The organism is Microbacterium sp. 70-16, from assembly GCF_001898315.1.
Classification (GTDB): Bacteria; Actinomycetota; Actinomycetes; order Actinomycetales; family Microbacteriaceae; genus Microbacterium.
Map to the genome: position 1 here is coordinate 56,987 of NZ_MKTQ01000011.1, position 57,044 is coordinate 114,030.

Genomic DNA, 57,044 nt, shown 5'->3' on the forward strand with positions numbered 1-57,044 from the left:
GACCCGAGCGAGAGCCAGATCAGCCTCGGCTTCCCGACGCACTGACGCCTGGGCGGGGCGTTGCGCTCGCTCAACGGCCGGGGCGGGAGGCCGCCAACCGGTCGTTGAGCGAGCGGCGGAGCCGCGAGACGAAACGTCGCAACCGGCGCGGGGCTAGGCTGAAGGCATCCATCACAGGAGGTTCGACATGGCGATCGCACGACTTCACGGTGGCCCGCTCGACGGGCAGGTTCTTCCGCTCGACGACGAGGCACAGAGCACGCTGATCCTGCCGTACAGCGAGACGCAGGTCGTCTACGAACGCGCGGGCGCGCTGCAGAACACGGGCGAGGCCGACGGACCGACGTCGAGCGACTTCCACTACGTCGAATCCGAAGACGACATCGATCCCGACCCCGACGGCCGCGACGAGTGATCGGCGCGTGAACGCCGAACCGACCCGCTCGCTCGAGATCGAGCAGAAGTACGACGTCGACGCCGACACGCCGCTGCCCGACTGGAGCGCACTTCCCGGCGTCGCGCAGATCGGAACCCCCGAGCCGCGCGAGCTCGACGCCCGCTACCTCGACACCGCCGACGCCCGCCTCGCCGCCGCCCGCGCCGCGCTGCGCCGGCGCACGGGCGGTCCCGACGAGGGATGGCATCTCAAGCAGGTGACGCCCGCGGGCAAGCTCGAGACGCACTGGCCGCTCGAAGCGGCGGATGCCCCGGTGGCCTCCGCTGAGCCGATTGTCCCGGATGCCATCGTCGCCGCCATCGCGTCGCTGGCGCAGCCCCCGTTCGGCGTCGTCGCACGCATCCGCAACGCCCGCACGGCGTACGCACTGCGCGACGCCGCCGGGGGACTGGTCGCCGAGTTCGTCGACGACCGCGTGGTCGCCACCGACGTGCGCCGCGGCGTCGACACGTCCTGGCGTGAGTGGGAGCTTGAGCTCGGCCCCGCCGCCCCCGCCGACGCGGACGAGATCGCGGCGTTCTTCGCCGCCGCCGATGCGCTGGTCACCGCCGCCGGCGGACGCCCGGCGGCATCCGACTCGAAGCTCGCCCGCGCGCTCGGCGCCTGAGCACGCGCGGCCGGGCGGGCGGATGCCGGGCATCCTGCGTTCGTCCGTCCCGCGTTGTCGCGTACGCGCCCGCGATGCCGCACTTCGGGACGGATGAAGGCGGGCGGATGCCGGGCATCCCGCGTTCGTCCGTCCCGTGTTGTCGCTTGCGCGCCCGCGATGCCGCACTTCGGGACGGATGAGCCCCGCAACGACGCCCCACCCCACAAACACTGACGCCGCCCCCGGCTTCGTGTAGGGGCGGCGTCAGCAGGGCTCCCAGAGTACTCCGGGAACCTATGCAATCAAATGGGATTGAGCAGCAGAGCGACGGAGCGTCAAAGGTTGATCATGTGGCCGGCGAGACCGTGGAAGGCCTCCTGCAGCGCCTCCGACAGCGTCGGGTGCGTGTGCACGTTGCGGGCCAGCTCGAGGGCCGTGAGGTCCCACTTCTGCGCGAGGGTGAGCTCGGGCAGCAGCTCCGAGACGTCGGGGCCGATCATGTGGCCGCCGACGAGCTCGAGGTGCTCGGCGTCGGCGATGAGCTTGACGAAGCCGACCGGCTCGCCCAGGCCGTGCGCCTTGCCGTTGGCCATGAACGGGAACGTCGCGACCTTGTACTCGCGGCCGGTCTCCTTGTACTGCGCCTCGGTGTATCCGAACGATGCCACCTGCGGCGAGCAGAACGTCGCGCGCGGCATGAAGCGGTAGTCGCCCAGCGTCTGGGTCTCGGCTCCGCCGATCGTCTCGGCGGCGACGACGGCCTGCGCCTCGGCGACGTGCGCGAGCTGCAGCTTCGCGGTGACGTCACCGATCGCGTAGATGCCCTCGACGTTCGTGCGCATGTAGTCGTCGATGTCGATCGCACCGCGCTCGGTGAGCTTCACGCCCGTGTTCTCGAGCCCGAAGCCCGTGACGTTCGGCGCGAAGCCGATCGACATGAGCACCTTGTCGGCCTCGATCGAGCCCTGCGCGCCCGACTTGTTGTCGGTGTAGGTCACCGTGACCGACGAGCCCGAGTCGACGACCGACTCGACCTTCGTGGACACGAGGATATCGACGCCGAGGTTCTTGTACTGCTTGGCGATCTCCTTCGAGACATCCGCGTCTTCGTTGGGCAGCGCGCGGTCGAGGAACTCGATGATCGTGACCTTCACGCCGTAGTTCGTGAGGACGTACGCGAACTCCATGCCGATCGCGCCCGCGCCGACGATGACGATCGAGCCGGGCAGGTCGCGCGTGAGGATCTGCTCTTCGTACGTGACGACGTTCTGGCTCAGCGTGACGCCGGGCAGCAGACGCACGGTCGAGCCGGTCGCGATGATGACGTTGTCGAACGTGACCTCTTCGGTGGTGCCGTCAGTCTTGGCCACCGTGATCGACTTCGGGCCGGTGAAAGAGCCGCGACCCTCGTACTCGGTGACCTTGTTCTTCTTCATCAGATAGTGGATGCCCTTGACGCGCCCGTCGGCGACGACGCGCGAGCGGTCCCAGGCGGCACCGAAGTCGATCGTGAACTCGCCGGTGATGCCGAAGAAGTCGGCCTTGTGCTTGAGGGTGTGCGCGATCTCTGCGTTCTTCAGCAGCGCCTTGCTGGGGATGCAGCCGACGTTGAGGCAGACACCGCCCCAGTACTTCTCTTCGATGATGGCGACGGACTGGCCGAGCTGGGCGGCGCGGACCGCCGCGACATACCCACCGGGGCCGGCACCGAGGACGACGACGTTGTAATGAGGCATGTCTCCAGCCTAGTCCTCGCGCGGGCCGCGAGCCCGCGCGACCAGCACCGCGACGAGGGCTCCGCCGAGGCCCACGACGACGACGCCGATCACGATCCAGAGCCACGTGAAATCGACCGTCTGCATCGGGGCGCCGGGCAGCGGTGTGGCGGTCTCGACGGGTGCGACGGCCGATCCGACCGTGAAGGTGAACTCGTCCGAGATCGGATGCCCGTCGCTCGAGACGACGCGCCAGATGACGGTCACCTCGCCCGACGCCGTGCCGGTCAGCGGCTGTGTCAGATGCGTGCCGTCGAGCACGGGATCGCCGCCGGTGAGGTCGGTGCCGGAGGCATCCGTCACTTCGACAACCGTCGCGCCGGGCTCGTCGAGCAGTACCCCGCTGAAGGTCAGCGTCACCTCGGCGGGCAGCGCGTCGACGGCACTGCCGGCGGCGGGGGTCGAGCCGATGAGCTCATCGTGCGCGAAGGCCGGCGCGGCGACGGCCGACAGCAGCACGCCGATGAGAAGTCCGGCGGCGGCGATCAGGCGGGTGCGCCGGCTGCGGGCGCGGCGGGTGTGAATTGCATATGACGACACCCTCACGAGCCTAACTGCGCCTGTTGTCGGGCGGGCCGCGGGCCTAGCATGGCGACAGGCGGGCACCCTGCCCGACCTCGAACAGGGAGCGGGTGGTCTGAGTGGACGCGATGATGATGGGCGCGATGTCGAAGGACATGATGTCGATGGAGGGCATGGCCGACATGGACATGTCCGTGATGCAGGCGTGTATGGACGCGTGCGCGGCTTGCGAGCAGGCCTGCACGGTGTGCTCGACGCAGATGATGGACTGCGCGCCGTCGTGCATGAACTGCGCCGACATGTGCAACACGATGATGCGCTCGATGATGCGCATGCAGGGCATGACCCCGGCATCCATGATGGCGATGCTCGACGCCTGCATCGCGATGTGTCAGACGTGCATGGACATGTGCATGATGCACGCCGACGAGAGCCCGGTCTGCAAGATGTGCGCCGAATCGTGCAAGGCGTGCATGGATGCCTGCATGGCCATGAAGGACATGATGATGGCGGCCGCCTGATCGGGCGCCACGACGCGACGCGGCGCGCTTACAGCGCGAGCGAGTTGAACAGCTGCCCGCCGATGCTCAGCACGTGATAGCGCGGGTGGTAGGCCACCGGCGTGCCCGGCACGACCTCGGCCGCGGCGCCCGCGCCGTTCCACAGGGCGATCGCGTCACCGTCGAGCGTGTGCACGAGGATGCCACCGTCAGCGGCATCCGTCGTCGTCACGATCGCATCGACCCACTCGCTCGGCGTCGCCGACACGAGACGCGCCTGAATGAGGTGCACGGCGTGGCCGGGGGCGAAGGACGAGCAGGCGTGTCCGGTCGCGCACATGCAGATCGCGTCCTGACGCACCGGGGCGGGCGTGAGGCGGTTCTGCGGCGTGGACACGAGGGTTCTCCTTCTGGATCGGTGCGTCCAGGCTAGGCAAGCTCGCGCGCCGGCGCCCGTCGGGCGACACACGCCGCAACATTTCCTCGCGAGCTCACGGGTGCGCGGGGGTTTCGTGACGGGGGCGATCCGTTAGGGTGATGGGGGAGGAGGACACAGTGAACAACGACCACGACGCAGCCGCAGGCGCCGGTGGCATCCATCGTGATGCTGACGACGGGCGTGCGGTGGATTCGACGCAGACGTTCGGTCACGATTCGGATCTGTCCTTCATCCCGTTCGGCAGAGACCTCACCGAGGCCGAGCTCGAGGCGATCGGTGCGCTTCCGTCGCGTGCGGCGCTGCTGCTCGTGCGCTCCGGCCCCACCGCCGGCGCCCGCTACCTGCTCGACACCGACGTGGCGACCATCGGACGCCACCCCGAGGCCGACATCTTCTTCGACGACGTGACTGTCTCGCGTCGGCACGCCGAGATCACCCGCACGGGCGGGTTCTTCGAGCTGATCGACCAGCGGTCGCTCAACGGCACGTACGTCAACGGCGAGCGGGTCGACCGCGCCGTGCTCGACGACGGTGCAGAGGTGCGCATCGGGAAGTTCCGGCTGAACTTCTTCGTCTCGCCGCTGGACCGCGCGGCGGTGTCGGAAGGGTGACGCCCGCTTCAGCTCCCCGAGGTCGCAGCGCGTCCGCGGGTTACCTCAGCATCGGTCAGGTCCTTGCGCGCCTGACCCCCGAGTTCCCCGATCTCAGCGCGAGCAAGCTGCGCTACTTCGAAGAGCAGGGGCTCGTGACGCCGCTGCGCACCGAAGCCGGCTACCGCAAGTTCTCGCCCGCTGACGTCGCCCGCGTGCGCACGGCGCTGACGCTGCAGCGCGACCACGACTTCAAGCTCGCGCGCATCCGCGAGTACCTCGACGCGCAGGCGAGCGGTGTCGAGGTGGCCCTGCCGCCGTCGATCCTCGAGGCGCGCCGGCGCTACCGCCGCGACGAACTGCTGGCCACCGCCGGCGCCCCCGCAGCACTGCTCGACGACGCCGTCAGCGCGGGCCTCGTGGCCGCGGGCGAGACCTATGACGAGCGCGCGCTCGCTCTGCTGCGGGCGCTCGTGGCGCTTGACTCACATGGCATCCAGCCCCGGCACGTCCGCGGAATGCGACAGGCCGCCGAGCGTGAAGTCGCGCTCGTCGGCAGCGCGCTGGCGCCGTTGCTGCGACGCACGGATGCCGCGTCGCGTGCCCGCGCGCACGAGCTCGCCCCCGAGCTGCTGCGCCGGCTGGATGAAGTGCGGGCCGCCTTCCTGACGACGGCGCTGGATCGACTGGCGCCGTGAGCGCCGTGCGACACGCCGAGGCGCACAACGCGGATGTCGTTGCCGGTGGGGGTCTGCTCCTCTACCGTGGAAGGACACCGGCTGGAGGCGAAGATGACCGCGCATGACCTTCCAGGTGGACCGCAGTTCGCCACCGAACTGCTGTTCACCGACGGGCTGCCGCAGATGGACGACGAGGTCGGCTATCGCGGAGCTGTCGCGGCCCGTGCCGCCGGCATCACGTACCGCCAGCTGGACTACTGGGCCCGCACCGAGCTCGTCGAGCCGACCGTGCGCAGCGCGACCGGCTCGGGCTCGCAGCGGCTCTACGGCTTCCGCGACATCCTGGTGCTCAAGCTCGTCAAGCGCCTGCTCGACACCGGCATCTCGCTGCAGCAGATCCGCACGGCGGTCGAGCAGCTGCGCGCTGCGGGCATCCGCGACCTCGCCGGCACGACCCTCATGAGCGATGGCGCCTCGGTGTACCTGTGCACCTCGAACGACGAGGTGATCGACCTCGTCAGCCGCGGTCAGGGTGTGTTCGGCATCGCCGTCGGCAAGGTGCTGCACGAGGTCGAGTCGACGCTGCTCGACTTCGACCCGCAGGCGCCCGACCCGGTCGACGAACTCGCCGCGCGCCGCAAGCGCACGGCCTGAGCCTCCGGCGCGCTTCGCGGCCCCTCGACAGGCTCGGGGGCCAGTGCCTGCAGCCGCGCGGCCAGGCGGGGTCAGGCGCGCTGTTCGCCGGCGGTGATGCGGCCGGTACGCATGACGCGGTCCAGCAGCGCATCGAAATCGCTCGCGAGCTCTTGAGCCGAGTCGCCGGGCCAGATGTGCAGGGGCTTCGCGGCGCCCTGCGCCTGCTGCAGCGACGTGCGCTCGGGCAGCTGCGGCGAGAGCACGAGCGGGCCGAACATGTCGCGCAGCTCCTTGATGCGGAACTGGTGCTCGATCGACTGCGGGCGCACGCGGTTGACGACGATTCCCAAGGGCTGCAGACGCGGCGACAGACCGCGGCGGATCTCCTCGATCGCCCGCAGGGCGCGGTCGGCAGCGGCGACCGAGAACAGGCCGGGCTCGGTGACCACGATGACGCGATCGGATGCCGCCCAGGCTGTGCGCGTGAGGGCGTTCAGCGACGGGGCGCAGTCGATCAGCACGAGGTCATAGTCAGCCTCGATCGTGGCGAGGGCCTCTTCGAGCTTCCACACGTCACGCACCGACGGGTGCGGTCCGTCGAAGTTGATGGCCGAGGGGCTGCCGATCATGACGTCGATCGTGCCTGCGTGCACCTTCGACCAGCCACTCGAGGTGATCGCCTGACGGACGACCTTCTCTTTGGGATTGGCCAGGACGTCTGCGACATTCAGGCGACCAGCGACCTGAATGTCCATCCCCGTCGACACGTCGGATTGGGGGTCGAGGTCGACGACGAGGGTCCGCACGCCACGAGCGAACGCCGCAGAGGCGAGGCCCAGCGTCACGGTCGTCTTGCCGACACCCCCTTTGAGTGAGGAGACGGAGAGTACGTGCACGAGGCTCTACGTTACCGTCCCCTAGGCTGTGAGCACACTCAGGCACTCCGGCGCGCACAGTCGGGCCCCGGCAACTCCCCAAGAGGTGAGCATGTTCCGCAAGATCCTGGTCGCAAACCGCGGCGAAATCGCGATCCGCGCCTTCCGCGCGGCCTTCGAGCTCGGCGCCCGTACTGTCGCCGTCTTCCCTTGGGAGGATCGCGGGTCGCTGCACCGGCAGAAAGCCGACGAATCGTACGAGATCGGCGAGGCCGGGCATCCGGTGCGCGCCTACCTCGACGTCGATGAGATCATCCGCGTCGCCCTCGCATCGGGCGCCGACGCGATCTACCCGGGGTACGGGTTCCTCTCCGAGAATCCCGAGCTCGCGGCCCGGGCCGCCGAGAACGGCATCACCTTCATCGGACCGCCCGCCCGCGCTCTCGAGATGGCAGGCAACAAGGTCACGGCGAAAGAGCACGCGATCGCCGCGGGCGTGCCGGTGCTCGCGTCGACCGAGGCATCCGATGACGTCGATGCACTCCTCGCGCAGGCCGACGAAATCGGGTTCCCCATCTTCGTCAAGGCCGTCGCGGGCGGCGGCGGGCGCGGCATGCGACGTGTCGAGACGCACGATGCGCTGCCCCCGGCGATCGCCGAGGCCTCGCGTGAGGCGGAAGCGGCGTTCGGCGACGGGCGGGTGTTCCTCGAGCAGGCGGTGATCCGGCCGCGCCACATCGAGGTGCAGATTCTGGCGGACGCCGCGGGCGAGACCGTGCACCTGTTCGAGCGCGACTGCTCGGTGCAGCGCCGCCACCAGAAGGTGATCGAGATCGCGCCCGCGCCGAACCTCGACCCCGCGATCCGCGACGCACTGCATGCGTACGCCGTCGCTTTCGCCCGCTCGATCGGGTACGTCAACGCGGGCACGGTCGAGTTCCTGCTCGAGACCGCAGGCCCGCGCACGGGCCAGGTCGTGTTCATCGAGATGAACCCGCGAATCCAGGTCGAACACACCGTGACCGAGGAGGTCACCGACGTCGACCTCGTGCAGTCGCAGATGCGCATCGCGGCGGGAGAGACCCTCGCCGACCTCGGCCTGCACCAGGAGTCCATCCAGCTGCGCGGCTTCGCGCTGCAGTCGCGCATCACGACGGAGGACCCGTCGCACGGCTTCCGGCCCGACACGGGCCGCATCACGACCTATCGGTCGCCGGGTGGGGCCGGCGTCCGCCTCGACGGCGGCACGACGGCGGCGGGCTCGCAGATCAGTCCGCACTTCGACTCGATGCTCGCCAAGCTCACGTGTCGCGGGCGCGACTTCCCGGCTGCCGTGGCTCGTGCCCGGCGCGCGCTCGCGGAGTTCCGCATCCGCGGCGTCTCGACCAACATCCCGTTCCTGCGCGCCGTGCTCGACGACCCCGCCTTCGTCGCGGGCGACGTGTCGACCTCGTTCATCGACGAGCGGCCCGAACTGCTGACCCGCAACCCGTCGCGCGACCGCGCCACGAAGCTGCTGAACTGGCTCGCCGACGTCACTGTCAACCGGCCCTACGGCGAGAAGCCGCTGTCGGTGTCGCCGGGCAGCAAGCTGCCCCCGATCGACCTCACCGCCGCACCCCCGAAGGGCAACCGCGACCTGCTGCGTGAACTCGGCCCCGCCGGTTTCGCCCAGCACCTGCGCGCGCAGACGGCCCTCGCCGTCACCGAGACGACGTACCGCGACGCGCACCAGTCGCTGCTCGCGACGCGCGTGCGCACGCGCGACCTCGTCCGCGTGGGGCCGCACGTCGCGCGCATGACGCCGCAGCTGCTCTCGGTCGAGGCGTGGGGAGGGGCGACCTACGACGTCGCGCTGCGGTTCCTCGCGGAAGACCCGTGGGAGCGCCTCGAGGCGCTGCGCGACGCGATGCCGAACATTCCCATCCAGATGCTGCTGCGCGGCCGCAACACGGTCGGCTACACGCCGCGCCCGACGGCCGTCACCGACGCGTTCGTGAAGGAAGCCGCCGCGACCGGCGTCGACATCTTCCGCATCTTCGACGCGCTCAACGACGTCGACCAGATGGTGCCCGCGATCACGGCCGTGCTCGAAACCGGCACGGCCGTCGCCGAGGTCGCGCTCTGCTACACCGCCGACCTCCTCGACCCGGCCGAGCAGCTGTACACGCTCGACTACTACCTGGGCCTCGCCGATCAAGCCGTCGCCGCCGGCGCCCACGTGCTCGCGATCAAGGACATGGCGGGCCTGCTACGCCCCGCCGCCGCCGCGAAGCTCGTGACGGCCCTGCGCGAGCGGTTCGACGTGCCCGTGCACGTGCACACGCACGACACGGCCGGTGGGCAGCTCGCGACGCTGCTCGCCGCGAGTGCCGCCGGCGCCGATGCGGTGGATGCCGCGGCGGCGCCCCTCGCCGGAACGACGAGCCAGCCCTCGCTGTCGGCCCTCGTCGCCGCGCTCGCGCACACCGACCGCGACACGGGCCTCGACCTCGCTGCGGCCAGCGCGCTCGAGCCCTACTGGGAGGGCGTGCGACACCTGTACCGTCCGTTCGAGTCGGGTCTTCCGGGCCCCACCGGACGCGTGTACCACCACGAGATCCCCGGCGGACAGCTCTCCAACCTGCGCCAGCAGGCGATCGCGCTGGGCCTCGCGGACGACTTCGAGCGCATCGAGGACATGTACGCCGCGGCCGACCGCATCCTCGGCCGCATCCCCAAGGTGACGCCCTCGTCGAAGGTCGTCGGCGACCTCGCGCTCGCGCTCGTCGCGGCGAACGCCGACCCGGCCGACTTCGAAGAGAACCCCCACGCGTACGACATCCCCGACTCGGTCGTGGGCTTCATGGCGGGGGAGCTCGGCGACCTGCCGGGCGGCTGGCCCGAGCCGTTCCGCACGAAGGTGCTCGCGGGACGCGAGGTCAAGGTGTCGATCCCGCCGCTCACCGCGGAAGAGGAAGAGGGGCTCGCGGGCGACGCCGAGACGCGCCGCCGCACGCTCAACCGCCTGCTGTTCCCCGGGCCGGCGAAGGAGTTCGAGGCCACGCGCGCCGCCTACGGCGACCTGTCGACCCTCGGAACCCCGGACTACTTCTACGGCCTCAAGCCCGGCGAAGAGCACGTCGCCGAGATCGACCCCGGTGTGCAGCTGTACGTCGGTCTCGAGGCGATCGGCGAGCCGGATGCCAAGGGCATGCGCACTGTCATGACGACGCTCAACGGGCAGCTGCGCCCCGTCTGGGTGCGCGACCGCTCGATCGCCGTCGAGAAGGTCGCCGCCGAGAAGGCCGACACGAGCAAGGCCGGTCAGGTCGCCGCGCCGTTCGCGGGTGTCGTGACGGTCAAGGCGACCGTCGGCGCACACGTCACAGCCGGGCAGCCGGTGGCATCCATCGAAGCGATGAAGATGGAGGCGGCCATCACGGCGCCCGTCGAAGGCGTCGTCGAGCGCATCGTGATCAGCAGCAGCTCTCCGGTCGAGGCGGGCGATCTTTTGCTCGTCATCCGGCCCGCCGACTAGCCTGAGTCGGGGCGCAGTGCGCCCGCAAGCGACATTGGGAGTGAACAGAAGTGGCGTCAGAGCGTAACGACAGCGAGCCTGACGAGGTCGACAACGGCGTGCTGGCCGCGCCGAGCGGCCTTGAGACAACGGGCATCGGCATCGTCGAGGGCGCGACGGCGCAGGTCGACGTGAGCCTGCCGACGCCGGTGGACGATGACGACGACCTGCTCGACGACGAGGTCGCGCCGGCGGCCGTGGCGCCGGCGGCGCCCGAGCGCGGTGTGACGGCCGTGTCGGGTGGCTCTGGAGCAGCTGGTGGGTCTGCCGCCGCTGCTGCTGGCGCCGGGCGCGCCGCCGCGACGGCGAAGGGGGCATCCGGGGCATCCGCTTCGGCTGCGAAGCCCGGCAGCACGGTCGCCGCACGCTCGGCGGCCGAGGTCGAGACCGCGGAGCGGCTGCGTCCGCGCACGACCGAGATCACGCTGCAGTCGCGCAGGCTCGGTGACTTCGAGGCCGACCGCGAGAGCCCCGACCTGCTCACCCCCGACCGTCTGCTCGACCCCGCGCACGTCGTGCGTCCCGAGCCCGAGGGCGCGTGGCGTCACCTCGTGTACACACTGTCGGGTCGGCGCATCAACCTCGGCGACAGCAAGCGCGCGGTTGCCCGCAAGGCGCTCGACCGCCGCATCGCGGCGCCGCTGGCCGGTGGCGCGAAGTTCGTGCCGGTGCTCTCGCGCAAGGGCGGCGTCGGCAAGACGACCGTCACGACGCTGCTGGGAATGGCACTCGCGGATGCCCGCGAGGACCGCATCATCGCCGTCGACGCGAACCCCGACCGTGGCACCCTCGCCGAACGTGTCGGCCGTCCGAGCGGCAAGACCGTGCGCGACCTCGTGCGCACGAGCGGTGACGTGCACGGGTTCAATGACATCTCGCAGATCGTCGCCCGCGACCACACGCGGCTCGACGTGCTCGCTTCGGACGCCGACCCGCACGTGTCGGAGGCCTTCAGCGACACCGACTACCAGGACGTCGCCGACATCGCCGCGCACTTCTACTCGGTCGTGCTGACCGACACCGGCACGGGCATCGTCCACTCCGTCATGCAGGCGACGCTCGACCGCGCCGACGAGATCGTGATCGTCGCGGGACTCAGCGTGGATGAGGCCCGCTTGGCATCCGAGACCCTGACGTGGCTCGAGTCGAACGGCTATGCCGAGCGCGTGCGGAACGCCGTCGTCGTGCTGAACACGGCGCGTCCAGGAGCGGCGCTCGTGCGCGCCGATGAGCTCGACGCGCACTTCCGCAGCCGCGTGCGCGCGGTCGTGCGGGTGCCGTACGACCCGCACATCGCGTCGGGGAGCGCCATCTCGTTCCGCGATCTGCAGCCCGAGACCCGCGAAGCGGCGCGCCAGTTGGCGGCGATCGTCGTCGAGGGCCTGCGCCTGCCGGCCGCCGTCTGATGGCCGTCCGCACGATCCGCCTCTTCGGCGACCCTGTGCTGCGCGCCGTGTGCGCGCCGATCGACGAGATCGACGACGGCGTGCGCTCACTCGTGCAAGACCTCGTCGACACGGTCGAGCTGCCCGGGCGGGCCGGCGTCGCGGCGCCGCAGATCGGCTTCGCGCTGCGCGCGTTCAGCTACAACATCGACGGCGACATCGGCTACATCCTCAACCCCGTGCTGGCGGAAGTGCGCGGCGAGCCCGTGCCCGTCGGCGAGGGATGCCTCTCGGTGCCAGGCCTGTGGCACGACGCCCTGCGGCATCCGTGGGCGCGTGTCACCGGCATCGACCTGAACGGTGACGAGGTCGTCTTGGAGGGCGATGGCCTGCTCGCCCAAGCCCTGCAGCACGAGACCGACCACCTCGACGGGATGCTCTACCTCTCCCGCCTGAGCCCCGACGACCGCCGCGTGGCGATGCGCGAGGTCCGCGAGTCCAGCTGGTTCTGAGTCGAGTCGGGTCACGGCCGCGTAGCGGACTTGACGCGACTGCGACTCAGGTTGATTGCCGACGCGAAGCGTCGGTGTATCGAAACCTTTGGCCGGCCGCGCAGCCGCTGCGGCCTCGCGCGCGTGCTGAAGTCCTGCTGTGTGTGACGCGTGAGCGCTTCCAGCCCCGTGTGAGTGCACTCCTGCACCACTGAGCAGTATTTCAGCACACCCGGCGCGCGCCGAGGCCGGCGTCGGCGCCGAAGCAGGCGGCCCGGAGTCCGCGCGCGGGCGGGGCGTTCATCCGTCTGGTTGTGTGGCTGCGGGGCATCCGACACCGCAGTTTGGGACGGATGAAGGCGGGCCCCGCCCGCCACACGCCCGGGCGTCAGCCCAGCGGGACGTTCGTCGTCGTGACGGGCACCGTGTAGAGGTCCTCGATCGCGCCGGCGAAATCCTTCAGGATCACGTTGCGCTTGATGCTCATCTTGGGGGTGAGGTGTCCGCTGGCCTCGGTCCACTCGGTGTCGAGGATCGTGAACTTGCGGATCGATTCCGCACGCGAGACACCCTTGTTGGCAATATCGATCGCCCGCTGCACCTCCGCGCGCACCTTGGGGTTGTTCGCGGCCTCCGTCAGCGACATCTCAGCAGGCAGATCGTTGTTCGCGAGCCAGGTCGGCAGCATCTCGGGGTCGAGCGTCACGAGCGCCGCGATGAACGGCTTCTGGTCGCCGACGACGACGACCTGGCCGACGATCGGGTTGGCGCGGATCGGGTCCTCGAGGGCGGCAGGAGCGACGTTCTTGCCACCGGCCGTGACGATGATCTCCTTCTTGCGGCCCGTGATCGTGAGGAAGCCCTCCGAATCGAACGACCCGATGTCACCCGTCCGGAACCAGCCGTCGTGGAATGCGTCGGCGGTCGCCTCGGGGTTCTGCCAGTACTCCTTGAAGACGTTGATGCCGCGCACCTCGACCTCGCCGTCATCGGCCAGGCGCACGCCGATACCGGGCAGCACAGGGCCGACGGTGCCGATCTTCGACTTCTTCGCCAGGTTCACGGTCGCGGGCGCTGTCGTCTCGGTCAGGCCGTAGCCCTCGAGGATCGTGACGCCGAGACTGTGGAAGAAGTGGCCCAGCCGCGGCCCGAGCGGCGCGGAGCCCGACACGGCGTACTGCACGCGGCCGCCCATCGCCTCGCGCAGCTTGCTGTAGACGAGGCGGTCGAACAGCGCGAACTTGATCTTGGTGCCCAGCGGCACCTTCTTTCCCTCCTGCTGCAGCCGCGAGTGCTCGATCGCGGTGTGCGCGGCGGCGCGGAAGATCTTGCCCTTGCCGCCGGCTTCAGCCTTCTGCTCGGCGGAGTTGTACACCTTCTCGAACACGCGCGGCACGGCCAGCAGGAACGTCGGCTGGAACGAGCCGAGCGCGGGCAGCAGGTGCTTCGTGTCGGGCTGGTGCCCCGTCTTCACACCGGCGTGGATGTCGAGGATCGAGATGAACCGGGCGAACACGTGCGCCGTGGTGATGAACAGCAGAGTGGATGCCCCGGGCACCTGCACGACCTCTTCGAGGGCCTTGGCAGAGTTGCGCGAGAGCTCGACGAAGTTGCTGTGCGTCAGCACGCAGCCTTTGGGTCGTCCCGTCGAGCCGGACGTGTAGATGAGGGTCGCGATGTCGGAGCCGACCGCGATGTTGCGGCGCCGTTCGATCTCTGCGTCGGTGACCTCGGTGCCGCCGGCGCGCAGGGTCTCGAGAGCGCCGTCGGCCATTGTCCAGGCTTCGCGGATGAGCGGCACCTCGCCGCGGATCTCGGCGACGCGCGCGGCGTGCTCGGCCGACTCCGAGAGGACCGCGATGGCGCCGGAGTCGGAGAGGATCCAGCTGATCTGGGCGGCCGAGCTCGTCTCGTATACGGGCACCATGACGGCGCCGGCGAAGAACAGGGCGAAGTCGACGAGGCTCCACTCGTAGGTCGTACGGGCGATGAAGGCGACCTTCTCACCGGGCTGGATGCCTGCCGCCACGAACCCCTTGGCGAGGGCGGTGACCTGGCGCTGGAACTCCGCCGCCGTGATGTCGCGCCAGCCGTCGCCGTCGGGGACGGCGAACAGCGCGAGGGAGGGGGTGGCCTTGACCCGCTCGACGAGCAGATCGGCGACGTTCGCGTTCGGGTCGGCGGGAACGATCGCGGGGACTTCGAATTGGACGGACGCGCTCATGGTGCGGCAACTCCTTCGGTACCGGGTGACGTCGGCTGCGACGTGAGATCGAGTCTAACTGTAACTGACACTGAGTCCCGCGTTGCCCGATCGCCCACGTCATGCACGGCTCCCGCGCCCCGTAGGACTGTGCTGTCCACACTAGACTCTCGGGTGCCGTTCCGCCCTGAACCAGGGACAATCGGGCGGAAGGGAGAGGAACGCCGTGCTCAACGTCGGGATCGACATCGGGGGGACCAAGATCGCGGGGGGAGTGGTCGACGAAGACGGCCGCATCCTGGATCGACGCCGCATGGCCACCCCGACCGACACGGGAGCGCTCGCGCAGGCGGTCGCCGACATGGTCACCGATCTCGGGTCGCGTCACGACGTGCACGCCGTCGGCGTCGCGGCCGCCGGCTTCATCGACCGCACGCGGTCGGTGATGCTGCACGCTCCTAACATCGACTGGCAGAACGCACCGCTGCGCGCCGAGTTCGAGTCGCGCATCGGTCGTCCGGTGACCCTCGAGAACGACGCCAACGCGGCAGGCTGGGGCGAATACCGCTTCGGCGCCGGCCGCGGCTCGACCGACATGGTCATGGTGACCCTCGGCACGGGTGTCGGCGGTGCCGTCATCAACGACGGTCGCCTGCTGATCGGCGCGAACGGCAGCGCCGCCGAACTCGGACACCTGCGCTTCGTGCGCGGCGGCCGTCCCTGCGGCTGCGGACAGACCGGATGCCTCGAGCAGTACGCCTCGGGTCGTGCCCTGCAGCGCGAGCTCGCCGACATCGCTGCGACGGACGGCATCGGCGCGCGCGTCGCCGCACACCGCGGCGAGGACGGCATCGTCCACGCGGGTGACCTCGAGGCGCTGCTCGACGCGGAGGATGCCGGGGCGCTCGAAGCGGTGCGCCGCGTCGCGACCGCGCTCGGCGAGGCCTGCGGCGCGTTCCAGGCCGTCCTCGACCCTGAGCTGTACGTCATCGGCGGCGGTGTCGCAGAGCTCGGCGAGCGACTGCTCGAGCCCACCCGCATCGCCTACGAGACCTCGCTTCCCGGCTTCGGCGACCGGCCCACCGCGCGGTTCGTCGGCGCGACGCTCGGCAACGATGCGGGTCTGGTCGGCGTCGCCGATCTGGCAGGCATCCGGAGCGTCTGAGACACCGTTGAGGCACCGCTGAGAAACGGGAGCGCGTGATGTTCTACTGGTTCATGAAGTACATCGTGATCGGTCCGATCGTCAAGGCGATCTTCCGGCCGTGGATCGTCGGCCGCAGCAACGTCCCGGCATCCGGCGCCGCGATCCTCGCGAGCAACCACCTCTCGGTGAGCGACTCGATCTTCCTGCCGCTGATGATCGACCGGCCGATGAGCTTCCTCGCCAAGAGCGACTACTTCACCGGCAAGGGTCTCAAGGGCTGGGCGACCCGCGTGTTCATGAAGGCGACCGGCCAGATCCCGATCGACCGCACGGGCGGCAAGGCGTCGGAGGACTCCCTCAACACGGGACTGCAGGTGCTCGGGCGCGGCGACCTGCTCGGCATCTACCCCGAGGGCACGCGCAGCCCCGACGGCAAGCTGTACCGCGGCCGCACGGGTCTTGCGCGCATGGCGCTCGAAGCGCGCGTGCCGGTCATCCCCGTCGTCATGGTCGACACGGGCGAGATCATGCCGATCGGTCGCTCGATCCCGCGGATCGGTCGCGTGGGAATGGTGATCGGCGAGCCGCTGGACTTCTCGCGGTTCCAGGGGATGGAGTCCGATCGCTACGTGCTGCGGTCGGTGACCGACGAGATCATGGTCGCGCTGCAGCGGCTCGGTGAGCAGCAGTACGACGACGTGTACGCGTCGACCGTGAAAGAGCGCGCGAAGGCCTGACACGCGTCGCCGCCGCGTCTGTTCCCGACACTAGACTTGGCGGATGCCTTCCCTGCACGCCGACCTCGATACCTGGCGCTCGCTCCCGATCAAGCAGCAGCCGAGCTGGACCGACCTCGACGCTGTCGCCGCCGTCTCTGACGAACTCGCGACGCTGCCGCCGCTCGTCTTCGCCGGCGAAGTAGACAACCTGCGTGACCGACTTGCGCACGCTGCCGCCGGCAAGGCGTTCCTGCTGCAGGGCGGCGACTGCGCCGAGACGTTCGCCGGTGCGACCGCTGAACAGATCCGCAACCGCATCAAGACGGTGCTGCAGATGGCGGTCGTGCTCACGTACGGGGCATCCATGCCCGTCGTGAAGATGGGGCGCATGGCGGGGCAGTTCGCAAAGCCGCGCTCGAGCGACACCGAGACGCGTGGCGATGTGACGCTGCCGGCGTACCGCGGCGACATCGTCAACGGCTACGACTTCACCGAGGCGTCACGCACGGCCGACCCGAAGCGACTGCTGAAGGGGTACCACACCGCGGCATCCACCATCAATCTGATCCGCGCGTTCACGCAGGGTGGCTTCGCGGATCTGCGCGAGGTGCACAGCTGGAACAAGGGCTTCGCGCAGAACCCCGCCAATCAGCAGTACGAGCGCCTGGCGATCGAGATCGACCGCGCCATCAAGTTCATGGAGGCCGCCGGCGCCGACTTCGACGAGCTCAAGCGCGTCGAGTTCTACACGGGCCACGAGGGTCTGCTGATGGACTACGAGCGCCCCATGACGCGCATCGACTCGCGCACGCTCACGCCGTACAACACGTCGGCGCATTTCCTGTGGATCGGTGAGCGCACGCGCGAGCTGGATGGCGCACACGTCGACTACTTCTCGAAGATCCGCAACCCCATCGGGGTCAAGCTCGGGCCTTCCACCTCGCCCGAGACGGCGCTCGAGCTCATCGATAAGCTCGACCCCGAGCGCGAGCCGGGCCGGCTGACGTTCATCACGCGCATGGGCGCGGGCAAGATCCGCGACGCGCTTCCGCCACTGCTCGAGGCCGTCAAGGACTCCGGCGCGACGCCGCTGTGGGTCACCGACCCCATGCACGGCAACGGCATCACGACGCCGACGGGCTACAAGACGCGTCGGTTCGACGACGTCGTGGACGAGGTGCGCGGGTTCTTCGAGGCGCACCGCGCCGTCGGGACGTTCCCCGGTGGCATCCACGTCGAGCTCACCGGTGACGACGTCACGGAGTGCCTGGGCGGCTCGGAGCAGATCGACGAGGCGACCCTCGCGACCCGCTACGAGAGCCTGTGCGACCCGCGCCTGAACCACATGCAGTCGCTCGAGCTCGCCTTCCTCGTCGCCGAGGAGCTCGAGAAGCGTTGAGCCGAGCCGGGTCAACGCCGCGCAGCGGCGTTGACGCGGCTACGGCTCAAGGTTGAGCGAGCGCCGCAGGCGCGAGTCGAAACCTCGGCAAGAGTCAGCGCGTCGCGATGACGAGCGTGACCTCGGTGCCCTTGACCCGCAGCGCGCCCGCCGCGGGGCTCTGCGATGAGACGCGCGTCGTCTCGTCGGGGAAGAGGTCCCACGGCCCGAAGTAGGTGACCTCGAAGCCCGCGTCGGACAAGGCCTTCTTCGCCGCGTCGCGGGTCATTCCGACAACGTTCGAGATCTCGTACAGCGGCGGCCCCTTCGAGACGACGAGCGTGAGGGTCTCGCCGGGGCGCCAGGATCCGCCGCCGTCGCGGTCGGCGACGCGGATGACCTCGCCTGCGTCGACGGTGTCGCTGTACTCCTCGGTCGTCGTCGCGTGCAGGTCGACCTCTTCCAGCGCGGCGGTTGCGGCGTCGACGGTCATGCCCGCGACGGCGGGCACGGGGCCCGCGGAGATGTCGAAGCGGACCGTGGAGTCCTCCAGCGCTGTGCACCCGTTGGTGCATTCGACTTCGTCACCGCCGCCGGGAGGCGTGATCCAGGCGCCGATGACGGTGCCGGATGCCGCGTCTGTGAAGTACCGCTCGGGTTCTGCGGGCATCGTGATGTAGAACTCGGCGAGCGTTGCGTTCGCGTCGTCGAGTGTCGCGCCGGCAAGCGTGCCGATGTCGTGCGAGGCGGGGCCGAGCGAGATCACGACAGTGACTTCGCTGTTCTTGTCGACGCGCGTGCCGGCGCCCGGTTCGGTGCGGATCGCCTGGCCGGTGGGGACTTCGCGACTGTTCTCTTCGCCGGGGACGGCGATGAGCGACTGCGCGGCGAGGATGCCCTGCGCCTCGTCGATCGTCTTGCCGGTGACGTCGGCGACGGCCACGAGCGACCCCGGTCCCGACCCGAACCACCAGCCGGCTCCGCCTGCGAGGCCGGCCAGCAGCAGCACGAGGAAGACGAGCCACGCGCCCTTGGCGGTGTTCCGCCGCGCGCGCCGGCGCAGCCTGGTCGCGTTGTCGACGTCATCGGTGACTATCGGCGCCGTGAAGGTGCCGGGCATGACCTTGGTGACTTCGCCTGAGTCGATGCCGCCCTCGACCGCAACGATGCCGGGTGCGGGCGTGCGCACGACGTGCGGGAAGACGCCGAGCTCCTTCTCGATCTCTCGCAGACGATCGAGCATCACGCGCGCGTCGAGCGGCCGCTCGTCGGGCTCGCGCTCGGTCGACCACATGACGAGCTCGTCGAGCTGCTCGGGGATGCCGGGGTTCTTCGCGCTCGGGCGCGGCACCGAGTCGGTCGCGTGCTGGTACGCGATCTGCATGGGCTGCTCGCCCTTGTACGGCTGCTCGCCCACGAGCATCTCGTAGAGCATGATGCCCAGCGCATAGATGTCGCTGCGGGCATCCGCCGTACCGCGCGTGACGAGTTCGGGTGCGAGATATGCGATCGTGCCCATCAGCATCTGGCCGCTCGCAGTGTTCGCGCTCGTCGCGCGCGCGAGACCGAAGTCGCCGATCTTGATGCGGCCGTCTTCGGCGAGCAGCACGTTCTCGGGTTTCACGTCGCGGTGCACGATGCCGGCGCGATGCGCTGCGGCAAGGCCCGATAGCACGGCATCCATGATCGTGATCGTCTGCGGGATCGACAGCCGGCGCTGCTCGCGCAGCAGATCGCGCAGCGTGATGCCGGGCAGGTACTCCATGACCAGGTACGCCATCTCGCCGTCCTGGCCCTGATCGAACACGTTGACGACGTGCGGATCGGCCAGACGCGCCGCCGCGCGCGCCTCTTGGATGAACCGGCCCTGGAAGACCTGATCGTCGGAAAGGTGACTGTGCATCACCTTGAGCGCGACACGACGCTCGAGTCGCAGGTCGGTCGCGACGTAGACGGTCGCCATACCGCCGCGGGCGATGCGAGCACGCACGCGGTACCGACCGTCGACCAGACGGCCGATCAGCGGGTCCGTCTGCTGGCTCGTGCTCACGCGAAGAGTCTACGGAGCGGATGCCGTGACTCCGCGGAGCGGCTCACCTGCGGGGCCACCTGTGGCTCACCTGTTATCGACGGCCCATCCGCCCGCTGTGCCGCGCCCGCTCACCCGTAGGCGGCGAGCCACTCGTATGCCTGCTGCTCCCACGGGGCGTATCGCTCGGGGTAGGCGGAGATCTGCACGGCCTGCGCCGCGTCACCGAACGCCATGTCCTGCCACCCGGCGATGTCGAGAAGTCCCCGCGTCTCGGGGCCGTTCGGGTCGTCAGGCCCGCCGAAGAACGCCGCCGCGGCCCGGGCCGGATCGCGCACCTCGTCCTCCGTGCCCCAGCCGGCGCTCGGCCGCTGCTGGAACAGGCCCAGCGAATCGCGGTCTCCCCAGTCGAGATTGCGGATCCACGACTCGACCATCGCCGTCGCGAGCGCGATCGCGATGCCGCGGTCGGAGACGCCGCGGCTGCGGCCGACCTCGATGATGACGCGCGCGTTCGCGATCTGCTCGGCGTCGAGCGTGACGTGCTCTGCCGGGGAGGGCGCGGTGGGCGAGGTGGCCGCTGCAGCTGCCAGCGTGGCCGCCGTCGGCACGGTGAGCACCTGACCCGGGTAGATGATCGACCCATCGCCGAGACCGTTCGCGGCGAGCAGCGCCGCGACGGGAATGCCCGCGCCATGCGCGATGGCCCACAGTGTGTCGCCGGCGACGACCGTGTGTGCGTCGGCGGTGGGGGCTGCAGGTGTGGTCGCGGGCTCCGCAGTCACGGCGGCGGGCGCCGCGAGCACGATGACCTGTCCGGGGCGGATGATGCTCGACCAGCCCAGGCCGTTCCACGCGAGCACGTCGGCGGTGCGCAGCCCGTTGCGCTGCGCGATCGCGCTGATCGTGTCGCCGGGCTGCACCGTGTGGCTCGGGGGAGCCGCCACCGTCTTCACCTGCAGCGGCATGCGGGGCGACACAGCGGGACGCTCGGTGGTGGCGGCCATGGCAGTCGCGGCAGCCGCCGGAGCGCTGCCGAGGGCGAGCGAAACGGATCCGATGACGGCCGTCGCCGCCGTCGCGACCGCGATGTGCGACCGAATCGGTGCGGTGGTAGGTCTCAAGAGCTGCCCCTTCGTCGACCCCGCCACGCTGGCACGACGGCACAGCTACGTCAACAAATGTGAAACAGAGTTAATGAAGTGGCTGGTGTGAAAAGAGTGAAGTCGGCGTTCCCGCGTCGCCGGTGCGATAGTGGAGGAGTGACCGATGACTCCGCCACGTCCACGCCCGAATGGCTCACGATGCCCGACCTCGTTGAGGTGCTCGACGAGCCGCTCGGGCGCATCCGCCGCCTTCTCGATGACCGCCACCTGGTCGGCTCGAAGCGCAACGGCGCCTTCGCCGTGCCCGCCCTGTTTATCCGCGACGGTCAGCCGCTCGCATCGCTGCGCGGCACGATCATCGTGCTGCAGGATGCCGGGTTCAGCGACGACGAGCTCATCGACTGGCTTCTCGCAGAAGAGGAGTCGATCGGCCTGACCCCGATCGAGGCGCTGCGCCGCGGGCGCAAGAGCGAGGTCCGTCGCGTCGCCCAGACGCTCGCCTGAGCCGGCATCTGTCGCGGCTATTGCGGCCGCGCGGCCGTTGACGCGTTTGGCTCAGGCCGTGCGCGCCGTCGCGTCGTGCGCGAGGTCGCGCAGCACGCCGACGGCGTGCGTGCCCAGGGGAGCCCCGCGCAGCGCTCGGTCGGCCTCCTCGGAGTACCCCGCGATGAGCGCCTCGACGCGCTCGAGCGCGCCCGTGTCGACGATCGTCTGCTGCAGCGAGGAGATCTGCGCGGCATCCAGCGTCGGATCGCCGATGAGCTCGTCGAACACGCGCCCGGCGCCAGCCGACAGCTCTTCCCGCGCGTACGCGACGAGCACCGTGCGCTTGCCTTCGCGCAGGTCATCGCCTGACGGCTTGCCGGTCACGGCGCTGTCGCCGAAGACGCCCAGCACGTCATCGCGCAGCTGGAAGGCGAGCCCGAGCGGGTGGCCGAAGTCCGACAGCGCGGCTGTCTGCGCGGCATCCGCCCCGGCAAGCGCCGCGCCCAGCAGCAGCGGGTGCTGCACCGAATAGCGTGCGGACTTGAGGGATGCCACGCGCAGCGCGCGTTCGGCATGCTCGGTGACGGGCGAGGCGACGAACGCGGCCTCTTCGGCGATGTCGAGGAACTGGCCTACGGTGACCTCGCGGCGCATGAGGGCGTAGACCTCGCGGGCCGCGGCGGCGTGTGCCGCGGTGCGCAGCCCTTGCTCGAGCAGGTCGTCGCTCCACGCGACGAGCAGGTCACCCTGCAGGATCGCTCCCGACCGGCCGAACGCGGCCGCGTCGCCCGCCCACCCGGACGCGCGGTGGTGGGCTTCGAGCGCACGATGCGCGGCGGGGCGGCCGCGACGGGTGTCGGAGTTGTCGATCAGGTCGTCGTGCACGAGGGCCGCGGCGTGGAAGACCTCGAGCGCGGCGGCGGCCGAGATGGCATCGGCATCGGGCGACGCGCGGGGCTCGCGCAGCTCGGCGACCGCCTGCCATCCCGTGAGGCAGAATCGCGCCCGCAGACGCTTTCCGCCGACCAGTGCTGTGCCCGCTGCACGCACGAATGTCGTCGCCTCAGGGCCGGAATCGTGCCAGGAATCGACCTGACCGTCGACAAAGTCAGCAAGTCGCTGAGAAACTGCTTCGATAGGGTCGGGGGAAGCCTGCACAGGCCTAGCCTAGTTCTCGCGAGGACGCGTAGAATTGTCCTCACAGATCCGCCCGAAGGGGGACGCATGCCGCTGTCAGAGCAAGAGCAGCGCCTGCTCGATGAGATGGAACGCCATCTCATGAACAAGGACGCCGACGTCGTCAGCGCGCCGCGCGAAGGTCAGTCGCTGAGCTACCGCAACATCGTGTACGGCACGGTGCTCGTGCTGCTCGGCATCGGCGGCCTGATCGGCGGCGTCTCGAGTGGCCTCATCGTGGTCGGCGTGATCGCCTTCCTCGTGATGGTCGCAGGAGTTGTGCTTGCGGTGACCCCGGCCAAGAACGCGGCGGGTCGCGTCTCGGCATCCCACGGCGGCGACAAGGCCCCCGCTGGCGGCGCGGCCAAGAAGTCGTCCGGATCCTCGGCATCCTTCATGGACCGCATGAACGACCGGTGGGACCGCCGTCACGGCGAGGACTGATCCCACCAGGGCGTCGCCCGGCGACACTCAGAAACAGCACCGACCTTCGGGTCGGTGCTTTTTTTGTGCCCGATTCGAACCGCTGTGGAGATCCGAGGGAGTGTCGCGCCCAAAAATCGATAGTGAAGTGGAGGGAAGTGGAGTAAAGTGGCGCATACCTTGATCGGGCCGGAGGAAGGGGGAGTGGTCGATGCTTCTTGGCACCTACACCCCCAAGCTCGACGACAAGGGGCGCGTGATCCTGCCGGCCAAGTTCCGCACCGACCTCGGTGACGGCGTCGTCGTCACCCGCGGTCAGGAGCGCTGCCTCTACGTGTTCAGCACGAAGGAGTTCGAGCGGGTCTACGAGAAGATCCGCGAGGCTCCGCTGACCAACAAGCAGGCTCGCGACTTCCAGCGCATGTTCCTCTCCGGCGCGAGCGACGAGAAGCCCGACAGCCAGAGCCGCATCACGATCCCCCCGCACCTGCGCACGTACGCGAGCCTCGACCGCGAACTCGTCGTCACGGGTGTCGGCGCGCACGCCGAGATCTGGGATGCCGAGGCGTGGAACACCTACGCCGACGGCAACGAAGACAGCTACTCAGACATGGAGCAGGAGGTGATCCCGGGCCTGTTCTGATCCGTGGCCGTGACTCCCAGCCGCACGCCCTGACGCACTTCCCCGGTGTCAGGTCAGGCGGATGGGGATCAGGGCCCCGGATCCCACCGGAAAAGACCATGGACTACTCCGAGATCCACACCCCCGTCCTGCTCGAGCGCTGCGTCGAGCTGCTGGCACCCGCGCTCACCAACCCCGGCGCCGTCCTCGTCGACGCGACCGAGGGCATGGGTGGGCACTCCGAAGCGCTCCTCGCGCGCTTCGCCGACATCCGCCTGATCGGTCTCGACCGCGACACCGACGCTCTGCGCATCGCGGGCGACCGCCTCGCCCGCTTCGGCGACCGCGTGACGCTCGTCCACACCGTCTACGACGGGATCGCCGAGGCCGTGGCATCGGCCGGCGTGCGCCGCGTCGACGGCATCCTGTTCGACCTCGGCGTCTCGTCGCTTCAGCTCGACGAGGCAGACCGCGGATTCGCCTACGCGCACGACGCGCCGCTCGACATGCGCATGGACCAGACCGCCGGCACGACGGCGGCCGACGTCATCGCGACCTACGGCGAAGGCGACCTGCGCCGCATCTTCGAGCGCTACGGCGAAGAGAAGCTCGCGGGCCGGTACGCGCGGGCCATCATCGCGGCGCGCGCCGACACGCCGATCCTGCGCTCGGGCCAGCTCGTCGACATCCTCGTCGCGGCGACCCCCGTCGCGGTGCAGCGCGAGGGGCGCGGGCACCCCGCCAAGCGCGTCTTCCAGGCGCTGCGCATCGAGGTCAACGCCGAGCTGTCGGTGCTCGATCGGGCCCTGCCCGCCGCGATGGGCCTTCTGCGCGTCGGCGGGCGCATCGTCGTCATGAGCTACCAGTCGCTCGAGGACCGCCTCGTCAAGCGGGCATTCGCGGATGCCTCGACGTCGACCTCGCCCGCGGGGCTCCCGGTCGAACTGCCCGAGCACGCGGCGCGGTTCCGCCTGCTCGTGAAGGGCGCGGAACTGGCATCCGACGAAGAGAGGGCACGCAACCCGCGGGCCACCCCCGTGCGTCTGCGTGCGGCCGAGCGCATTGCGGAGGCGGCATGAGCACCCCGGCATCCACGTCTCTGGACCTCCTCGAGGACCTTCCCGAACTTCCGCCGCGGACCGGCGACGACCGGCGCCTGCGCGCGCTCGAGCGCCCCGCGGCCCGCCGCAGGCCCCGTCTGCTGTACGGCATCGTCGCGGTGGCCGGTGCGGTACTGATCGGCGCCGCGCAGATGGGACTGTCGATCCTGACGACGCAGTCGTCGTACGAGTTGGCACAGCTGACCTCGCAGCAGCGCTCGCTCGACTACCAGAAGCGCATGCTGACCGACTCGATCGCGGGTCTGAGCTCGCCGCAGTACCTCGCCGCGAACGCTTCGGCGCTCGGCATGGTCACGGGCCAGACACCGACGTATCTGCGCTTGAGCGACAGCGCGATCATCGGCACGGCCGCGGGCTCGAACGGCGCGAGCGCCGTCAACGCCCTCAGCCAGGCCGCCGTCGCCAACGCACTCGTGGCCGGCGTGCCGCTGGCCAGCGACCCGTCGGCCAGCCTGGGCGCCGGTGCGAGTGTCGCCGACGAGGCGATCGCCGAGGCCGCCGCGAGTCCCGCGACACCCCCCGTGATCGCCGACGGTCTGCCCACGCCGGACACACACTGAAGACATGACGACCCACGCAACACGCAGTCCGCGCCGGCGCACCGTCGTCGCCCTCGCCGTCGTCCTGGCGATCCTCGCCGCATTCGTCGTGCGCCTCGTCGACATCCAGGTCGTCAACGCGAGTGACCACGTCGCCGACGCCGAGAAGCTCGCGACCGGCGCCGGTCAGACCCTCTACGGCGCGCGGGGCGAGATCGTCGACACGAACGGCACCGTGCTGGCCACCAGCACGATCCTCTACGACGTCAACATCACCCCGATGCTCGCGGTACTCGGCACCGACAAGAAGGACGCCGACGGCAAAGTCGTCAAGGACGCGAACGGCGACGCCGAGAAGGTGCCGTGGCCTGAGCTCGCCGCCCAGATCGGCGAAGTGACGGGACAGTCCGCCGACGACATCGAGAAGATCGTGGCCGACGCTCTCGCGATCGACGAGAAGTCGCAGTTCGCGACGATCAAGCGCTACGTCTCGACGGAGGAGTACCGTGCGCTCGTCGACCTGGGCCTCCCCTTCCTCTACTTCGACCAGCACCCCTCGCGGGTCTACCCCGACGGGGCCGTCGCGGGCAACATCCTCGGGTTCGTCGGCTCTGACGGCACACCGCTGGAGGGCATCGAATCGCTGCAGAACTCGTGCCTGCAGTCGGAGAACGGCTCGGTCAGCTACCAGCGCGGCGCCGACGGCGTCATCATCCCCGGCACCGAGACCGAGACGCCCGCCGTCGACGGCGGCACGCTGCAACTCACGATCGACAGCGACCTGCAGTGGTACATGCAGCAACTGATCTCCGAAGAGAGCACGCGGCTGAACGCCGAGTGGGGCGGCATCATCGTCGTCGAGGTCGCGACCGGCAAGATCCGCGCCGCGGCCGAGTCGGGCACCGTCGACCCCAACGATCCGGGCGCGACCGATGCGGCTGATCGCGGTTCGAAGCTGCTGCGCTTCTCGTTCGAGCCCGGCTCGACGTTCAAGCCCGTCACGATGGCGGCCGGCCTCGACACCGGGGCATTCACCGCCGACACGCGCGTGCAGGACCCCGATCGCATGGAGTTCGCCAACGGCGCCGTGATCAACGACGACGAGAAGCACGCGACCGAGACCCTCACCGCGACGGGTGCCCTCGTGCGCTCGTCGAACGTCGCGCTGTCGCAGTTCGGCGCGATGATGGACCCGCAGACGCGTCTGGACTACCTGCTGAAGTTCGGTGTCGGCAGCGGTACCGCGCTGAACTGGTCGGCCGAGCCGAAGGGCGAGTACCACGAGGTCTCCGACTGGGACAGCCAGACGTACTACACGACGACGTTCGGTCAGGCCTTCACTGTCACGGTTCCGCAGGTCGCGAGCGTCTACCAGACGATCGCCAACGGCGGCGTGAAGATGCCGCTGTCGCTCGTCGAATCGTGCACCGAGGCTGACGGCACCGTCATCACCCCCGACCTTCCCGAGCCCGAGCAGGTCATCAAGCCCGAGACGGCCAGCCAGCTCTCGCTCATGCTCGAGAACGTGTTCGCACAGGGCACGCTCGCCGCCGACGTCGCCATCCCGGGCTACCGGATGGCAGGCAAGACGGGAACGGCACAGATCAGCGACGGGGCCGGTGGTTACAAGGACGGTCTCTATTTCACGAGTCTCGTCGGGTACGCGCCCGCGGACGATCCGCAGTACGTTGTCATGACGGTGTTCGATGAGCCGAAGAACAATCGCATGTCGTCGGCGAACCGGATCTCGTTCAAGAAGGCCATGACGCAGGTCCTCACCCACTACCGCGTCATGCCGTCTGACTCCACGACCCCGCTGCTGCCCGTGAACTGACGCGTTCGCGCGCCGGAGGAACCACTCATGATCCGGATGACCCTCGCCGAACTGGCTGACGCCGTCTCGGGGCGCCTCGAGACCTTCGGGGACGACTCCGCCGCGACGACCGTCGCCGGCACCGTCGACACCGATTCCCGCCTGCTCGGCCCCGGTGACATCTTCGTTGCCAAGCCCGGCGAGACCACCGACGGGCACCTGTTCGTCGACGCCGTCGCCCAGGCGGGCGCAGCCCTCGCGATCGTCGAACGGACGGTCGAGGCGCCCATCACCCAGATCGTCGTGGCCGATGTCGTCGAGGCCCTCGCCGCGCTCGCGCAGACGGTCGTCGCGCGCGTGCGCGCCGGCGGCGAGCTGACGGTCGCGGGCATCACCGGCTCGAACGGCAAGACGACGACGAAGAACCTGCTCGCGCGCATCCTGCAGGACGAGGGCGAGACGGTCGCCCCGCGCGCCTCCTACAACAACGAGGTGGGCGCACCGCTGACGATGCTGCGCGTCACCGACGACACGCGCTACCTGGTCAGCGAGTTCGGCGCCGCCGGCCCCGGCCAGATCGCCCGCCTCGCGGGCCTCGTGACGCCGGACATCGGCATCGTGCTGATGGTCGGTCTCGCGCACGCCGGCGGCTTCGGCGGCGTCGAGGCGACCCTGCGGGCCAAGACCGAGCTCGTCGAGGCGATCCGCCCCGGCGGTGTCGCGGTTCTCAATGCCGACGACCCGCGCGTCGTGACGATGGCCGCCGTCGCTGCGGCTCGGGGAGTCAGCGTGCGCTGGTTCGGCCGCGGCGCGACGGCCGACGTACGCGCAGAAGACGTCGAAGTCACGGCATCCGGCGCAACGTGCGTCGTGGTCGCGGGTGACGAGCGGATGCCGCTGCGCTTGCGCGTGCTCGGCGAGCACCACGTCATGAACGCCCTCGCCGCGCTCACCGCCGCCCAGGCGATGGGTGTGCCGCTGGCCGACGGGATCGCGCGCCTGGAGACCGTCGAGATCGCCGAGCGGTGGCGCATGCAGCCGCTCGGATCCGACCGCGTGCGCATCATCAACGACGCGTACAATGCGAGCCCCGATTCGATGGCGGCGGCACTGCGCACGCTCGCCCAGATCGCCGAACCGGGCCAGCGCAAGGTCGCCGTCCTCGGTGCGATGAGCGAACTGGGGGATTACGCGGGCGACGAGCACGACCGCATCGGACTGCAGGCGGTGCGTCTGCGCATCGAGCGGATCGTCGTGGTCGGCCGCGACGCGCGGCGCCTGTACCTCGCAGCGATCGGCGAAGGGTCGTGGGATGGCGAAGCCGTCTTCTTCGAGACCGCCGACGAAGCGTACGACTACCTGCTGGGCGAACTGCGCGACGGTGATCGCGTGCTTGTGAAGTCGTCGAACTCGGCCGGACTCCGGCATCTGGGTGATCGTCTGGGAGAATCGTTCTCGTGAGGTCACTTCTAGCCGCCGCGACGATCTCGCTCGCCTTCACCCTGCTGCTGACGCCGCTGTTCATCCGGCTGTTCGAGAAGCTCGGGTGGGGGCAGGTCATCCGCACCCCCGAGAACGCGCACAACCCGAGCCATCAGGCCAAGCGCGGTACGCCCACGATGGGCGGCGTGATCTTCATCCTCGGCTCGATCGTGGGCTACCTCACAGGCACGTTGACCGGTGGTGCCCCACCGACGATCTCCGGCCTGCTGGTGATCTGGATGATGGTCGGCCTCGGGGTCGTCGGTTTCATCGACGACTACATGAAGGTGCGCCAGCAGCGCAGCCTGGGCCTGTCGGGCTGGCGCAAGATCGTCGGCCAGGTGATCGTGGCGGTGCCGTTCGGCATCCTCGCGCTGAACTTCCCCAACAGCGTCGGCGAGACGCCCGCTTCGCCGTACATCTCCTTCTTCCGCGACATCCCGATGCTCTCGTTCATGGCGCTGGGTGCCGTCATCGGCTGGATCGCCTACCTCGTGTGGGTGTCGTTCCTGTCGGTCGCCTGGTCGAACGCGACGAACCTGACCGATGGTCTCGACGGCCTCGCGACCGGGTCGGGCATCTTCACGATCTCGGCGTACAGCCTCATCACGTTCTGGCAGTTCCAGCAGCGCTGCACCTCGAATGCCCTCGTGACCGCCTACCAGTCCGGGTGCTACGACACGCGCGACCCGATGGATCTCACGATCATCGCGGCATCCTTCGTCGGCGCGCTCGTCGGGTTCCTCTGGTGGAACGCTCCCAAGGCGAAGATCTTCATGGGCGATGTCGGCTCGATGGCGATCGGCGGCGTCATCGTCGCGATGGCTGTGCTCTCGCGCACCGAGATCCTCTCGGTCATCGTCGCGGGCGTGTTCATCATCGGCCCGGGATCGGTGATCCTGCAGCGCTACTACTTCAAGGCGACCGGCGGCAAGCGCCTGTTCCTGATGAGCCCTTTCCACCATCACCTCGAGATGCGCGGCTGGCCCGAGATCACGATCGTCGTGCGCATGTGGATCATCGCCGGCATGCTCGCCGTGACCGGTGTCGGCATGTTCTACGTCGCCTGGCTGGCGGCGCTGTGACCGGGGCATCCGCACGCGACCTCGACGCGCTGCGCAGCTGGCACGCCGACTGGCGCGGGCTGCGGGTCGCCGTGCTGGGCCTGTCGGTGACCGGATTCTCGGTCGCCGATACCCTCGCCGAGCTCGGTGCCGACGTGCTCGTCGTGAGCGAGGGTGCAGACCCCGAGTACGCGCGGCTGCTGCCGGTCATCGGTGCGCGCCTGTGGACGGGCCCGCTCGCCTCAGTTCCGGAGGAGCTCGTCGAGTTCGCGCCGGAGGTCGTCGTCGCGTCGCCGGGCTTCGCCCCGCACCACCCGGTCATCGCGTGGACGCAGGCGAGCGGCATCGCCCTGTGGGGCGACATCGAGCTCGCGTGGCGCGTACGCGACAAAGTGCTGCGCGCCGACGGCACACCCGCCGAGTGGGTGCTCATCACGGGCACCAACGGCAAGACGACGACGACCCAACTGACGGCGGAGATGCTCGTCGCGGGCGGTCTGCGTGCCGTGCCCGTCGGCAACATCGGCACGCCGGTGCTCGACGCCGTCCGTGACCCGAGCGGGTTCGATGTCTTCGTCGTCGAGCTGTCCAGCCACCAGCTCTGGTACCTCTCGCTGCAGTCCGACCTCTCGCCGTACGCGAGCGTGTGCCTCAACCTCGCCGACGACCACCTCGAGTGGCACGGGTCGGCGCAGGCGTACCGCGACGCGAAGGCGGTCGTCTACGCGAACGCGCGCGTCGCGTGCATCTACAACAAGGCCGACGTCGCGACGCGCGAGATGGTCGAAGATGCCGATGTGATCGAGGGATGCCGCGCCATCGGATTCGACCTCGGGGTGCCGGGGCCGAGCGATCTCGGCGTCGTCGACGGCATCCTCGTTGACCGTGCCTTCCTTGCCGAGCGGCACACGAGCGCGCTCGAGCTGACGACGGTCACCGACCTCGCCGCGCGGGGACTCGCCGCGCCGCACATCGTCGCGAACATCCTGGCGGCATCCGCTCTCGCGCGTTCGCTCGATGTCGAGCCCGCCGCGATCGCGGCGGCCCTGGCCGAGTTCCGGCTCGACGCGCACCGCATCGAGGTCGTCGCGGTTGCGGCCGGCGTCACGTGGGTCGACGACTCGAAGGCGACCAACCCGCACGCGGCTGCGTCGTCGCTCGCGGCGTTCCCGGGCGCCGTATGGGTCGTCGGCGGGCTTCTGAAGGGCGTCGACATCGCGCCGCTGGTCGCCGCGCGCGGCGACGGCGTGAAGGCCGCGATCGTGATCGGCGCGGCGCGCGACGAGATCACGCAGGCGTTCGGGCGACACGCGCCCGCGATTCCCGTCTTCGAGGTCGACGACGCACAGACTGAAGACGTCATGGCGCAGGTCGTCGAACTGGCGGCAGGAATCGCCCGTGACGGAGACGTGGTCCTCCTCGCTCCGGCTGCGGCATCCTTCGATCAGTTCGCGTCCTACGCGGATCGGGGAAACCGGTTCGCGGCGGCCGTGAAGGACTGGATCGAGCGGGGCTAGCAGCGCCGAAACGGAAGGGGAGCCGGTGGCGACGACCACGACGGGGCGTACCCGACCGCAGGCGCTGCCTGGCCAACAGACGTCGGCCACGCCGCAGGCGTCGGGTGCACCGGAGGCGTCGCTCGAGTCTGCGCCGCGCGGTTTCGTAGCCCGCGTCTCGCTCGGCCGCGTGTTCGCGCCGGTGCCGAGCGAGTTCCTGCTGATCGCGTCGACCGCGCTGATCCTCACCGGCTTCGGCCTCATGATGGTGCTGTCCGCGACGATGGCGACCGCCGTCGCCGACGGAGCGAGCCCGTTCGAGGTCGTGCTCAAGCAGGCCGCCTTCGCCGTCATCGGCATCCCGCTGATGTTCCTCGCGAGCCGGCTGCCTGTCACCTTCTGGAAGCGGATCGCGTGGCCGGCTCTCATCGGTGCGACCCTGTTCCAGTTGCTCGTGTTCGTGCCGGGCCTCGGGTCGGCCAACGACGGCAACCGCAACTGGATCGTGATCGCCGGGTTCCAGGCGCAGCCGTCGGAGTTCCTCAAGCTCACCCTCGCCCTGTGGCTCGGCTACGTCCTGTACCGCAAACAGACGCTACTGGGACTGTGGCGGCACGTGTTCATCCCCGTCGTGCCGGTCGGTGCGCTCGTCATCGGAACCGTCATGGCCGGCCACGACCTGGGCACCGCGATGATCCTCATGCTGATCCTGCTCGGCTGCCTGTTCTTCTCGGGCGTCAAGCTGCGGCTGTTCCTGATTCCGCTGCTGCTCGTCGTCGCGGCGGCGGCCGTGTTCGCCGTGACGAGCCCCAACCGCATGGCGCGCATCATGAGCTTCCTCGACGTCGACAGCGTCTCGTGCTACGACACGAGCTGCTACCAGCCGTTGCACGGCATCTGGGGACTCGCCGGCGGCGGGATCTTCGGCCTCGGACTCGGCAACTCGCGCGAGAAGTACGGCTGGCTGCCCGCGCAGTCGAACGACTACATCTTCGCGATCCTCGGTGAAGAGCTGGGGCTCATCGGATGCCTCGTCGTCCTCGCCCTGTTCACGCTGTTCTCGGTGGGTGCATTCCACGTCATCCGCAAGACGCACGACCCGTTCATCCGCATCGTCGCGGGTGGCATCACGGTGTGGATCGTCGGACAGGCCCTCATCAACATCGCCGTCGTGCTGCGGCTCTCGCCCGTGCTCGGCGTGCCGCTGCCGTTCATGTCGCAGGGTGGCACCTCGCTGCTGTCGGTGCTGATCGCCTGCGGGGTGCTGCTCTCGTTCGCCCGCACGCTGCCGGCGGGTGGTGCTGCGGGTGGGGGCGGTTCGGGCGGGGCTCGCGCCGCGGCGCGGCCGACGCGCGTGCGCGCGGCGCGGTAGCGGATCGCGGGGCGCGCCCTCGCGGGCATCAGTCATTCTGCGTCGAGTTGGCAGTTGTGGTTGGCTCAACGCGGTTGAGTGCGCAATGACGGAGTTCAGGTCGGGGGCGAGCGTGGGCATCCGTGTGGCAGTTGTGGCTGCCTCAGTGCGGGTGAGTGCGCAACGACTGCCAGCTCGAGCCGGGTGGCTCGTGCGGACGACGCTCCAGTCGGCAGTTGTGGTGGGACGCCTCGGCGCACCCCCGCACACATGAGACCGGGCCACGGACGGGTATCGTCGTTCCGGTGACTGCAGAGCACCCGACGTATCTCCTGGCCGGCGGCGGCACCGCCGGGCACGTCAACCCGCTGCTGGCTGTGGCCGATGGATTGCGGGCGCGGGATGCCGAGGCATCCGTCCTCGTGCTCGGCACGAAGGAGGGACTCGAGGCGCGCCTCGTCCCCGAGCGCGGGTACGAGCTGCTCATCGTCGACAAGGTGCCCTTCCCGCGGCGCCCGAACGGCGCGGCCCTGCGCTTCCCGGCCGCGTGGCGCCGCGCGATCGCGCAGGTGCGCGCGCACATTCGCGCCCACGGGGTCGACGTCGTCGTCGGATTCGGCGGGTACGCCTCGGCGCCGGCATACGTGGCCGCGCGCCGCGAGGGCATCCCGTTCATCGTGCACGAGGCGAACGCGAAGCCCGGGCTCGCGAACGTCCTCGGCGCGGGTCGTGCGGCGGGCGTCGGCGTGGCGTTCGACGGCACGCGCCTGAAGGGATCGCGCGTCGTGGGCATGCCGCTGCGCCGCGAGATCGTCGAGCTCGACCGTGCGGCGCTGCGCGACGAGGCCGCCGCGTACTTCGGGCTGGATCCGGCCCGCCCCGTACTACTCGTCTTCGGCGGGTCGCTCGGCGCGCTGCGCCTCAACGAGGCGTTCGGCGAGGGGCACGGCGCCGCGTGGCGCGACGTGCTCGGCGCGGGCTGGCAGTTGCTGCACGTGACGGGGGAGCGGTCCGACCTCGCCGATCCCGGCGCCCCGGGCTACTCCGTGCGCCGCTACGTCGACCGCATGGACCTCGCCTTCGCCCTCGCCGACCTCATCGTCTCGCGCGCGGGCGCGGCGACCGTGAGCGAGATCAGCGCGCTGGGCATCCCCGCCGTGTACGTCCCTTACGCCGTCGGCAACGGCGAGCAGGCGCTCAACGCCGGGTCGGCCGTGCGCGCGGGCGCCGCGATCCTGATTCCGGATGCCGGGTTCACGGGCGACGTCGTGCGCGCCGAGGTGGTGCCCCTGCTCGCCGACGGCGCGCGCCGCGCCGCGATGGCTGTCGCCGCGGCATCCGTCGGCACGCGCAACGGCACCGAGAACGTCATCGCGATGCTCGACGAGGCACTCGCCCGCTGAGCCCCGCTGGGTGGTTGCCGCCGCGCCGCGGCCGCGCTCCGGTTTGGGGTCGCGTGTGGTCGGGTCGGGATGCCCGAGGCGACAGCACGCGACCCCAAACTTCGCACCACCCGACAGCACGCGACCCCGAACTTCGCACCACCCGACAGCGCGCGACCCCAAACTTGCGGCGTCACTCGGTGATGGATGCCCGCGGCGGAAGCCCCGCGAAGGCCTGCACGCGCCGGCGCGGGCGCAGCAGCGCGGTGATCGCAACGACCACGGCCACGAGCGGCATGACGAACGGGACAGCCTGCAGACCGCTCGACAGCACGAGCGTTGTCAGAGCGGCGCCGACCGCCAGGATCACGCGCACGTCGCCTCTCCAGCGGGACGCGAGGATCATCCAGACGGCGGCGCCGGCCACCGGCAACGCGCACAGCAGCAGTTGCCACACGGTCGCGTCGCCGTCGCCATCGGAGGTGAGATTGACGATCGCCACGCCGATCGCAGCGGAGGCCAGGAGCACGACGGGGCCCCAGCGATCAAGCGGGCGGTGGCGCGGTCGCACCAATCCGAGGCATCCGATCAGCGGAATCGTCGCCAGTGCGCCGGCCCCGATCCCCACGCGCATCGCCTGCGTGGCGTCCAGCTCAGCCCACTGCGACCCCGCGAGGGCGAAGACGATGGCCGCGATGCCGAGGACGAACGACACGCCGGCCAGCGCGACGATCCACCAGCGGTGGGGAAAGCGGCGAACGTCACTCGCCGCCGCGCGTCCCATCGGCTCGGCATCCGCCGGCTGAGTGACATCGCCCCGCGGGCGTGTGCCGGTGACGGCCAGCACGAGCATGGCGATGGCGGCGAGCGTGGCCGTCCCGGGGCTGGGCATCGTGGTCACGAGGATCGGCCACGCGACGACACCAGCAGCGATGCCCACGATGGGTTCCCAGCCGCGCAGTCGCGGCGCGAGGGCGGCGGTCACCAGGACAGCGCCGGTGGCCGCGCACGCGAGCGCCGATATTGCGGCGAACAGCATCCACGCGGCGCCGAACATCGATCGCGGCAGACCGGCATCGGCTTCGTCGAACGCGACGCTCCATGCTGCCGCGGCCAGCCCCAGCGGCACCGTCGCGAGCGCGGCGCAGACCAGTGCCCACAGCGCAGCGCTCGCTCGCAACCCGCGGACGCGCAGCGTCGCGATGGCGGACACGACGAGGAACGTCGGCGCGCTGAAGATGGCGGCCGGGCCGATGACACTCCGCAGCACGCTGTCGATCGGCGCGCCGATCACCGCGGGCACGAAGATGGTCGCCGCAATGCCGACGATCGACAGCACGACGGCGATGACGGCACTGCCGACGGCGACACGGCGATCGAGGCGGTGTGCGAGCCCGTTGATGCGAGCAGCGTGGGTCTCGGCGCGGGACGGTCGATCGCGCCCGTCCGCCTCGGCGACCTCACGCATCGTGCCGACGACGACGTCGCCGTTCGCGCGGCGCCAGGATGCCGGGTACCAGCGCAGCACCCGGCGGAAGCGCTCGTCGTCGGTCATGCCCACGATCCGGCCGTGCGCGTCAGGCGAGGGCTGGTCGCGGTTGCACGACCGAGCGCGGCGCGGGCCGCACGCGTGCGTGCCTCCAGGGCGGCGGTCTCGTGCTGCAGGCGCTCCAGCCCGGCATCCGTCACGACGAAATAGCGCCGCGCGCGCCCGTCGACGATCTCGTCGCCGTCGGCGCGCACCAGTCCCTGCTGTTCGAGGCGCTCGAGCCCCGCGTACAGCGTCGTCACGCGGGGCGCGCTGCCTGCGGCCGACTCGACATCGCGCAGGATCGCGTACCCGTGCTTGCGCCCGCCCGCGAGCGAAGTGAGGATCCAGAACGCCGTATCGCCGAAGGTCGTCATGGCCTGAAGATATTCCCATTGCAGAAATATTGCAACGAACGCCGTTCCCGGGTTTGGGGTCGCGTGTGGTCGGGTCAGGATGCCCGAGGCGACAGCACGCGACCCCAAACTGCAGACGACCCGACAGCACGCGACCCCAAACACGCCCGTGGGGCGGTTACCCACAGCGCGCCGCCACCCGGCTCCCAGGCGGCCCGACCTAGACTTGACGGGCCATGATTCGACCCGATCTCACGCTGCCCATCCCCGACGACATCACCGCCGCGCACTTCATCGGCATCGGCGGATCCGGCATGTCCGGGCTCGCGGGGATGTTCCTCGACCGCGGCATCCGCGTGTCGGGATCGGATCGCGCCGACAGCGCCGCACTGCAGGCGCTCGCCGCGCGCGGCGCCACCGTGCACGTCGGTCACGACGCCGCGAACCTGCCAGGCGACGTCGACACGGTCATCCACACCGGCGCGATCTGGCCCGAGAACCCCGAGTTCCTGCTCGCGAAGCAGCGCGGCCTGCACGTCATCCACCGCTCGCAGGCGCTGCACTGGCTCATCGGCGGACGCCGGCTCGTCAGCGTCGCGGGCGCCCACGGCAAGACGACGTCGACGGGCATGCTCGTCACCGCTCTGCGCACGCTGGATGCCGACCCGACGTTCGTCAGCGGGGGAGTCATCGCCGACCTCGGCATCTCGAGCGGCACCGGATCGGACGACCTGTTCGTCATCGAGGCCGACGAGTCCGACGGCACGTTCCTGCTGTACGACACGTCGATCGCGCTCATCACGAACGTCGATCCCGACCACCTCGACCACTGGGGAACGCGGGATGCCTTCTACGACGCCTTCGCCCGCTTCGGTAACGAGGCGCGCGAGGCCGTCGTCATCTCGGCCGACGACCCGGGCGCGCGGCGCGTCGCGGCATCCCTCACGCACCCCCGCATCGTGACGTTCGGTGAGGATGCCTCGTCCGACGTCCGCGTCACCGACATCGTCACCGAGGGCCCGGTCTCGTTCACGCTGCGGCACGGCGGGCAGAGCGTCACGGGACAGCTCGCCGTCCCGGGCGCACACAACGCCATCAACGCGGCGGGCGCCGTCGCGGTGCTCCTCACGCTCGGCCACGACCTCGAGCCCGCGCTGCGTGCGGTCGAGGGCTTCGGCGGCACCGTCCGCCGGTTCGAGCTGCACGGCGTCGAGCGCGGCGTCAGCGTCTTCGACGACTACGCGCACCACCCGACCGAGGTCGCCGCGGCGCTCGAAGCCGCGCGGACGGTCGTCGGAGACGGGCGCCTCATCGCGATCCAGCAGCCGCACACCTACTCGCGCACGCAGGAGATGTACCGCGAGTTCGCCGAGGTCCTCGAGCGCTACGCCGACCACACGGTCATGCTCGACGTCTACGGCGCCCGCGAAGACCCCGTGCCCGGCGTCACCGGCGAGCTCGTCAGCGGCGCCTTCGCCGACCCCGATCACGTGCACTACGTGCCGGACTGGCAGGAGGCCGCCGACTACACGGCCTCCATCGCCCGCGACGGCGACTACGTCATCACGCTCGGCTGCGGCAACGTCTACCTGATCATCCCGCAGGTGCTTCAGGCGCTCGCCGAGACCGAGGCGTAGCGGATGCGTCGGCCCGCGCCCCTGCCGGCGGAGTCCGCCGCGCCGCGCCCGGCCGCGCCCGCGGAGTCTGGCCGCCCGTCGACCCGCGACGAGCAACCCGCGGTGCGCGACCTCGCGCCGCCCGCGCCGCTCGTTCCGCCGTCCGCGCAGTCGGCCGCACGGCCCGAGCCGCTCGCGCCGCCCGCGACCCGGCCTGAGCCGGCCGCCCAGCCCGCGCCGCCGGCGTGGGCCCCGGCATCCGCCGGCCCCGATATCGCCACCGCCGCACCCAGCCTCGACGCGATCGAACAAGACCGCGACCCCGACCTCGACGCGATCGAGCAAGACCCCGACCTCGATGGTCTCGACGCTCTGCCCGAGCACGTCAGCGTGCGAGAGGTGTGGGCTGCGGCGCGCGCCCGGCGCAAGGCGCTGCGGGCCGAAGTCCGCCGCTTCACGGTGCGCCAGCGCCGCCGCCGGATGGTGTGGATCGGTGCCATCGGCGCACTCGTGCTGCTCGTGCTCGGCACCCTCGGCGCCGCGTACAGCCCGCTGTTCGCCGTCGAGCAGATCAGCGTGGTCGGCACCGAGAGCCTCGACGCGGCCACGGTCGAAGCGGCCCTTTCCGACCAGCTCGGCACGCCCCTGGCACGCGTGGACTCGTCCGCGGTCAAGGCTGCGCTCGTGCAGTTCCCGCTCGTCGAGTCGTACGCCCTCGAGGCCCGCCCACCGCACGAGCTCGTCGTGCGCATCGTCGAGCGCACGCCGATCGGCTCGATCGAGTCCGCCGCGGGATACACACTGGTGGATGCCGCGGGCGTCGCCCTCGCGACGACCCCGCAGCCCGACGCGGGGCATCCGGTCATCACGGCAACCGGGGGAGTGGGCTCGCCCGCCTTCACCGCCGTCGGCACGGTGTACCGCTCGCTGCCGGACGACATCCGCGCGCAGGTCACGGCGATGTCGGCGACGACCGCCAACGACGTGACGCTGACCCTCGGCGGCACCGGCACCGAGGTCGTCTGGGGCAACGCCGATGACTCTGCCTACAAGGCCGTCGTGCTGGCATCGGCCATGACGGCGCGGCCGCCCGACACGGTCTACAGCTACGACGTCTCGTCGCCGAACGCCGTCGTCATCCGCTGAGCCCACAACCCTCAACCAGCACTTGAGGCGGAGTCGGTCAGGCGCGCCGGATTTGTGCGCGACACGCCCATGTCCTGGCCGGGCGCGGCGTCGCCGCCGCTTACCTTCAATCCAAGGAATTGCATACTCGGCAATTCTTTAAACCTCAACTAGAGGTTCAAGGTTTAGCGGTTCGGGACAAGATGGAGGCCGGCATGAGCCAGAACCAGAACTACCTCGCGGTGATCAAGGTCGTGGGTGTAGGTGGCGGCGGCGTGAACGCCGTCAATCGGATGATCGAACTCGGGCTGCGGGGTGTCGAGTTCATCGCGGTGAACACCGACGCACAGGCGCTGCTCATGAGCGACGCCGACGTCAAGCTCGACGTCGGACGCGAGCTGACCCGTGGACTCGGCGCGGGCGCCGACCCCGAGGTCGGCCGCCGCGCCGCCGAAGACCACGCGGAGGAGATCGAAGAGGCCCTCGCCGGCGCCGACATGGTGTTCGTCACCGCCGGTGAAGGCGGCGGCACGGGCACCGGCGGTGCGCCCGTCGTCGCACGGATCGCGAAGTCGATCGGCGCGCTCACGATCGGTGTCGTCACCAAGCCCTTCTCGTTCGAGGGTCGCCGCCGCCAGAGCCAGGCCGAAGCCGGTGTCGCCAAGCTCAAGGAAGAGGTCGACACCCTCATCGTCGTGCCCAACGACCGTCTGCTCGAGATCAGCGACCGCGGCATCTCGATGATCGAGGCGTTCGCCACGGCCGATCAGGTGCTGCTCGCCGGTGTGCAGGGCATCACCGACCTCATCACGACGCCGGGCCTGATCAACCTCGACTTCGCCGACGTCAAGTCGGTCATGCAGGGCGCTGGTTCCGCCCTCATGGGCATCGGCTCCGCTCGCGGCGCCGACCGTGCCATCAAGGCTGCGGAGCTCGCCGTCGAGTCGCCCCTGCTCGAGGCATCCATCGAGGGCGCGCACGGCGTGCTGCTGTCGATCCAGGGTGGGTCGAACCTCGGCATCTTCGAGATCAATGATGCTGCGCAGCTGGTCAAGGAGGCCGCGCACCCCGAGGCCAACATCATCTTCGGTACGGTCATCGACGATACGCTCGGCGACGAGGTGCGCGTGACGGTCATCGCGGCCGGATTCGACGGCGGCGAGCCGCAGGCTCGCATCGAGCCGATCGCGGTGCAGCGTCCGGCGGCGACGCCCGTCGTGCCGTCGGTGCCCGCCGACGAAGCGGCCCGCGAGATCGCTGCGGATGCCGAAGAGCGCGAGTCCGTGTCGGTCGCGGTCTCCAGCGACTACGACTCCGTGTACGGAGCCGACGACCTGGACATCCCCGACTTCCTGAAGTGACCGACCTCGCTTCGCGGCTCGCCGAAGTGGACGCGCGCATCGCCGATGCCGCCCACTCGGCGGGTCGCGACCCGTCGGACCTGACCCGCATCGTGGTCACGAAGTTCCACCCCGCGCAGCTCGTTACCGACCTCGCGGCACTCGGGGTGCGCGACGTCGGCGAGAACCGGCAGCAGGAGCTGACCGCGAAGCGGGAGGCCCTTCGACAGGCTCAGGTGCCAGGGCTGGACGGCGTGCGCTGGCACTTCATCGGCCAACTGCAGACGAAGAAGGCGCGGGCGGTGCGCGCGGCATCCGACGTCGTGCACTCCGTCGATCGCGACCGCCTCGCCGACGCGCTGCACGCCGCCGACCCCGGGGGAGACCCACTGGACGTCTTCGTCCAGGTCAACCTGACCGAAGACCCCGCACGCGGCGGCGCGGCGCCAGACGAGGTCGAACGCCTCGCCGAGCACATCGCGCAGGCGTGCCCGTCGCTGCGGGTGCGCGGCGTCATGGCGGTCGCGCCCCTGACAGATGCCCCCGCCGCCGCCTTCGAGCGGCTGGCGAGATCTGCCGCCGCGGTGCGGCGCGTCGTACCGGATGCCACCTGGATGTCGGCCGGAATGTCCGGCGACTTCGCCGAGGCGATCGCCGCCGGCGCGACACACCTGCGGATCGGCACGGCAATAACGGGCCCGCGGCCCGAGCACGGTTAACCTCGACACAGACGAGCAAACGGAGGATGCGATGTCGAACCCGCTCAAGAAGACCATGGTGTACCTGGGCCTCGCCGATGAGGAAGAAACCTACGACGAGCCCGTCGCCGAGACCCCTGCCCGCCGCGAGCGCACGGCGGAGCGCACGATCGAGAAGGCCGCTCCTGTGACGCCACTGCACCGCCCCGCCGTCGTGCGTCAGCCGACCGCCGGCACCGTCAGCGAGATCCTCACCGTGCACCCCAAGCAGTACCGGGATGCCCAGCTGATCGCGGAGAACTTCCGTGACGGCATCCCCGTCATCATCAACCTGTCGCAGATGAGCGACGCCGACGCGCGACGTCTCATCGACTTCGCGAGCGGTCTGTCGCTGGGTCTCTACGGACGCATCGAGCGGGTCACCAGCAAGGTGTTCCTCCTCTCGCCCGAGAACGTCGCGATCTCGGGCGACGGCACCCTTGCGCCGGCTGACCCCGAGGCGGCAGCCTTCACGCAGTAGTCGTGGAGATCGTCCGCCTGACGGCATCCATCGTCAACACACTGCTGCTCATCTACCTGCTGGTGCTCCTCGCGCGCCTCGTGCTGGAGTACATTCCGCTGTTCAACCGTGAATGGCGTCCGCGCGGGTTCGGCCTGGTCTTCGCCGAGTCGGTCTTCACAGTCACGGATCCTCCGCTGCGACTGTTCCGACGGATGCTGCCGCCGTTGCGCATCGGGCCTGTCGCGATCGATCTCGGCTTCCCGCTGACGATGTTGGCGCTGTTCGTCCTTCTGGCCATCACGAGCGCCATCGCGCGCGTGTGACGCCCATCTCGCACCCCCCGGGGTGTGCAGACTATGCTGTCTCAATACGGTCCGCCGCCAGCGGGCCCCCCGAAATCGGCCCGCGTCGTGAGCCCCGAAAGAGGAAACACCATGGCTTTGACCCCCGAAGACGTCGTCACCAAGCAGTTCCAGCACGTGCGATTCAAGGAGGGCTTCGACCCGGACGAGGTCGATGACTTCCTCGACGAGATCGTCGTCGAGTGGCGCAAGACGATCGCCGAGAACGAGGAACTGAAGGCCCGCGTCGCCGAGCTCGAGGCCGGCGCCGCCGCCGCGCCTGTTGCCGCCGCAGCCCCCGTCGAGGCCGCCCCGGTCGTCGAGGCCGAGCCTGAGCCCGAGCCTGTCGTCGAAGAGGTGCCCGCGCCTGCGCCCGCACCGGTCGCCGCCCCCGCCGCCACCGGCGGTGCCGCTGCTTCGGCCGGCATCATCGAGCTGGCCCAGCGCCTGCACGACGAGCACGTCGCCGAGGGTGTCGCGCAGCGCGACAAGCTCGTGTCCGAGGCTCAGGCGCAGGCTGCGTCGATCCTCGCCGAGGCCGAGGCCAAGAGCCGCGACGAGATCGCGCGCCTCGACGCCGAGCGCTCGACCCTCGAGGGCCGCATCAGCGAACTGCGTCAGTTCGAGCGTGACTACCGCTCGCAGCTGCGCGGCTTCATCGAAGAGAAGCTCCGCGACCTCGACGTCGCCGGCGCCGCCCCCGTCTCGGCCTCCTGAGCGAGCCGGTGGAGGGCCGCACACGACTGCGTCCTGCGACGGCCAGCATCCTCATCGCGATTCTCGCGGTGCTGGTGCTGGCCGTCGACCAGTTCACGAAGCATCTCGCGCTGGAGAACCTGCCGTACCAGGAACCGGTGCGGGTATGGGGTGACTTCCTGCAGTTCTACTTGACGCGCAACCCTGGCGCGGCGTTCTCGTTCGGCGAGGGCGTCACGTGGGTGTTCACGATCATCCTCGCCGCCGCGGCGGTGTTCATCGTCGTCCTCGCGATCACGCGCGTGCGCTCGCGCCGCTGGGCGATCGTCCTGGGGCTGCTGCTGGGTGGCATCCTCGGCAACCTCACTGACCGTCTGATCCGTGACCCCGGCTTCCTCGTCGGGCACGTCGTCGACTTCATCAACACGCCGTGGATGTGGCTGGGCATGAACCCCGCCATCTACAACGTCGCCGACATGTTCATCGTCACGATGATGATCGGAGTTGCGCTGCTCGTCTTCATCGGCCTGCGGCTCGACGGCACGCGTGAGCGCGGCGGGGTCACCGCGGCAGCCGACGAGCCGACCGGAGATGCGGCGGGTGACACGCCCGAGCAGGATGCCTCGGGAGACGACACCACGCCCGCGCACGAAGACTGATGCCGTCTCGCACTCTTCCGATTCCCGACGGCCTGGACGGCGCCCGCGTGGACGCCGCCCTCGCCAAGATGCTCGGCTTCTCGCGGACCTTCGCCGCTGAGGTCGCCGAAGCGGGCGGCGTCCGCATGGACGGTCGCGCGCTCGGAAAGTCCGATCGGCTGCACGCGGGCGGCTGGCTCGAGGTCGAGTGGGAAGACCGGCGAGAGCCGGAGATCATCGCGATCGCCGTGCCGGAGCTCGGCATCGTCTACGACGACGAAGACATCGTGGTCGTCGACAAGCCGGCCGGCGTCGCCGCGCATCCGTCGGTCGGGTGGGAAGGCCCGACGGTCGTCGGCGCCCTGCTGGCGGCCGGCGTCCGCGTCGCGACCAGCGGCGCGGCAGAGCGCCAGGGCGTCGTGCACCGACTCGACGTCGGCACGAGCGGCCTCATGGTCGTCGCCAAGACCGAGCGTGCCTACACGGCGCTCAAGCGCGCGTTCAAGGAGCGCGAGGTCGAGAAGATCTACCACGCCGTCGTGCAGGGCCACCCCGACCCGCTCGCCGGGACGATCGACGCCCCGATCGGGCGGCATCCGTCGCATTCGTGGAAGTTCGCCGTCACCCCCGACGGCAAGGACTCGGTCACGCATTACGAGACGCTCGAGGCATTCCCCTCGGCATCCCTACTCGAGATCCACCTCGAGACGGGCCGCACGCACCAGATCCGTGTGCACATGGCCGCGCACCGGCACCCGTGCGTCGGCGATCCGCTGTACGGCGCCGACCCGACGCTGTCGGCGCGACTTGGCCTGACGCGGCAGTGGCTGCACGCGCGCGAGCTGTCGTTCGCACACCCCGTCACGACCGACTGGGTGACCTTCACGAGCACCTACCCGGTCGACCTGCAGCACGCCCTCGACGTGCTCGGCGGCTGACCCCCGCCGCGCGCGCCCGCACGAACTGCAAGGCCGCGCGCGCGACACGCCGGTGGCCGGGCGCCCGGCGCGGCGTGTCGGCCACAATCCCTTGCAGTTCGGTCGGCGCCGCGCGCGAAACCATGCTGGCGCCCCGCGCGAACGCATGCCGTGCGGCGTACGCGCGGATGCCTAGCCTGAGGGGATGAACCCCCTCGCCGCGCGGCCCTGGCTCTCGTCCTACGCGGACGGCGTGCCGGCTGACATCGAGCCGGTGACGCAGACTCTCGTCGACATGCTCGCCGAGGCGGTCGCGCGCTACCCCCAACGCCCCGCGCTGGAGTTCTTCGGCGCCGTCACGACCTATCGCGAGCTCGCCGACGAGGTGGGCCGCGTCGCCGGCGCCCTGCACCGGATGGGTGTGCGGGCGGGCGACCGGGTCGCCCTGATCATGCCGAACGCTCCGCAGCACGTCGTCGCGTTCTACGCCGCGCAGCGGCTCGGTGCGATCGTCGTCGAGCACAATCCGCGCTACACAGCACCCGAGCTGCGGCACCTGTTCGAGGTGCATCACGCGAAGGTCGCGATCGTGTGGGATGCCATGGCCGACACCATCGCGGAGTTCCCCTCCGACATCCGGCCCGACCGGATCGTCGCCGTGACGCTGCCGGATGCCATGCCACGGCGGATGCGCCTGCTGCTGCGTCTGCCCGTGCGGGCTGCGCGCGAGAAGCGTGCCGCGCTGACCTTGCGACCGCGGGCGAAGGGCGTGACCCCCTGGGCGACGCTCGTGAAGGCCCGGCGCGTCTCGGCATCCGTTCTCGCGCCCACCCTCGACGACATCGCCGTCTTGCAGTTCACGAGCGGCACCACCGGGCGGCCGAAGGCCGCGGTCCTGACGCACCGCAACCTGCGCTCGAACGCCGCTCAGTCGGCCGCGTGGGTGCCCGACCTGCAGCTCGGCAGCGAGGTGTTCTACGGCGTACTGCCGCTGTTCCATGCGTACGGACTCACCCTGTGCATGACGACCGCGATCTCGGTGGGCGCGCGGATCGTGCTGTTCCCGACCTTCGACGTGGGGATGACCCTCGACGCGATCCGCCGCACACCGCCGACCTTCTTGCCCGCCGTCCCGCCGATCTACGACGCGCTCGCACGCGCGACGGCGCGGGCGGGCATCGACCTCTCGAGCCTGCGCAACGCGATCTCGGGTGCCATGGCCCTGCCCGCCGCCACCGTCCTGCGGTGGGAAGAGGCGACCGGGGGCATCCTCGTCGAGGGCTACGGCATGACCGAGTCGTCGCCGATCAGCATCGGCAACCCGATGGGGCCGCGGCGACGCACCGGCACGGTCGGTGTGCCGTTCCCGAGCACCGAGATCCGCGTGGTTGACCCCGATGACCCCACCGTCGACCGCGCGCTCGGTGAACCCGGCGAACTGCTGGTGCGCGGTCCGCAGGTGTTCCAGGGGTACTGGAATCAGCCCGAAGAGACGGCACGCACGCTGCTGGCGGGCGGGTGGCTGCGCACGGGCGACATCGTCACGGCCGACGCCGACGGCTTCGTCACGGTGGTCGACCGCCTCAAAGAGCTCATCATCACGGGCGGCTTCAACATCAGCCCGAGCGAGGTCGAGGATGCCCTGCTGCTTGACCCCGACATCGTCGATGCCGCCGTCGTGGGCATCCCGCGCGCTGACGGGGGAGAGGCGGTCGCCGCCGCCGTCGTCATGCGTGAGGGAGCCGTCTTCGAGCCCGAGCGGATCCGCGAGACCGCGCGTGCGCACCTGGCCGCCTACAAAGTGCCGCGCTCGATCACGCGATTCGACGAGCTGCCGCGCTCGATGGTCGGTAAGGTTCTGCGTCGAGAGGTGCGCGACGAACTCGTGCGTCGCCGGCAGAAGGGCACGACATGACCGACTTTCCCGCGCTGCTGCGCAGGCGCCTCGCCGCCTCGAGCGGGCTGTATCGCGACTTCGCCGCACAGCTCACGCCCGAGCTTCTGGCGGCACGTCTGCCCGGAGTGCGCTCCGCGCCGGTGTGGAACCAGCTCTGGTGCGTCATCGCCGCCCGTGAGAGCTATGAGCGGTGGGCGCGCGCGGGCGCGTGGCAGGGCTTCGAGTGCACGCTGACCGAGACCGGTGACCCCGGTGCCGTCCACGCGGCGCTGGAGAGCTCAGGCGAAGCGATGGATGCCTGGGTCGCCGGGCTCGACGCCGAAGACGAGGCGAGCTGGGCGATCGCGCTGCACCTGCTTGAGCACGAGACGCAGCACCACGGTCAGCTCATCCGCTACCTGTACGGCGTGCCGATCACCCTGCCGCGCTCGTGGATCGAGGCATACGCGCTCGACGAGGTCTGAGCTCAGCGCCCACCCTGGAAGACGGCCGGGTCGTCTTCGGCGAGTGCCAGCGCGATCTTGCGGACGTGGAACTGGTCGACCTCGACGAGCTCGCCCAGACCATACCAGCCGACTTCGGTCAGCTCACCGTCGGCGGGGTGGGGATCGCCCGACACCCACTCGCACCGGAACACGAGGTCGAGATAGTCGGCCTGATCGCCGTTCGCGTACGTGATGCGGGGGATCTGCTGCACGAGCGCGAGGCGGGTGGCCTTCACGACGACGCCCGCCTCTTCGAGGCATTCGCGCACGGCGGCATCCGCCGGTTCCTCACCCGGATCGACGACGCCCGACACGCTCTGCCACGCGCCGGTGTCGGCGCGCTTGCCGAGCAGCACCTTCTCGTCCTTGAAGACGATCGCGGTGACGCCGACCAGCGGCAGGGGAGCCGTGCCGATCTTCTCGCGCAGAGACAGGATGAACTCGGGGGTGGCCATCCTCCCAGCGTAGAGCGCGCCAGAGGGCACGCGGGGGCTGACCTTCAAGTGGAGGGTGAGACGACGTTCCGCGACCCGCGCCGCGCGACCCGCAACGTCGGAGGCTCTTCGTAGACTCGATGGGTGGCATCCGACTCCTTCGTTCATCTGCACGTGCACAGTGAGTACTCGATGCTGGACGGTGCCGCCAAGATCGCGGCGATGACCCAGGCGGCCGCCGAGTACGACATGCCGGCGATCGCCGTCACCGACCACGGCAACACGTTCGCCGCGTTCGAGTTCTACAACGCGGCCCGTAACGCCGGGGTCAAGCCGATCATTGGCCTTGAGGCCTACGTCACACCGGGCACGCACCGCAGCGACAAGTCGCGCGTGCAGTGGGGGTCTCCCGACCAGAAGAGCGACGACGTCTCGGGTTCGGGCGCGTACACCCACATGACACTGTGGAGCCAGAGCACGCAGGGCATGCACAACCTGTTCCGGCTGAGCTCGCTGTCGAGCATGGAGGGCTACTACTTCAAGCCCCGCATGGACCGCGAGCTGCTGCAGACCTACGGCAAAGGACTGATCGCGACCACCGGATGCCCCTCGGGTGAGGTCCAGACGCGCCTGCGCCTGGGGCAGTACGACGCCGCGCGCGCGGCGGCCGCCGAGTTCCAGGACATCTTCGGCAAAGAGAACTACTTCGCCGAGATCATGGACCACGGCCTCTCCATCGAGCGCCGCGTCATGACCGACCTGCTGCGGCTCGCGAAAGACCTGGGCATCCCGCTCGTCGCCACCAACGACTCGCACTACACGCACCAGCACGAGGCCGATGCGCACGAAGCGCTCCTGTGCGTGCAGTCCGGGTCGACGCTCGACGACCCCAACCGGTTCAAGTTCGACGGCGACGGCTACTACATCAAGACCGCCGGCGAGATGCGGCAGATGTTCCGCGACCACCCCGAGGCGTGCGACAACACCCTGCTGATCGCCGAGCGGTGCGAGGTCGAGTTCAACACCTCGGCCAACTACATGCCGCGCTTCCCCGTGCCCGACGGCGAGACCGAAGACAGCTGGCTCATCAAAGAAGTCGAGAAGGGCCTCCACTACCGGTACCCCGGCGGCATCTCCGACAAGGTGCGCAAGCAGGCCGAGTACGAGACCGGCATCATCCTGCAGATGGGGTTCCCGGGCTACTTCCTCGTCGTCGCCGACTTCATCAACTGGGCCAAGGACAACGGCATCCGCGTCGGTCCCGGTCGTGGCTCGGGTGCAGGATCCATGGTCGCGTACGCGATGAAGATCACCGACCTCGACCCGCTCGAGCACGGCCTCATCTTCGAGCGCTTCCTCAACCCCGACCGCGTCTCGATGCCCGACTTCGACGTCGACTTCGACGACCGGCGCCGCGGCGAGGTGATCGAGTACGTCACCGAGAAGTACGGCTCCGAACGCGTCGCGCAGATCGTCACGTACGGCACGATCAAGTCGAAGCAGGCTCTGAAGGATGCCGGTCGCGTGCTCGGCTTCCCGTTCAGCATGGGCGAGAAGCTCACCAAGGCCATGCCGCCCGCCGTCATGGGCAAGGACATGGAGCTCGGCGGCATGTTCGACCCCGAGCACAAGCGCTACAAGGAAGCCAGTGAGTTCCGCGCGCTCATCGAGACCGACCCCGAGGCCAAGACCGTCTTCGACCGCGCGCTGGGCCTGGAGGGCCTCAAGCGCCAGTGGGGTGTGCACGCCGCCGGCGTCATCATGTCGAGCGAACCGCTGCTGGACATCATCCCGATCATGCGCCGCGAGCAGGACGGCCAGATCGTCACGCAGTTCGACTACCCGTCGTGCGAGTCGCTCGGCCTCATCAAGATGGACTTCCTGGGGCTGCGCAACCTCACGATCATCTCGGATGCCCTCGACAACATCCGCATGAACCGGGGTGAGGAGCTCGACCTCGAGCACCTCGCGCTCGACGACGCCGACGCGTACGACCTGCTGACCCGCGGCGACACGCTCGGCGTGTTCCAGCTCGACGGTGGCCCGATGCGGTCGCTGCTGCGCCTCATGAAGCCCGACAACTTCGAAGACGTCTCGGCCGTCATCGCGCTGTACCGACCCGGCCCGATGGGCGCGAACTCGCACACCAACTACGCGCTGCGCAAGAACGGCCTGCAGCCGGTCACCCCGATCCACCCCGAGCTCGAAGAGCCCCTGAAGGACATCCTCGACATCAGCTACGGCCTGATCATCTATCAAGAGCAGGTCATGGCGATCGCGCAGAAGGTCGCCGGGTTCTCGCTCGGTCAAGCAGACATCCTGCGCCGCGCGATGGGCAAGAAGAAGAAGTCCGAGCTCGACAAGCAGTACGAGGGCTTCCACGACGGCATGATCGAGCGCGGCTACGGTGAGGGCGCGATCAAGGCACTGTGGGACATCCTGCTGCCGTTCTCGGACTACGCCTTCAACAAGGCGCACTCCGCCGCCTACGGCCTCGTCTCGTACTGGACGGCCTACCTCAAGGCCCACTATCCGGCCGAGTACATGGCGGCGCTGCTGACGAGCGTCGGCGACTCGAAGGACAAGATGGCGGTGTACCTCAACGAGTGCCGCCGCATGGGCATCCAGGTGCTGCCGCCCGACGTCGGCCAGTCGATCCGCTACTTCGCCGCCGTCGGCGAAGACATCCGCTTCGGCCTGGGCGCCGTGCGGAACGTCGGCGCCAACGTCGTCGACGGCATCATCGCCGCCCGCGCCGACGGTCCGTACACGACCTTCCACGACTTCCTGACCAAGGTGCCCGCGCACGTCGCGAACAAGCGCACGATCGAGTCGCTCATCAAGGCCGGCGCGTTCGACTCGCTCGGGCCGACGCGGCGCGCGCTCATGGAGATCCACGAGGATGCCACCGAGCAGGCCGTCCTCGACAAGCGGCGCGAAGCCAACGGCGAGGTCGGCTTCGACTTCGACAGCCTGTGGGGCGACGACGAGCCGCAGCAGGTCACGAAGGTGCCCGAGCGACCGGAGTGGACCAAGAAGGACAAACTCGCCTTCGAGCGCGAGATGCTCGGCCTGTACGTGTCGGATCACCCGCTCGCGGGGCTCGAGATCCCGCTCGCGAAGCACGCGTCGACGTCGATCCACGACCTGCTCGCCGATGAAGACGTCTCCGACGGCGACATCGTGACCGTCGCGGGCCTGGTCACGAGCGTGCAGCACCGGGTCGCGAAGCAGAGCGGCAACCCGTACGGCATGATCACCGTCGAGGACTTCGACGGCGAGGTGACCGTCATGTTCATGGGCAAGACCTACACCGAGTTCTCCTCGATGCTGATGGCCGACTCGATCCTCGTCGTGCGCGGCCGGGTGTCGCGCCGTGACGACGGGCTCAACCTGCACGGGCAGTCGGCGTTCACTCCCGACCTCGGCAACCTCGAGGCATCCGGCCCGCTCATCCTGCTCATGCCCGAGCACCGCGCGACCGAGGTGACGGTGGGCGAACTGGCCCGCGTGTTCGAACGGCACCCCGGCGACACCGAGGTGACGCTGAAGCTGCACCGGGGGAGCACGGCGAAGGTGTTCGAGGTGCCCGCGCGCGTCGGCGTGTCGGTCGATCTGTACGGCGAGCTGAAGGGCCTGCTCGGCCCGCAGTGCCTGGGCTGAGCCGCTCGCGCGCGCAGACCGATGCCATGAGCGCGCAAAGACTGTGCGGGTAGGATCTCACCCGCCGAAACCCGTCGTGGAAGGATCGATCACGTGACCGACGAGCAGAACACCCCCCAGTCCGCCGCCGAACCCGTCGAGAACGCCGAGCCCGTCGAGGCTGTCGACGGCGTCGACGTGGTCGCTGACGCTGCCGGCGTCGACGCGGTCACTGCGGGCGACGCCGCCGAGAACGTCGACGAGCAGGCGGATGCCGAGGCATCCGACGACGCGGACGTGACCTTCGAGTCGGTGGCGGCCGCGTTTGCCGCCGCGACCGACGGACCCGACGGCGTCGACGAGAGCGCGCCGCCGCAGTACGGCGTCGGCCCGTTCTCGATCCGTGAGGTCGCGCTCGGCGGCATCTGGCTGGTCGCCTTCGTCGTGTCGTTCTTCCCTATCTACAGCATCGGCAACTCGGCGTCGGTGTGGGTCGCCGGCATCGACTGGGTGCTCACGATCGGTGCGCCGACCGTCGCGGTGTTCCTGCTGGGCCTGCGCCGCCTCTCGCCGCAGGGCATCCGCCGCGTCGGATCGCTGGGCATCGACCAGTTCGCCTCGGTGGCGTTCACCGTCTCGACGATCGTGTGGCTCGGCATCCTGTGGGCGTCGTTCGTCTCGCTCGCCGGGCAGCGACTGTTCTACGCGACGTGGGTCGTGTGGGTCGAGTTCATCTTCATGCTCGCGGGCGTTCTGCTGACCGTGTTCGCACCGCTGTTCCCGACGATCGGTGAGGACTTCCGTCACCGCACCGAGGTGCCCGCGCACCGCTTCGCCAGCCCCGCCCGCCCGATCGTGGCGCGGCCGCAGGTCGAGCGCGTGGCCCCTGTGGCATCCGCCGCCTCGCCGTACGCGGCGACCGAGACGACGGTTCTGGCCACCGACGTCGCCGAGGCGCCCGTCGAGGGTGAGGCTGTCGTCGAGGCGCCGGCTGCCTCGCAGGCGTTCTGGGCGCTCGCGCCGGTCGAGCGCGATGTCGTCGACGAGTCGGGTGTGCCGATCTTCACGGTCGGCCCGACCGCGTGGGCGCTCGTGATCGAAGACCGCGGCGACAGCTTCGTCGTCCGCCACGAAGACGGCCGCATCGGCTACCTCACCGACGTCTCCGGCGTGACCCGCGGCTGACGCCTCGCGCCACCGTCCGGTTGGCAGTTGTGGCTGCCTCGCGTGCGGTGAGTCCGCCACGACTGCCAGGTGGAGTGCGCGCGGGCCGGTAGCCTGGAGGGATGCTCCGTACGATCGACCTGCGCGGCCGCTCCCTCACGCCCGATGAGCTGCTCGCCGCCGTCCCGCGGGCCACCGCTGCCCGCGATGAGGCCCTGCAGACGGCCGCCCGCATCGTCCACGACGTCGCCGACCGCGGCGAGGTGGCGCTGCGCGAGCAGGCCGCTCGCTTCGACGGCGTCGAGGGCCACGCCGTGCGCGTGCCGCAGCAGCACCTCGACGAGGCGCTCGCGCAGCTCGACCAGGGCGTCCGCGCTGCACTCGAAGAGGCGATCCGCCGCGTACGCGAGGCATCCGCCGCGCAGGTACCCGCGCCGACCGTGACGACCCTCGCGCCGGGCGCGCGTGTCGAGCAGCATTGGCAGCCCGTGCAGCGCGTCGGCGTGTACGTGCCCGGCGGCAAAGCCGTCTACCCCTCGAGCGTCGTCATGAACGTCGTCCCGGCGCAGGTCGCCGGCGTCGCCGAAGTCGCGCTCGCGTCGCCGCCGCAGGCCGCGTTCGACGGACGCGTGCACCCGACGATCCTCGCCGCCGCGCAGCTGCTGGGCGTCACCGAGGTCTATGCGATGGGCGGCGCCGGTGCGATCGGCGCCTACGCCTACGGGGTGCCCGCGCTCGGACTGCGTCGCGTCGACGTCATCTCCGGCCCCGGCAACAACTTCGTCGCGCTCGCCAAGCGCGTCGTCGCGGGCGTCGTCGGCACCGATTCGGAGGCCGGCGCCACCGAGATCCTCATCGTCGCCGACGATTCCGCCGACGCCGACTGGGTCGCCGCCGATCTTGTCAGCCAGGCCGAGCACGACGAACAGGCCGCCGCCGTGCTGGTCACTGACTCCGCAGCCCTGGCGGATGCCGTCGTGCCGCGCATCGCCGAGCGCGCCGCGCGCACCCTGCACGCCGACCGCATCGCGCAGGCTCTCGCCGGCCCCCAGTCGACGATCGTCCTGGTCGACGACCTCGCGGCGGCGACGGCGTTCAGCAACGCGTACGCGCCCGAGCACCTCGAGCTGCACCTCGCCGACCCGCGCCCCGCCGACTTCGTCAACGCGGGAGCCGTTTTCGTCGGCGGGCACTCGCCCGTGAGCCTCGGCGACTACCTCGCCGGCAGCAACCACGTGCTGCCCACGGGCGGTCAGGCCCGGTACGCGTCGGGCCTGTCCGCATCCACGTTCCTGCGCCCGCAGCAGGTGATCGTCTACGACCGCACCGCGCTCGAGGGCGTCCGCCACGCGATCGTGGCACTGGCGGATGCCGAGGCGCTGCCCGCACACGGCGAGGCCGTCACGGCCCGCTTCGAGTCATAACCGACGACGCTACGCTGGAGAAGCCATGCACTGCCCCTTCTGCCGCCATGCCGACTCGCGGGTCATCGATTCGCGCACGAGCGACGACGGACTGAGCATCCGCCGACGCCGCCAGTGCCCCGAGTGCGGCGGTCGCTTCACGACGATCGAGACGGCGAGCCTCAACGTCATCAAGCGCTCCGGCGTCATCGAGCCGTTCAGCCGCGAGAAGGTCATGTCGGGTGTGCGCAAGGCCTGCCAGGGGCGGCCCGTCACCGAGGCCGACCTCGCCGTGCTCGCACAGGCCGTCGAAGAGGCCGTGCGCCAGACCGGGTCGTCGCAGATCGACACGAACGAGATCGGACTGACGATCCTCGGGCCACTCCGCGAACTCGACGAGGTCGCCTACCTGCGCTTCGCCAGCGTCTACCAGGCGTTCGACTCCCTCGAAGACTTCGAGGCATCCATCGCCCAGTTGCGTGCCGACCACGCCCACGCGCCCGCCGCGGCAGACCAGTAAGCGGGCCGTCGTGTATCCCTTCATCTTCCGCACGGTCTTCTCGCACATGGATGCCGAGAACGCTCACCACCTCGTCGTCCCGATCATCCGCATGCTCGGCGTGTGGCCGTTCGCGCCCATCGCGCGGGCGCTCACGAAGCCCGACCCGCGCCTGCAGACGCGCGCGCTGGGGCTCACGTTCGACTCGCCGTTCGGCGTCGCCGCGGGCTTCGACAAGAACGCCGTCATGACCGAGGGTCTGCACGCGCTCGGTTTCGGGCACGTCGAGATCGGCACCGTCACCGCGATCGCGCAGGAGGGCAATCCGCGTCCGCGGCTGTACCGACTCATCGAAGACCGCGGCCTCATCAACCGGATGGGCTTCAACAACAAGGGCGCCGCCGCCGCGGCGCGCAGACTGGCGAAGTCACGTCGGCACCCGCGCCGCGCGATCCTCGGCGCCAACATCGGCAAGAGTCGCGTCGTCGACGTCGATTCCGCCGCAGCCGACTACGTCACCAGCACGATGCAGATCGCACCGGTCGCCGACTATCTCGTCGTCAACGTCTCGTCACCGAACACGCCGGGCCTGCGCGGACTGCAGGCCGTCGAGACGCTCCGTCCGCTGCTGGAGTCGGTGCGGGACGCCGCGGGCACGACCCCGCTGCTCGTGAAGATCGCCCCCGACCTGCCGGACGACGAGATCCAGGCGATCGCGCGGCTGGTCGTCGACGTCGGCCTCGCCGGGATCGTCGCGACCAACACGACGATCGCGCGCGAGCCGCTCAGCACGGATGCCGAGAAGGTCGCCGCGATGGGCGCGGGAGGACTTTCCGGCGCTCCGCTGCGGCAGCGCTCGCTCGAGGTGCTGCGCACCGTGCGCGCGGCCGTTCCGGAGGATTTCTGCGTGATCTCGGCCGGGGGAGTGGAGACCGCCGCAGACGTGCGCGAGCGCCTCGCCGCCGGTGCGAACCTCGTGCAGGGCTACACCGCGTTCATCTACCGCGGCCCGTTCTGGGCCCGCCAGATCAACCGCGGGCTCGCGCAGGCGCTTTGAGCCGCGGAGCGGGCGGATGCCCGCGGCTCAGGCGGGGTGCTGACCGCGCTTGACCTGCGGCTTGGGCAGGCGCATGAAGCGCATCTGCACCGTCCGCATCGCGGCGTACCAGCCGAGACCCTTCTCGGTGCGGTCGCCCCACTTGCCGCGCGCGGCCTTCTTCACGCGGCTGCTCGTCATGATCATGTCGGCGACGACGAAGAGGATGAACACCCACAGCCCGACGAACGAGTAGTAGACGATCGCCTGGTTCTGGATGAGGCTCACGAGGATCACGATGAGCATGAGCGGCATGAGCAGCTCGCCCGCGTGCCACCCGGCATCCACGTAGTCACGCACGAACTTGCGCTGCGGGCCCTTGTCGCGGGCCGGCAGGTACTTGTCGTCGCCGTTGGCCATGCCCACGCGGGCCTTCTCACGCTGCGCGGCCATGTCGGCCTTCGCGCGGGCGCGGGCCTCCTTCGTGTCGGGCACGAGGGGGCGCTTGCGCGCGGCTTCCTGCTCCGCCCGCGAGGGCGTCGGCCGGTTCTTGCCCGGCCCGCTGGGGGCGTCGGGTTCGGTCTCGGGGGAAGCGGGGGTGTTGGCCACGGGGTCGGGTCCTCAAAAGCATCGGGTCGGCTGCGGCGCGAGAGCCGCACTCTAAGATTACCCGCATGACCGTCGAGCCGTCCCGCCCCGAGTCCGTTCGCGAAGCCGCACTGGCCGCGGTTCCTGCCGCCCTCGCCGATCTCGGCACCCTCGTGCGCATCCCGTCGATCGCCTTCCCCGGGTTCGACCGGGCCGAAGTCGCCCGCAGCGCCGCCGCCGTGCAGGGCCTGCTGGAAGACCTCGGGATCTTCGACAGCGTTGAGGTCAAGACGGCCGTGATCCCCGAGACGGGAGCCGAGGGGATGCCTGCCGTGCTGGCATCCCGCGCCGCCCGCAACGGCCGCCCGACGATCCTGCTGTACGCGCACCACGACGTGCAGCCTGTGGGCGACGAGTCGCTCTGGGAGTCGGCTCCCTTCGAGCCGACCGTGCGCGACGGTCGTCTCTATGGCCGCGGCGCCGCCGATGACAAGGCCGGCGTGATGGCGCACGTCGGGGCGCTGCGCGCACTCGTCGAGGTGCTCGGCACCGACTTCGACCTCGGCGTGAACCTGTTCATCGAGGGCGAGGAGGAAGCGGGGTCGGCCTCGTTCGCCGCGTTCCTGAGCGAGAACGCCGACGCGCTGCGGGCTGACGTGATCGTCGTCGCCGACTCCGGAAACTGGGATGCCACGACGCCGGCCCTGACAGTGTCGCTGCGCGGCAACGTCCGCTTCACCCTCACGGTGAAGACCCTCGAGCACGCGTCGCACTCCGGAATGTTCGGGGGAGCGGTGCCCGATGCCATGCTCGCGACAGTCAAGCTGCTCTCGACACTGTGGGATGACGACGGCGCCGTCGCTGTCGCGGGCCTCACCGAGCGCGACGCGGAGACGCCCGACTACAGCGAGGCCACGTTGCGCGACGAGGCGGGGCTTCCGGCCGACGTGCAGCCGATCGGCCGCGGCACGATCCTCAGCCGCATCTGGAACAAGCCGACCGTCACCGTGACGGGCATCGACTTCCCGTCCGTCAAGAACGCCTCCAACACGCTGACCCCCGAGCTGTCGCTCGTGATCAGCGCGCGCGTGGCGCCGGGGCAGGATGCCCGTGAGGCCTACGCCGCGATCGAGGCCCACCTGCGTGCGCACGCCCCCTTCGGTGCGGAGCTCACGTTCAGCGACGTCGACTGCGGCAACCCGTTCCTGGTCGACACGAGCGGCGCCGCGGTCGCACAGGCCCGTGCCGCGCTGGAGACCGGCTACGGCGTCGCGCCGGTGGACATCGGCGTCGGAGGATCGATCCCGTTCGTGGCCGACCTCGTGCGGGAGTTCCCCGGGGCGCAGATCCTCGTGACGGGGGTCGAAGACCCGCACGCCCGCGCGCACAGCCCCAACGAGTCGCTGCACCTCGACACCTTCCGGCATGCGCTGGTGTCGGAGGCGCTGCTGCTGGAAAGCCTCGACGCGTCGAGGCTTTAAGGCTCCCGTCGGCGTAGAATCGTGGCATCCAGCCGGATGACACCGGCCCGACCAACCGGGGAGTGCGCCATGACCGACACCGCCATCACCACTGCGACCACCGACGCCAAGGCGCACGGAGTCGGACTGACCGATGCGGCTGCCGCCAAGGTCAAGAACCTGCTCGAGCAGGAGGGTCGCGACGACCTGCGTCTGCGTGTCGCGGTGCAGCCCGGCGGCTGCTCGGGCCTGATCTACCAGCTCTACTTCGACGAGCGCTTCCTCGACGGCGACCAGGCGGTCGACTTCGACGGTGTCGAGGTCATCGTCGACGACATGTCGGTGCCGTACCTCGACGGCGCGACCATCGACTTCAAGGACACGATCTCGGAGCAGGGCTTCACGATCGACAACCCCAACGCAGCGGGCAGCTGCGCGTGCGGCGACAGCTTCCACTGATCGGGCAGAACCCGCGATCAGCGCGGCGAAATCCCTCCGATAGTGGCAGACATCCTGGGTGGATGGCCTGAATCGGGTGGGAGGTTGCCCTAGACTGAACGGTGTTCGACCTTCATGACCCCGAAAGGTGCACCGTGCGCGTCTCACGCCGTCTCCGCTGGGCCGTCATCCCGATGGGGATCGCC

General features: G+C 69.9%; 56 protein-coding genes (2 of these 56 running past the window's edge). 43 read left to right on the plus strand and 13 right to left on the minus strand.

The genetic code is table 11. The features are described from left to right. The 3 genes from BGO46_RS04430 to BGO46_RS04440 form a co-directional block, all read left to right on the plus strand. Positions 1 to 45, plus strand: the final stretch of a protein-coding gene (locus BGO46_RS04430; RefSeq protein ID WP_292675584.1) for a CoA-acylating methylmalonate-semialdehyde dehydrogenase. 1,476 nt of this gene lie to the left of the window's left edge; only the last 45 of its 1,521 coding nucleotides appear in the window; its start codon lies off the left edge, out of view; the stop codon is at positions 43 to 45. Positions 46 to 187: 142 nt separating this feature from the next. Beyond that, positions 188 to 415, plus strand: a complete 228-nt coding sequence (locus tag BGO46_RS04435; protein ID WP_292675586.1) for a response regulator — start codon at positions 188 to 190, stop codon at positions 413 to 415. 7 nt (positions 416 to 422) lie between these two features. Further along, a complete protein-coding gene (locus tag BGO46_RS04440; RefSeq protein WP_292675588.1) occupies positions 423 to 1,064 on the plus strand; it encodes a CYTH domain-containing protein in 642 nt (213 codons plus the stop codon). A 317-nt stretch (positions 1,065 to 1,381) separates the two neighbouring features. Here the strand turns inward: BGO46_RS04440 and lpdA are convergent, their stop codons facing one another. From lpdA to BGO46_RS04455, 3 genes are read right to left on the minus strand one after another with little or no spacing between them, the layout of a single operon-like run. Next, positions 1,382 to 2,782: a dihydrolipoyl dehydrogenase gene (lpdA, locus tag BGO46_RS04445; protein ID WP_292675590.1), complete on the minus strand. Its 1,401-nt coding sequence runs from the start codon at positions 2,780 to 2,782 to the stop codon at positions 1,382 to 1,384. A gap of 9 nt (positions 2,783 to 2,791) precedes the next feature. Continuing rightward, positions 2,792 to 3,361, minus strand: coding sequence for a copper resistance CopC family protein (locus BGO46_RS04450; RefSeq protein ID WP_292675594.1), 570 nt, complete (start codon positions 3,359 to 3,361; stop codon positions 2,792 to 2,794). Between the two features lie 43 nt (positions 3,362 to 3,404). Beyond that, complete coding sequence (locus BGO46_RS04455) at positions 3,405 to 3,677, minus strand: hypothetical protein (RefSeq protein ID WP_292675596.1); 273 nt, start codon at positions 3,675 to 3,677, stop codon at positions 3,405 to 3,407. Here BGO46_RS04455 and BGO46_RS04460 point away from each other — a divergent pair. After that, positions 3,667 to 3,864 carry a hypothetical protein gene (locus BGO46_RS04460; RefSeq protein ID WP_292675599.1) on the plus strand — a complete coding sequence of 66 codons (198 nt, stop codon included), beginning with the start codon at positions 3,667 to 3,669 and terminating at the stop codon, positions 3,862 to 3,864. The genes BGO46_RS04455 and BGO46_RS04460 overlap by 11 nt on opposite strands. 28 nt (positions 3,865 to 3,892) lie before the next feature. On the opposite strand, the gene BGO46_RS04465 is transcribed toward BGO46_RS04460, so the two are convergent. Beyond that, positions 3,893 to 4,240 carry a hypothetical protein gene (locus BGO46_RS04465; protein WP_292675602.1) on the minus strand — a complete coding sequence of 116 codons (348 nt, stop codon included), beginning with the start codon at positions 4,238 to 4,240 and terminating at the stop codon, positions 3,893 to 3,895. A gap of 227 nt (positions 4,241 to 4,467) precedes the next feature. Between BGO46_RS04465 and BGO46_RS04470 the strand changes: the two genes are divergently transcribed. The 3 genes from BGO46_RS04470 (at position 4,468) to BGO46_RS04480 (ending at position 6,206) form a co-directional block, all read left to right on the plus strand. After that, positions 4,468 to 4,893: an FHA domain-containing protein gene (locus BGO46_RS04470; protein ID WP_292675768.1), complete on the plus strand. Its 426-nt coding sequence runs from the start codon at positions 4,468 to 4,470 to the stop codon at positions 4,891 to 4,893. Then, positions 4,890 to 5,570, plus strand: coding sequence for a MerR family transcriptional regulator (locus BGO46_RS04475; RefSeq protein WP_292675604.1), 681 nt, complete (start codon positions 4,890 to 4,892; stop codon positions 5,568 to 5,570). The genes BGO46_RS04470 and BGO46_RS04475 overlap by 4 nt, the downstream gene beginning before the upstream one ends. A 93-nt stretch (positions 5,571 to 5,663) precedes the next feature. Then, the gene (locus BGO46_RS04480) at positions 5,664 to 6,206 is read left to right on the plus strand and encodes a MerR family transcriptional regulator (protein ID WP_292675606.1); all 543 of its coding nucleotides are present in this window, start codon (positions 5,664 to 5,666) and stop codon (positions 6,204 to 6,206) included. Positions 6,207 to 6,277: 71 nt separating this feature from the next. Here the strand turns inward: BGO46_RS04480 and BGO46_RS04485 are convergent, their stop codons facing one another. After that, positions 6,278 to 7,084: a ParA family protein gene (locus tag BGO46_RS04485; protein WP_292675609.1), complete on the minus strand. Its 807-nt coding sequence runs from the start codon at positions 7,082 to 7,084 to the stop codon at positions 6,278 to 6,280. A 91-nt stretch (positions 7,085 to 7,175) separates the two neighbouring features. Between BGO46_RS04485 and BGO46_RS04490 the strand changes: the two genes are divergently transcribed. Genes BGO46_RS04490 through BGO46_RS04500 form a run of 3 tightly spaced genes read left to right on the plus strand, consistent with a single transcriptional unit; the run spans position 7,176 to position 12,519 of the window. Beyond that, positions 7,176 to 10,583 (plus strand): pyruvate carboxylase, encoded by a 3,408-nt coding sequence (locus tag BGO46_RS04490; protein WP_292675612.1) that lies wholly within the window; start codon positions 7,176 to 7,178, stop codon positions 10,581 to 10,583. 50 nt (positions 10,584 to 10,633) lie between these two features. Further along, positions 10,634 to 12,028, plus strand: coding sequence for a MinD/ParA family protein (locus tag BGO46_RS04495; protein ID WP_292675614.1), 1,395 nt, complete (start codon positions 10,634 to 10,636; stop codon positions 12,026 to 12,028). Continuing rightward, positions 12,028 to 12,519 carry a peptide deformylase gene (locus BGO46_RS04500; RefSeq protein ID WP_292675616.1) on the plus strand — a complete coding sequence of 164 codons (492 nt, stop codon included), beginning with the start codon at positions 12,028 to 12,030 and terminating at the stop codon, positions 12,517 to 12,519. Before BGO46_RS04495 ends, BGO46_RS04500 begins: the two co-directional genes overlap by 1 nt. Positions 12,520 to 12,886: 367 nt before the next feature. On the opposite strand, the gene BGO46_RS04505 is transcribed toward BGO46_RS04500, so the two are convergent. Then, positions 12,887 to 14,722, minus strand: coding sequence for an AMP-dependent synthetase/ligase (locus BGO46_RS04505; protein ID WP_292675619.1), 1,836 nt, complete (start codon positions 14,720 to 14,722; stop codon positions 12,887 to 12,889). Between the two features lie 205 nt (positions 14,723 to 14,927). Here BGO46_RS04505 and BGO46_RS04510 point away from each other — a divergent pair, with 205 nt between their 5' ends. Genes BGO46_RS04510 through BGO46_RS04520 form a run of 3 tightly spaced genes read left to right on the plus strand, consistent with a single transcriptional unit; the run spans position 14,928 to position 17,966 of the window. Continuing rightward, positions 14,928 to 15,866 (plus strand): ROK family glucokinase, encoded by a 939-nt coding sequence (locus tag BGO46_RS04510; protein WP_292675622.1) that lies wholly within the window; start codon positions 14,928 to 14,930, stop codon positions 15,864 to 15,866. 38 nt (positions 15,867 to 15,904) lie between these two features. Beyond that, a complete protein-coding gene (locus BGO46_RS04515; RefSeq protein ID WP_292675625.1) occupies positions 15,905 to 16,585 on the plus strand; it encodes a lysophospholipid acyltransferase family protein in 681 nt (226 codons plus the stop codon). 43 nt (positions 16,586 to 16,628) lie between these two features. Beyond that, entirely contained in the window at positions 16,629 to 17,966 is a 1,338-nt protein-coding gene (locus BGO46_RS04520) for a class II 3-deoxy-7-phosphoheptulonate synthase (protein WP_292675628.1), read from the plus strand. A gap of 94 nt (positions 17,967 to 18,060) precedes the next feature. Here the strand turns inward: BGO46_RS04520 and pknB are convergent, their stop codons facing one another. Both pknB and BGO46_RS04530 read right to left on the minus strand, forming a co-directional pair. Further along, on the minus strand, positions 18,061 to 19,995 hold the full coding sequence (pknB, locus tag BGO46_RS04525) for a Stk1 family PASTA domain-containing Ser/Thr kinase (protein WP_292675630.1): 1,935 nt from the start codon (positions 19,993 to 19,995) through the stop codon (positions 18,061 to 18,063). Between the two features lie 110 nt (positions 19,996 to 20,105). Continuing rightward, positions 20,106 to 21,098: a LysM domain-containing protein gene (locus tag BGO46_RS04530; RefSeq protein WP_292675633.1), complete on the minus strand. Its 993-nt coding sequence runs from the start codon at positions 21,096 to 21,098 to the stop codon at positions 20,106 to 20,108. Between the two features lie 138 nt (positions 21,099 to 21,236). On the opposite strand from BGO46_RS04530, the gene BGO46_RS04535 reads away from it, so the two are divergent. Continuing rightward, positions 21,237 to 21,584 carry an Rv2175c family DNA-binding protein gene (locus BGO46_RS04535; RefSeq protein WP_366246794.1) on the plus strand — a complete coding sequence of 116 codons (348 nt, stop codon included), beginning with the start codon at positions 21,237 to 21,239 and terminating at the stop codon, positions 21,582 to 21,584. Positions 21,585 to 21,635: 51 nt separating this feature from the next. On the opposite strand, the gene BGO46_RS04540 is transcribed toward BGO46_RS04535, so the two are convergent. Then, positions 21,636 to 22,616, minus strand: coding sequence for a polyprenyl synthetase family protein (locus BGO46_RS04540; RefSeq protein WP_292675635.1), 981 nt, complete (start codon positions 22,614 to 22,616; stop codon positions 21,636 to 21,638). A 174-nt stretch (positions 22,617 to 22,790) separates the two neighbouring features. On the opposite strand from BGO46_RS04540, the gene BGO46_RS04545 reads away from it, so the two are divergent. The 10 genes from BGO46_RS04545 (at position 22,791) to BGO46_RS04590 (ending at position 34,056) form a co-directional block, all read left to right on the plus strand. Continuing rightward, a complete protein-coding gene (locus BGO46_RS04545; RefSeq protein WP_292675637.1) occupies positions 22,791 to 23,186 on the plus strand; it encodes a DUF3040 domain-containing protein in 396 nt (131 codons plus the stop codon). A 190-nt stretch (positions 23,187 to 23,376) separates the two neighbouring features. Further along, complete coding sequence (gene mraZ / locus BGO46_RS04550; protein ID WP_292675639.1) at positions 23,377 to 23,808, plus strand: division/cell wall cluster transcriptional repressor MraZ; 432 nt, start codon at positions 23,377 to 23,379, stop codon at positions 23,806 to 23,808. Between the two features lie 98 nt (positions 23,809 to 23,906). Then, the gene (rsmH, locus tag BGO46_RS04555) at positions 23,907 to 24,866 is read left to right on the plus strand and encodes a 16S rRNA (cytosine(1402)-N(4))-methyltransferase RsmH (protein ID WP_292675640.1); all 960 of its coding nucleotides are present in this window, start codon (positions 23,907 to 23,909) and stop codon (positions 24,864 to 24,866) included. Then, positions 24,863 to 25,468, plus strand: a complete 606-nt coding sequence (locus BGO46_RS04560) for a hypothetical protein (RefSeq protein ID WP_292675642.1) — start codon at positions 24,863 to 24,865, stop codon at positions 25,466 to 25,468. The genes rsmH and BGO46_RS04560 overlap by 4 nt, the downstream gene beginning before the upstream one ends. A gap of 4 nt (positions 25,469 to 25,472) precedes the next feature. Further along, a complete protein-coding gene (locus BGO46_RS04565; protein ID WP_292675644.1) occupies positions 25,473 to 27,281 on the plus strand; it encodes a penicillin-binding protein 2 in 1,809 nt (602 codons plus the stop codon). Between the two features lie 27 nt (positions 27,282 to 27,308). After that, complete coding sequence (gene murF, locus BGO46_RS04570; protein WP_292675647.1) at positions 27,309 to 28,721, plus strand: UDP-N-acetylmuramoyl-tripeptide--D-alanyl-D-alanine ligase; 1,413 nt, start codon at positions 27,309 to 27,311, stop codon at positions 28,719 to 28,721. After that, entirely contained in the window at positions 28,718 to 29,827 is a 1,110-nt protein-coding gene (gene mraY, locus BGO46_RS04575; protein ID WP_292675650.1) for a phospho-N-acetylmuramoyl-pentapeptide-transferase, read from the plus strand. Before murF ends, mraY begins: the two co-directional genes overlap by 4 nt. Further along, positions 29,809 to 31,323: a UDP-N-acetylmuramoyl-L-alanine--D-glutamate ligase gene (gene murD / locus BGO46_RS04580; protein ID WP_292675773.1), complete on the plus strand. Its 1,515-nt coding sequence runs from the start codon at positions 29,809 to 29,811 to the stop codon at positions 31,321 to 31,323. Before mraY ends, murD begins: the two co-directional genes overlap by 19 nt. A 25-nt stretch (positions 31,324 to 31,348) precedes the next feature. Further along, positions 31,349 to 32,674, plus strand: coding sequence for a putative lipid II flippase FtsW (ftsW, locus tag BGO46_RS04585; protein ID WP_292675652.1), 1,326 nt, complete (start codon positions 31,349 to 31,351; stop codon positions 32,672 to 32,674). 284 nt (positions 32,675 to 32,958) lie between these two features. Next, positions 32,959 to 34,056, plus strand: coding sequence for a UDP-N-acetylglucosamine--N-acetylmuramyl-(pentapeptide) pyrophosphoryl-undecaprenol N-acetylglucosamine transferase (locus BGO46_RS04590; RefSeq protein ID WP_292675654.1), 1,098 nt, complete (start codon positions 32,959 to 32,961; stop codon positions 34,054 to 34,056). Between the two features lie 172 nt (positions 34,057 to 34,228). On the opposite strand, the gene BGO46_RS04595 is transcribed toward BGO46_RS04590, so the two are convergent. Together BGO46_RS04595 and BGO46_RS04600 are read right to left on the minus strand one after the other, a co-directional pair. After that, the gene (locus tag BGO46_RS04595) at positions 34,229 to 35,590 is read right to left on the minus strand and encodes a hypothetical protein (RefSeq protein ID WP_292675656.1); all 1,362 of its coding nucleotides are present in this window, start codon (positions 35,588 to 35,590) and stop codon (positions 34,229 to 34,231) included. Continuing rightward, positions 35,587 to 35,940 carry a PadR family transcriptional regulator gene (locus BGO46_RS04600; RefSeq protein WP_292675658.1) on the minus strand — a complete coding sequence of 118 codons (354 nt, stop codon included), beginning with the start codon at positions 35,938 to 35,940 and terminating at the stop codon, positions 35,587 to 35,589. Before BGO46_RS04600 ends, BGO46_RS04595 begins: the two co-directional genes overlap by 4 nt. 215 nt (positions 35,941 to 36,155) lie before the next feature. On the opposite strand from BGO46_RS04600, the gene murC reads away from it, so the two are divergent. The 11 genes from murC to BGO46_RS04655 all read left to right on the plus strand — a co-directional run bounded on the left by murC (position 36,156) and on the right by BGO46_RS04655 (position 46,153). Next, complete coding sequence (gene murC, locus BGO46_RS04605) at positions 36,156 to 37,556, plus strand: UDP-N-acetylmuramate--L-alanine ligase (RefSeq protein WP_292675661.1); 1,401 nt, start codon at positions 36,156 to 36,158, stop codon at positions 37,554 to 37,556. A 102-nt stretch (positions 37,557 to 37,658) separates the two neighbouring features. Beyond that, a complete protein-coding gene (locus BGO46_RS04610) occupies positions 37,659 to 38,681 on the plus strand; it encodes an FtsQ-type POTRA domain-containing protein (protein WP_292675664.1) in 1,023 nt (340 codons plus the stop codon). 194 nt (positions 38,682 to 38,875) lie between these two features. Further along, complete coding sequence (gene ftsZ, locus BGO46_RS04615) at positions 38,876 to 40,021, plus strand: cell division protein FtsZ (protein WP_292675667.1); 1,146 nt, start codon at positions 38,876 to 38,878, stop codon at positions 40,019 to 40,021. Continuing rightward, positions 40,018 to 40,719, plus strand: a complete 702-nt coding sequence (locus BGO46_RS04620; RefSeq protein ID WP_292675670.1) for a YggS family pyridoxal phosphate-dependent enzyme — start codon at positions 40,018 to 40,020, stop codon at positions 40,717 to 40,719. Before ftsZ ends, BGO46_RS04620 begins: the two co-directional genes overlap by 4 nt. Before the next feature lie 31 nt (positions 40,720 to 40,750). Then, complete coding sequence (gene sepF / locus BGO46_RS04625; RefSeq protein ID WP_292675674.1) at positions 40,751 to 41,218, plus strand: cell division protein SepF; 468 nt, start codon at positions 40,751 to 40,753, stop codon at positions 41,216 to 41,218. A gap of 2 nt (positions 41,219 to 41,220) precedes the next feature. Further along, the gene (locus tag BGO46_RS04630; protein ID WP_292675677.1) at positions 41,221 to 41,523 is read left to right on the plus strand and encodes a YggT family protein; all 303 of its coding nucleotides are present in this window, start codon (positions 41,221 to 41,223) and stop codon (positions 41,521 to 41,523) included. Between the two features lie 111 nt (positions 41,524 to 41,634). Further along, a complete protein-coding gene (locus BGO46_RS04635; protein WP_292675680.1) occupies positions 41,635 to 42,258 on the plus strand; it encodes a DivIVA domain-containing protein in 624 nt (207 codons plus the stop codon). A gap of 8 nt (positions 42,259 to 42,266) precedes the next feature. Beyond that, positions 42,267 to 42,896 carry a signal peptidase II gene (gene lspA, locus BGO46_RS04640; protein WP_292675683.1) on the plus strand — a complete coding sequence of 210 codons (630 nt, stop codon included), beginning with the start codon at positions 42,267 to 42,269 and terminating at the stop codon, positions 42,894 to 42,896. After that, positions 42,896 to 43,813 carry an RluA family pseudouridine synthase gene (locus BGO46_RS04645; RefSeq protein ID WP_292675686.1) on the plus strand — a complete coding sequence of 306 codons (918 nt, stop codon included), beginning with the start codon at positions 42,896 to 42,898 and terminating at the stop codon, positions 43,811 to 43,813. Before lspA ends, BGO46_RS04645 begins: the two co-directional genes overlap by 1 nt. Before the next feature lie 184 nt (positions 43,814 to 43,997). Continuing rightward, positions 43,998 to 45,707, plus strand: a complete 1,710-nt coding sequence (locus BGO46_RS04650) for a long-chain-fatty-acid--CoA ligase (protein ID WP_292675689.1) — start codon at positions 43,998 to 44,000, stop codon at positions 45,705 to 45,707. After that, positions 45,704 to 46,153, plus strand: coding sequence for a hypothetical protein (locus BGO46_RS04655; protein WP_292675692.1), 450 nt, complete (start codon positions 45,704 to 45,706; stop codon positions 46,151 to 46,153). The genes BGO46_RS04650 and BGO46_RS04655 overlap by 4 nt, the downstream gene beginning before the upstream one ends. A gap of 2 nt (positions 46,154 to 46,155) precedes the next feature. Here the strand turns inward: BGO46_RS04655 and BGO46_RS04660 are convergent, their stop codons facing one another. Beyond that, the gene (locus BGO46_RS04660; protein ID WP_292675694.1) at positions 46,156 to 46,629 is read right to left on the minus strand and encodes an NUDIX domain-containing protein; all 474 of its coding nucleotides are present in this window, start codon (positions 46,627 to 46,629) and stop codon (positions 46,156 to 46,158) included. Between the two features lie 123 nt (positions 46,630 to 46,752). Here BGO46_RS04660 and dnaE point away from each other — a divergent pair, with 123 nt between their 5' ends. The 5 genes from dnaE (at position 46,753) to BGO46_RS04685 (ending at position 54,373) form a co-directional block, all read left to right on the plus strand. Then, positions 46,753 to 50,271, plus strand: coding sequence for a DNA polymerase III subunit alpha (gene dnaE / locus BGO46_RS04665; RefSeq protein WP_292897899.1), 3,519 nt, complete (start codon positions 46,753 to 46,755; stop codon positions 50,269 to 50,271). 291 nt (positions 50,272 to 50,562) lie between these two features. Further along, positions 50,563 to 51,435, plus strand: coding sequence for a hypothetical protein (locus tag BGO46_RS04670; RefSeq protein WP_292675776.1), 873 nt, complete (start codon positions 50,563 to 50,565; stop codon positions 51,433 to 51,435). Positions 51,436 to 51,536: 101 nt separating this feature from the next. Beyond that, entirely contained in the window at positions 51,537 to 52,838 is a 1,302-nt protein-coding gene (gene hisD / locus BGO46_RS04675; RefSeq protein WP_292675699.1) for a histidinol dehydrogenase, read from the plus strand. Positions 52,839 to 52,863: 25 nt separating this feature from the next. Then, positions 52,864 to 53,337: a transcriptional regulator NrdR gene (gene nrdR / locus BGO46_RS04680; RefSeq protein WP_292675701.1), complete on the plus strand. Its 474-nt coding sequence runs from the start codon at positions 52,864 to 52,866 to the stop codon at positions 53,335 to 53,337. Between the two features lie 10 nt (positions 53,338 to 53,347). Then, positions 53,348 to 54,373 carry a quinone-dependent dihydroorotate dehydrogenase gene (locus BGO46_RS04685; RefSeq protein WP_292675702.1) on the plus strand — a complete coding sequence of 342 codons (1,026 nt, stop codon included), beginning with the start codon at positions 53,348 to 53,350 and terminating at the stop codon, positions 54,371 to 54,373. Positions 54,374 to 54,400: 27 nt separating this feature from the next. On the opposite strand, the gene BGO46_RS04690 is transcribed toward BGO46_RS04685, so the two are convergent. After that, complete coding sequence (locus BGO46_RS04690) at positions 54,401 to 54,961, minus strand: DUF3043 domain-containing protein (RefSeq protein WP_292675705.1); 561 nt, start codon at positions 54,959 to 54,961, stop codon at positions 54,401 to 54,403. Between the two features lie 65 nt (positions 54,962 to 55,026). Between BGO46_RS04690 and BGO46_RS04695 the strand changes: the two genes are divergently transcribed. From BGO46_RS04695 to coxB, 3 genes are all read left to right on the plus strand, one after another. Beyond that, positions 55,027 to 56,421 (plus strand): dipeptidase, encoded by a 1,395-nt coding sequence (locus tag BGO46_RS04695; protein WP_292675708.1) that lies wholly within the window; start codon positions 55,027 to 55,029, stop codon positions 56,419 to 56,421. 69 nt (positions 56,422 to 56,490) lie between these two features. Then, positions 56,491 to 56,859 carry an iron-sulfur cluster insertion protein ErpA gene (gene erpA / locus BGO46_RS04700; protein ID WP_292675710.1) on the plus strand — a complete coding sequence of 123 codons (369 nt, stop codon included), beginning with the start codon at positions 56,491 to 56,493 and terminating at the stop codon, positions 56,857 to 56,859. Positions 56,860 to 56,993: 134 nt separating this feature from the next. Continuing rightward, positions 56,994 to 57,044, plus strand: partial view of a cytochrome c oxidase subunit II gene (coxB, locus tag BGO46_RS04705; RefSeq protein WP_292675713.1) — the 5' end (the start) only. It continues 852 nt past the right edge of the window; the window shows 51 of its 903 coding nt (coding positions 1-51); it begins with the start codon at positions 56,994 to 56,996; the stop codon falls past the right edge of the window.

Coding starts and splice junctions, on each gene's coding strand:
- BGO46_RS04435 (WP_292675586.1), top strand. CDS start 188: ATGGCGATCGCACGACTTCACGGTGGCCCGCTCGACGGGCAGGTTCTT.
- lpdA (WP_292675590.1), bottom strand. CDS start 2,782: ATGCCTCATTACAACGTCGTCGTCCTCGGTGCCGGCCCCGGTGGGTAT.
- BGO46_RS04460 (WP_292675599.1), top strand. CDS start 3,667: ATGATGCGCATGCAGGGCATGACCCCGGCATCCATGATGGCGATGCTC.
- BGO46_RS04455 (WP_292675596.1), bottom strand. CDS start 3,677: ATGCGCATCATCGAGCGCATCATCGTGTTGCACATGTCGGCGCAGTTC.
- BGO46_RS04480 (WP_292675606.1), top strand. CDS start 5,664: ATGACCGCGCATGACCTTCCAGGTGGACCGCAGTTCGCCACCGAACTG.
- BGO46_RS04490 (WP_292675612.1), top strand. CDS start 7,176: ATGTTCCGCAAGATCCTGGTCGCAAACCGCGGCGAAATCGCGATCCGC.
- BGO46_RS04500 (WP_292675616.1), top strand. CDS start 12,028: ATGGCCGTCCGCACGATCCGCCTCTTCGGCGACCCTGTGCTGCGCGCC.
- BGO46_RS04505 (WP_292675619.1), bottom strand. CDS start 14,722: ATGAGCGCGTCCGTCCAATTCGAAGTCCCCGCGATCGTTCCCGCCGAC.
- BGO46_RS04515 (WP_292675625.1), top strand. CDS start 15,905: ATGTTCTACTGGTTCATGAAGTACATCGTGATCGGTCCGATCGTCAAG.
- BGO46_RS04520 (WP_292675628.1), top strand. CDS start 16,629: ATGCCTTCCCTGCACGCCGACCTCGATACCTGGCGCTCGCTCCCGATC.
- BGO46_RS04545 (WP_292675637.1), top strand. CDS start 22,791: ATGCCGCTGTCAGAGCAAGAGCAGCGCCTGCTCGATGAGATGGAACGC.
- mraZ (WP_292675639.1), top strand. CDS start 23,377: ATGCTTCTTGGCACCTACACCCCCAAGCTCGACGACAAGGGGCGCGTG.
- rsmH (WP_292675640.1), top strand. CDS start 23,907: ATGGACTACTCCGAGATCCACACCCCCGTCCTGCTCGAGCGCTGCGTC.
- BGO46_RS04560 (WP_292675642.1), top strand. CDS start 24,863: ATGAGCACCCCGGCATCCACGTCTCTGGACCTCCTCGAGGACCTTCCC.
- BGO46_RS04565 (WP_292675644.1), top strand. CDS start 25,473: ATGACGACCCACGCAACACGCAGTCCGCGCCGGCGCACCGTCGTCGCC.
- murF (WP_292675647.1), top strand. CDS start 27,309: ATGATCCGGATGACCCTCGCCGAACTGGCTGACGCCGTCTCGGGGCGC.
- BGO46_RS04595 (WP_292675656.1), bottom strand. CDS start 35,590: ATGACCGACGACGAGCGCTTCCGCCGGGTGCTGCGCTGGTACCCGGCA.
- BGO46_RS04600 (WP_292675658.1), bottom strand. CDS start 35,940: ATGACGACCTTCGGCGATACGGCGTTCTGGATCCTCACTTCGCTCGCG.
- murC (WP_292675661.1), top strand. CDS start 36,156: ATGATTCGACCCGATCTCACGCTGCCCATCCCCGACGACATCACCGCC.
- ftsZ (WP_292675667.1), top strand. CDS start 38,876: ATGAGCCAGAACCAGAACTACCTCGCGGTGATCAAGGTCGTGGGTGTA.
- sepF (WP_292675674.1), top strand. CDS start 40,751: ATGTCGAACCCGCTCAAGAAGACCATGGTGTACCTGGGCCTCGCCGAT.
- BGO46_RS04635 (WP_292675680.1), top strand. CDS start 41,635: ATGGCTTTGACCCCCGAAGACGTCGTCACCAAGCAGTTCCAGCACGTG.
- BGO46_RS04645 (WP_292675686.1), top strand. CDS start 42,896: ATGCCGTCTCGCACTCTTCCGATTCCCGACGGCCTGGACGGCGCCCGC.
- BGO46_RS04650 (WP_292675689.1), top strand. CDS start 43,998: ATGAACCCCCTCGCCGCGCGGCCCTGGCTCTCGTCCTACGCGGACGGC.
- BGO46_RS04655 (WP_292675692.1), top strand. CDS start 45,704: ATGACCGACTTTCCCGCGCTGCTGCGCAGGCGCCTCGCCGCCTCGAGC.
- BGO46_RS04660 (WP_292675694.1), bottom strand. CDS start 46,629: ATGGCCACCCCCGAGTTCATCCTGTCTCTGCGCGAGAAGATCGGCACG.
- hisD (WP_292675699.1), top strand. CDS start 51,537: ATGCTCCGTACGATCGACCTGCGCGGCCGCTCCCTCACGCCCGATGAG.
- nrdR (WP_292675701.1), top strand. CDS start 52,864: ATGCACTGCCCCTTCTGCCGCCATGCCGACTCGCGGGTCATCGATTCG.
- BGO46_RS04695 (WP_292675708.1), top strand. CDS start 55,027: ATGACCGTCGAGCCGTCCCGCCCCGAGTCCGTTCGCGAAGCCGCACTG.
- erpA (WP_292675710.1), top strand. CDS start 56,491: ATGACCGACACCGCCATCACCACTGCGACCACCGACGCCAAGGCGCAC.